Genomic DNA, 57,671 nt, shown 5'->3' on the forward strand with positions numbered 1-57,671 from the left:
TCACAAAGCCGAGACCGCGGTCCGCCGCGGTACCGAGGAGCATCCGATGACCCAGCCCGCCGAGACACCGGTCGCGAAGGACCCGTCCCGAAGCGGCGAAACCGGGGACGACACCGCTCGGCAGCTCGCCCCCGGCCCCGCCCGGATGTTGGTGATAGCCGCCGGCCTGCTCGGGTTGATCGTCTACTTCTGCTCGTTCTCCAGCGCCGCACTCCTGTACCTGGTGCTGGCTCCGCAGCTGTTGCTCGGCGGCGGACTGCTGGCGGCATCCGCGTTGTTGCCACGGGCGCGGCTCATGCTGATTCCCGGCGCGGTTCTCGGTGTGGTGGGTGCGCTGGCCGCCCTGCAGGGTGTGGTGGTCGTCAACGCCGGGCTGGACAACCTCGCAGGCCCATTCGGCGCCGCGCCCTCCAGCTCCCTGCCGTCCATCATGCTCGCCGTGCTGGTGCTGGCGTTCCTCGAGGCCGCGGCCCTCGTCGGCGCCGTGCTGGCCGGGTTCGGCCTGCTGAAGCTGCCGATGCCCCGCCGGGCCGGCGGTGTCGCGGCCGGGCACAGCCCGCAGTACGGCTATGGCGCCCAGTCCGCGCCGTACGGGCAGGGCCCGACCGCCGGATACGGCGGCCCCTACGGTGGCTATCCCCAGCAGCACGGGTACGCGGGTTACGGCCCGCCGCAGCAGCATGGTTACCCGCCGCAGAGCGCCTACCCGCAACCGCCGACAACGGCCTTCGGCCCGCAGGGTTCACCGATGTTCGGCGGGTACCCCCCGCAGCAACCACCCTCCGGAGCCGAGCAGTCCGTTCCCCCGTGGCCGGGCAGTCCGGCCCAGCCGGTCGATGCCGGCCGGGCGATGACCGGGCCCGAGACACCCCAGGCGCCCGAATGGGCCGCTTCGCCCACCGGGCCGAACCCAGCCGGTGCCGCGCCGGGCGCCGGGCCCGGCGGCGCCGACGAGACCGAGATGCCCGCGGCCGAGCAGACCCGGACGATCCCGCCCGCTGACCGCGACGATCGCCGAGGCGGGTGAGCAGGCCGCCGTTCGCGCTCGGCGCGCCTGCCCGAAACCGGCCTCGTCCGCTGCGAGGGTGGTCGGGTGCGCGGAACCCGCTCCCCGACAGATCGGCCTGCCGACCTCCCGGCCGGGGACCATGAGTCCGCCTCCGGTGCCGAGGGCCTCGATCGGCTGCGCATCCTGCTGGCCGCGGCCATGGGCACGGTGCTCGTCAGCTACGCCCTGCTCGTTGTCGCCGCCGGGCTGGTCGCGCTCACCGCGGCCTCCGGGATGTCCGTCGACGGCGCGTTCACCGTGGCGATCCCGTTGTGGCTGGCCGCGCACCAGATCCCGTTGCAGCTGCACGGTCAGCCCCTGAGTGTGCTGCCGCTGCTGCCGACGCTGGTCCTGGTCGCGGTCGTGTTCATCGGCTCGCGCTGGTCGGTGCGCAGGCTGGGCGGCCGCGTCCGCACCGACGCGGGCCCCGTGCTGGCCACCCAGGCCGGGGCACACGCGGCGGTCGCGGTACTCGCCGGCGCGCTGCTGCCCCGCGACGCCGCCGTGGTCGCGACGCCGTGGGCCGCGATGGTCGGGGCGGGCATCGTCACGGCGGTGGCGGCCGGTCTGGGCCTGCTGTGGGCGTGCGGGCCGCCCCTCGACTGGCGCGAGCGGGTCCCGCACTGGGGTGCGGCCGCGGGGCACGGGAGTGTCCTGGGGGTCGTCGCGCTGCTGGGTGCCGGGGCAGTGGTGCTCTGTGCCGGGCTGGTGCTGCGCGCGAGCGCCGTGGAACGGGCGTTCGCCGAGATCGCTCCCGGCTTCGGAGCCGCGCTCGGTGTCACGCTGCTCGCGCTGGCCTATCTACCCAACGCGGTCGTCGCCGGGGTGTCCTGGGCGTTGGGACCGGGAGTGTCGGTGGGGGCGGCGGCGGTATCGCCATTCGCCGTGGAACCCGGTCCCGCGCCGCCGTTCCCGCTGCTCGCGGTGATGCCGGTGAGCCGGCCGCCGGCGTGGGCGATCGTCGTTCTCGTACTGCCGGTGGCCGCGGGGGTCCTGGTCGGGCTGAGCTGCCGGCGGCGGCTCGGCCCGCACGCCGACGTCACGGCCCGGCTGCGCGCTGCGGGTGCGGCGACCGCGCTGGTCGCGGCGGCGGTCGGGTTGCTGGCCCTGCTCTCCGGTGGACGGCTCGCGAGCGGCCCCTTCGATCCGGTGTGGTTGCGGGCCGAACTGGTCGTGCCTGCGGTGCTGGTCTGGGTCGGCGGGCCCGCGATGCTCATCGCCGCGTTCCAGCGCGCGGCGGCGGACCCGGCGGCCCCGTCCGCCCTCGATCTCGGCCCGGCCGAGGCCGATGCGGACACCGCCGCACCGGTTCCCGGCGACCGCGACGAGCCGCTCGTCACCGAGTCCGCCGAACCCGAACCCGGGTCCACCGAACCCGAGTCCACCGAACCCGAACCCGGCCGGGATGAGTCGGTGAGCGATCCGGATCCGTCCGAACCCGTTCCCCGCACCGTGGCCGATCTGGTGGCGCTGCGGAGCAGGCAGGCCGCGGCGGCCGAGCGCGCGGCGGGTCCCCCGGCCGACGGCGCGGCCGACCGCGCGGACGACAGCGCGGACGACAGCGGCGCCGAATCGGACGCGACGACGGTGTGACGTGCGCAGCGGCCTACGCTTGACCTGGCATGAGCTGTTGTCGAGGTGGATCGGGGAGCTGGGTTGCCTGCCTTGTCGAGCGGTACCCATCGGGTAGCGCTTCCTGTTCCCTGTCGCGTGGTCGTGCTGGCCTCGGGCTCGGGAACGTTGCTCCAGGCGTTGCTCGACGCGGCGGCCGACCCGGACTTTCCGGTCGACGTCGTCGCCGTCGGCTCCGACCGCATCGGTATCGAGGCCCTGGCGAGGGCTGAGCGCGCGGGGGTGCCCGCGTTCGCCGTATGCGCCGCGAGCCATCCCGACCGTGCGGCCTGGGACGCCGCACTCACCGTTGCGGTGGCCGCGCACCGGCCCGACCTGGTGGTCAGCGCGGGCTTCATGAAGATCCTCGGCCCGGGGTTCCTGGCCGGTATCGGGTGTCCGATGATCAACACGCATCCGGCGTTGCTGCCGTCGTTCCCCGGCGCCCGGGCGGTACGTGACGCGCTGGCCCACGGTGTCAAGGTCACCGGAGCCACCGTGCATCTCGTGGACGACGGCGTCGATACCGGGCCCATCCTGGCGCAACAGGCGGTGCCGGTCCTGCCTGGCGACACCGAGGCCGTGTTGCACGAACGCATCAAGATCGAAGAGCGGCGGTTGCTCGTGGGTACCGTCGCCGCGCTGGCCCGGCACGGGGCGAGTGTGAGTGGACGAAAGGTGACGATCGGGTGAACGAACGCAGGCCGGTGCGGCGCGCGCTGATCAGCGTGTACGACAAGACGGGGCTGCTGGATCTGGCCACCGGGCTGCACGCACTGGGCGTGGAGATCGTCTCTACCGGGTCGACGGCCCAGCGCATCGCCGACGCCGGCGTGCCCGTCACGCCCATCGAGAAGCTCACCGGCTTCCCCGAATGCCTCGATGGCCGGGTCAAGACGCTGCACCCGCGGGTGCACGCCGGGCTGCTCGCCGACACGCGTAAGCCCGAGCACCTGGCCCAGCTCGGTCGGATGGGCATCGCACCGTTCGAGATGCTGGTGTCCAACCTCTACCCGTTCTCCGAGACGGTGGCTTCTGGGGCGGGCCCGCAGGAGTGCGTCGAGCAGATCGACATCGGCGGTCCGGCGATGGTGCGGGCCTCGGCGAAGAACCACGACAGCGTGGCCGTCGTCGTCGACCCCGCGCGCTACGAGTGGGTACTCGAGCAGGTCAAACGAGGTGGTTTCGAGCTCGCCGACCGGCGTCGGCTCGCGGTCGAGGCGTTTCGGCACACCGCGACGTACGACGTCGCCGTCGCGTCCTGGATGGGGTCGGTGCTCGCCCCCGAGCCGGGAGACGAGCCGTTCCCCGCGTGGGCCGGCGCGACATGGGAGCGCCGGGCGTCGTTGCGCTACGGGGAGAACCCGCACCAGGCCGCCGCGCTCTACATCGGCGGGCAGGCCGGCCTGGCCGGCGCCGAGCAGGTACACGGCAAGGAGATGTCCTACAACAACTACGTCGACGCCGACGCGGCGTGGCGAGCCGCGCACGATCACGGCGACGTACCGACCGTCGCGGTGATCAAGCACGCGAACCCGTGTGGGATCGCCGTCGGCGCCGATATCGCCGAGGCCCACCGCAAGGCCCACGCCACCGACCCGGTCAGCGCCTACGGTGGGGTCATCGCGGCGAACACCGAGGTCAGCGAGGCGATGGCCGAGCAGGTCGGCGAGGTGTTCGCCGAGGTGGTGCTGGCGCCCTCGTTCGCGCCCGCGGCGTTGGAGATCCTCACCCGCAAGAAGAACCTCCGACTGCTGCGGGTGCCGGGGCCGGTGCAGCGCGCCGGGGTGGAGGCGCGGGCGATCAGCGGTGGGCTGCTGCTGCAGCAGCGGGACGTGATCGACGCGCCGGGGGACGACCCGGCCTCGTGGACGCTCGCGACCGGTGACCCGGTCGCCGAGGAGGTGCTCGCCGATCTTGCGTTCGCCTGGCGAGCCTGCCGCTCGGTGAAGTCCAACGCGATCCTGCTGGCGTCCGGCGGGGCGGCCGTCGGCATCGGGATGGGGCAGGTCAACCGGGTCGACTCCGCGCGGCTGGCGGTGGCGAGGGCGGGCGATCGGGCCCGCGGTTCGGTGGCTGCCTCGGATGCGTTCTTCCCGTTCCCGGACGGCCTCGAGGTGCTGCTGGCGGCGGGGGTGCGCGCCGTCGTGCAGCCGGGCGGGTCGGTACGTGACGCCGAGGTGATCGCGGCCGCCGCGGCTGCGGGCGTCCCGCTCTATCTGACGGGTACCCGGCACTTCGCGCACTGAACGACCGTTCGGGCCCGCGGCTCGGCTTGAACGTTTCGACGGCCGGGCCCTATAGTGTTCTTCGAACGTCAGTTCGAGTACGCCGACTTCCCCTCGGCGCGGTCGCGACCTTGCTGGGAGGAGCGCGGTGGTCGAGGCGGCGCGTGCCGATGCGGCGAGCCGGTTGGCGGTGGCTCGCGGGCTGCTTCGGCGGATGGAGGGCCGGTCGGAGCGTATGCGGCCGGGCCCGTCCCCCGGGGTCGCCGGGCGGATGCTCCCGGTGGCGGCTCCGTTGAGCCGATTGCTGCCAGCGGGCGGATTGCGCCGGGGATCGACGGTGTCGGTCGCCGTGGGTCCGGGGAGCACCTCGCTGCTGCTTGCGCTGCTTGCGGAGGCCTCGGCCGGGGGAGTCTGGGCCGCGGTGGTCGGGCGGCCCGGGCTCGGGCTGGTGGCCGCGGCCGAGGCAGGGGTGCGGTTGGAACGGCTGGCGCTGGTCCCACACCCGGAGCGGGATCTGGTGGCGGTCGCCGCGGCGCTGCTCGACGGGCTCGACGTGGTGGCGGTCGCGGGGGCCGAGCGGGCCGGGGTGCGCGCGGCCGATCGGCGGCGGCTGATGGCCCGGGCCCGACAGCGCGGTGCGGTGCTGCTCGTGCTGGGCTCCTGGCCGGGTGCTGATCTGGAGCTGAGCTGTTCGGATCCGCGGTGGTGGGGTCTGGGTGGCGGGGGTAGCGGGCGGTTGTGCGCGCGCCGGGTCCGGGTGCGGCTGCAGGGCCGGGGGGTGGGGCCTGCCGGGCGCAGCACCGGGCTGCTGCTGCCCGCGCCCGGCGGGGCGGTGGGGGGCGCCGGCTCCGGGCGGATCGGGTCGCGGACGGCCGGGTGAGCGCGGATGCGAATCTCGGGCCTGTGCGAGTGCTCGCGCTGTGGTCTCCGGACTGGCCGGTGACGGCCGCCGCGCGGGCGCACCGGATACCTACGCACCGCCCAGCGGCCGTGGTCGTGGCCAACCGGGTGTTGGCCTGCTCTGCCACGGCCAGGGCACAGGGAGTGCGCCGGGGGTTGCGTCGCCGCGAGGCGCAGGCCCGCTGTCCGGAGCTGGTCGTGCTCGCCCCGGATGCCGAACGGGACGCGCGGCTGTTCGAGCCGGTGGTGGCCGCGGTGCAGGAGGTGGCGCCCGGCGTCGAGGTGATCCGGCCCGGGCTCGTCGCGCTGTCCGCCCGTGGGCCGGTGGGCTACTTCGGCGGTGAGCAGCAGGCCGCCGAGCGGCTGGTCGACCAGGTGGCCGCGCGCACCGGGGTGGAGTGCCAGATCGGGATCGCCGACGGGTTGTTCGCCGCGGTGCTCGCCGCCCGGCAGGGGGTGAGTGTCGAGCCCGGCGGGACACCGGCGTTCCTCGCGCCGCTCGGCGTCGAGGAACTCGACCGGGAGCCGGAAGTCGACCGGTCCGGGCTGGTCAGCCTGTTGCGCAGGCTCGGGCTGCGCAGTCTGGGGGCGTTCGGGTCGCTGTCGGCGTCCGATGTCGCGTCCCGGTTCGGGGCCGACGCCGTGCTGGCGCATCGGCTGGCCCGCGGGCTCGACCCGCGCCCACCGGTGCGCCGGTGTCCCCCCGGGGAGCTCGCGGTGGAGGTCGAGCTCGACCCCCCGGTCGACCGGGTCGACGCTGCCGCGTTCGCCGCGCGCGGACTGGCCGAGCGGCTGCACCGGGTGCTCGCCGGGCACGGACTGTCCTGCACCCGGCTGGGGGTGGCGGCCTGGACCGAGGCCGGCGATGAGCTGCTGCGGATCTGGCGATGTGCCGAGCCGCTCACCCCGGCCGGCACCGCCGACCGGGTGCGCTGGCAGCTCGACGCCTGGCTCGCCCGCGGCGGGTCGGGTGCGCTCACCCGGGTGCGGCTGGTCCCGGAGGAGACGGTCGCCGCCGGCGCGCTGCAGCTGGGTCTGTGGGGCGAGGTCGGAGAGACCGACGAGCGGGCGGGGCGCGCGCTGGTCCGGGTGCAGACGCTGCTCGGGCCTGACGCGGTGGTCACCGCGGCGCTCATCGGTGGGCGCGACCCGGGGGAGCGGGTCCGGCTGGTGCCGTGGGGTGATGACCGCGGGGCGCCGGGCCCGGTGCCCTCCTCCGGCCCGGTGATCGCCGTTTCGGAGCCGGGAGCCGCGCCGGTCGCGGCGGCGGGCTCCGAGATGCCGATCATGAATGATCGTCCGTCCCACGGCCCTGCGGCCCGGGGAGGCCGTGGGTATCCGACGGTCCCCCAGCACGGCAGGTGGGAGGGCGGGCGGCGCAGCCGGTCGGTGCGCAGCGCACGCCCAGCGATCCGCGACCCGATACCGGTCTGGCCGGGCAGGCTCCCGCCGCCCTCTCCCGCCACCGTCCCGCCCGAGCCGCTGCCCGTCGAACTGCTCGACGCCACAGGCAGGCCGGTTGTGCTCGTCGCGGCCGACCGGCTCGGGGCGCCCCCGCATCGGATCGCCGTGCTCGGCGGACCGGCCGGAGCCGTCACGGGGTGGGCGGGACCGTGGCCGTTGTGGCAGCGGTGGTGGGTGCCCGGGACCCCCAGCGGGGCGCGGCTGCAGGTGCTCCTCGACGACGGGGTGGCGCTGTTGCTGTCCGGCCGGCCGGAGGGGTGGTGGATGACCGGGATCTACGACTGACCACTCGGCAGGTCAGCCGGCCACCGGCCAGTAGAGCTCGGTACGCAGGTGGCACGGGTCCATGCCGGGCGAGGGCTCGGTGACGTACACCTCCCATGTGTCCGCCCCCAGGGAGAGGTCCTGTTCCCGCATCCAGGACCGTAGGCGTTCCCAGGAGGCTCCGAGCCCGTCGAACGAGCCGAGGTGGACCAGTCGTGCGACCCGCCCGCCGGGCAGCGAGCCTGCGATGACGTCGCCGTCCGGTCGGATCGCGGGATCGGTGGCGAATCCGACCTCGAGATCGACCGTCCGGCCCGGAAGCCCGTGGTAGAGCGCGAACGCGGGACTCGTGATCGCCACCTGCTGAGCCGCGATCGTCTCGGCCAGAGTGCGGAAGGACCGGTCGAAGAAGCCGCGAAGATCGGTCACGGCGACGACGCCATGGATGACCGCCGTGGTCGCGGGACGCGCGTTCACCAGTTCCGGCTCGAACACGCCGGTCTCGGCGCCGGGTCGGTTCATGGTCATGGTCTCCTTCTGGCTTCGGATGCGCTCTCCCGGTGTAGACCGGACGGCGACCCGGAACTCATCGATCGACGCCGTCGAGGCGGTGGTCCTGTGGACAACCCCCACTCGATGCGAACGTATGTTCGAGTATGCTCGGGTGTGTGGGCTTCACCAATCCCGATGTCAGCTGGGCAGAGCTGGAAGCACTGCTGTCGGGCCGTCCGCGCGGCGGTGCGAGTCACGTCGGCGGGCCGCGGTGGGGCGACGGCGGCGACAGCCCGGCCTGGTCGCGCACACGCGAGCCGTATCGGGGCTCGGTCGAGGCGCCGCCCGGCCCGCGCGTGCCCTATGCGGAACTGCACTGCCACTCCAACTTCAGCTTCCTCGACGGCGCGAGTCATCCCGAGGAGCTGGTCGAGCAGGCGGCCCGGCTGGGGCTCGACGCGATCGCGCTCACCGACCACGACGGCATGTACGGCGTGGTCCGCTTCGCCGAGGCGGCGGCGGAGCTCGGGGTGAAGACGATCTTCGGGGCGGAGCTGAGCCTGGGGCTGACCGCACCGCAGAACGGGGTGCCCGACCCCGAGGGCACTCACCTGCTGCTGCTGGCCCGCGACCCCGAGGGCTATCGAGCGCTGTGCCGCACGATCAGCGCCGCCCAGTTGCGCGGCGGGGAGAAGGGACGCCCGGTCTACGACCTCGACGAGATCGTCGCCGATACCGCAGGGCATGTGCTGGCGCTCACCGGCTGCCGCAAGGGCGCGGTCCGCCGCGCCCTGCGCCACGGTGGGCCCGGCGCGGCGGTGCGCGCCCTGGGTGATCTCGTCGACCGGTTCGGCCGGGAGCACATGGCCGTCGAGCTCACCCACCACGCGTTGCCGGGCGACACCGAGCGCAACGACGCGCTGGCCGAGGTCGCGAAGCTGGTGGGGGTTCCGACGGTGGCCACCACCGCGGCCCACTACGCCGTTCCCGGCCGGTTTCCACTGGCCTGTGCCGTGGCCGCGGTCCGGGCCCGGCGCAGCCTCGACGAGGCCGACGGCTGGCTTCCACCGGCCGGTACCGCGCATCTGCGCAGCGGTGCGGAGATGGCGGCCCGGTTCGAGGCCCGCTATCCGGGTGCGGTGGCGCGGGCGGCGGCGTTCGGTGCCGACCTCGCCTTCGAACTGCAGCTCATCGCCCCAAAGCTGCCCGTGTTCCCCGTACCTTCCGGGCACACCGAGGCGAGCTGGCTGCGCGAGCTCACCCAGCGGGGAGTGGCCCAGCGGTACGGCAGCCACGCCGAGTATCCCGAGGCGATCGAGACCGTGGAGCGAGAGCTGCGGATCATCGAGGCCAAGGACTTCTCCGGCTACTTCCTGATCGTGCACGACATCGTGGAGTTCTGCCGCCGGGCCGGCATCCTCTGTCAGGGGCGGGGTTCGGCGGCGAACTCCGCGGTCTGCTACGCCCTCGGCATCACCCAGGTCGACGCGGTGGCGGGCGGTCTGCTGTTCGAGCGCTTCCTGTCCCCGGCCCGCGACGGCTACCCCGATATCGACCTGGACATCGAGTCGGGGCGCCGCGAGGAGGCCATCCAGTACGTCTACCGCCGTTACGGGCGGGACTGCGCCGCGCAGGTGGCCAATGTGATCACGTACCGGCCGCGCTCAGCGGTCCGTGACATGGCCAAAGCGCTGGGTTTCTCCCCGGGGCAGCAGGACGCCTGGAGCAAACAGATCGAGCGCTGGCACGGGATCGATGCCGGTAGCGTCCCCGCGGGCCTGCCGTCGCAGGTGCTCGCGCTGGTCGACGAACTACTCGGCTTCCCGCGTCACCTCGGCATCCACTCCGGAGGCATGGTGATCTGCGACCGGCCGGTCTCCGAGGTCGTTCCGGTGGAGTGGGCGCGGATGGCCGAGCGCACCGTCGTGCAGTGGGACAAGGACGACTGCGCGGCCGCCGGGCTGGTGAAGTTCGATCTGCTCGGACTGGGCATGCTCACCGCCCTGCACACGATGATCGACCTCGTTGCCGTCCACCACGACCGGCGGGTCGAGCTGCACGAACTGCAGCCGAACGACCCCGAGGTGTACGAGATGCTGCAGCGGGCCGATTCGGTCGGGGTGTTCCAGGTGGAGTCCCGGGCCCAGATGGCGACGCTGCCCCGCCTACGGCCCCGGCGGTTCTACGACCTCGTGGTGGAGGTCGCGCTGATCCGCCCCGGTCCGATCCAGGGCGGATCGGTGCACCCCTACATCCGGCGCCGCAACGGGCTGGAGGAGTGGGACTACGACCACCCGCTGCTCAAGGGTGCGCTGGAGAAGACCCTGGGGGTGCCGCTGTTCCAGGAGCAGCTCATGCAGATCGCGGTCGATGTCGCCGGGTTCTCCGCCGCCGATGCCGACGAGCTGCGTCGCGCCATGGGCGCCAAACGCTCGACGGAGAAGATGCAGCGGCTGCGCGGCCGGTTCTTCGCCGGGATGGCCGCCAACGGGATCACCGGCGAGGTCGCGGACACGATCTTCGCCAAGATGCTGGCCTTCGCGAACTTCGGCTTCCCGGAGAGCCATTCGATCAGCTTCGCCTCGCTGGTCTACTACAGCGCCTGGTTCAAGCGTTACTACCCGGCGGCATTCTGCGCCGCACTGCTCAACTCCCAGCCGATGGGCTTCTACTCGCCGCAGTCACTGGTCGCGGACGCCCGGCGGCACGGGGTGGTGGTGCGCGGGCCGGACGTCAACCTCGGCGGCGCGCAGGCCGTGCTGCAGCCCGATCCGGGCAGCGCGGGTGGACAGGCGATCCGGTTGGGGCTCGGCGAGGTGCGCACGGTCGGAGCGGAGCTGGCCGAGCGGATCGAGGCGGAGCGAAGGCGCGAGGGGCGCTACCGCGACCTGACCGACCTGGCTCGCCGGGTGCGGCTCACCGCGCCGCAGGCCGAGGCGCTGGCGACGGCGGGGGCGTTCGGCTGCTTCGGGATCGATCGGCGCTCGGCGCTGTGGGCGGCCGGGGTGGTCGCGGCGGTCCGGCCGGAGCACCTCCCGGGTACGGCGGTCGGGATCTCTGCGCCCCCGCTGCCGGGAATGACCGATGTGGAGACGACCGTGGCGGATGTGTGGGCGACCGGGATCTCTCCGGACAGTCACCCGATCCAGCACCTGCGCGATCGGCTCGACGCGCTGGGCGCGGTGCGGATCGACCGGCTCGACGAGGTGGGCAGACGGGCGATGGGCAGGACCGCGAGGCGGGCGGGGTATCGGTCCGACCGACGGGTCGACAGTCTCGACCCCTACGACCCCGACGTCCGCCCGCCACGGGTGCTGGTCGGCGGTCTGGTCACCCACCGTCAGCGGCCGGCGACCGCGCGCGGAGTCACGTTCCTCAACCTCGAGGACGAGAGTGGGATGCTCAATGTCACCTGCTCGGAAGGGCTGTGGGCGCGCTATCGGGCGGTGGCGATCGCGAGCCCGGCGCTGCTGGTCCGCGGCAGGCTCGAACGCAGCCCGGAAGGTGTGCTCAATCTCGTCGCCGACCGGCTGCACCGGCTCACGCTCGCGGTACCCGTCCGGTCCCGGGACTTCCGGTGATGGGGTCCCGGGACCGGACGGGGATGGCGGTGACTACTTGACGACGGCGTTGCCCACCGGCAGGGCGCGGCCGCCCAGTTCCTGGCTCATCGCGCCGATGTACAGGTAGATCCCGATCGCGGTGAACAGCAGCACGGCGAGCCCACCCGCGTTGAGCAGGGTGGTGGAGCCGGACAGCACACCGGAGAGCACCAGCACGACGGCGATGTCCACCACCACGAACAGCGCGGTGAAGGCCAGCGGGAGTCGCAAGGTGGCCAGTGTCAACGCGATGAAGACCACCAGCCACGAGATCAGGAAGGTCGCCTGGACGGACTGGATCTGGCCGGCGAGGGCCTCGCCGGTGGCGAGCCCGAACCAGCCGTTGACCAGGCCCATCACCAGGAGCCCGAAGCTCATCCAGAACGCGGCGAAGGTTCCGAAGATCCCCGCGACCGCGCTCTGCCCGATCCTGGCGGCCCAGACGGCCCCGAACGCGACTCCGAGTCCCGCGCTGATGAACACCGCGGGGATCAATCCGCCGGGAACCGGCAGGTAGTTGAGCAGCCACAGGCCCAGGGTGGTTCCGCCGACGCAGAACGTCGGAAGGGCCACCAACGACGGGTTTCCGGGTGGCGCCGCGGGCGCTTCCGGCTCGGCAGCGGCGTGCGCTCCTGCCTGGACGTCACTGTCAACGCTCATGACTCGCTCCTCGCTGAGACGATCGCCGGCGGGCCGCCGGGTCCGTTGATTGTGGGTAGCGCCACATCACGCTGGCACCTGATCGACCGGGCAGAATCCGCCCCCTACCAGGTGATTTCCCGGCGGGGCTGGGATCACGGAACGGAACGAACCGGTCATCCCTCGCCTCTCCGGAGCGCGGTCGCAGTTTGCGCCTCCGCGGACCGCGCGGGGTCGGTCGTCTCGAATTGAGACGCTGGGTCAATATGCGATAACGGAGAGTCGTCGGTGCGGGTCCGCCGTCGGATGGACGCGCCTCTGGGAGTATGGAGCCGTGACGGCGACGCTGATGGATGGCCGGGCCACCCTGGATGCGATCCTCGCCGAGCTCGTGGGGCGGGTGGAGAAGCTGGCGGCCGCCGGGGCGACGCCCGGGCTGGGGACGGTCCTCGTCGGACGGGACCCGGGGTCGCAGACCTACGTCCGCGCCAAGCATCGGGACTGCGCCACGGTCGGCATCGCCTCGATCCAGCGCGAGCTGCCGGCCGAGGCCGGTCAGGCCGATATCGAGCGGGTGATCGACGAGCTCAATGCGGACCCCGCGTGTACCGGATATCTCGTGCAGCTTCCGCTGCCGAGGCGGTTGGACGTCGGGGCGGTGCTGGAACGCATCGACCCGGCCAAGGATGCCGACGGGCTGCATCCGCTGAACCTGGGCCGGCTGCTGCTGGGTGAGCCGGGGCCGCTGCCCTGCACACCGCGCGGGATCGTCGAGCTGTGCCGACGTCATGGCGTCGAGTTGAACGGTGCGCGGGTCACGGTGGTCGGCCGCGGCGTGACGGTCGGCCGTCCGCTTGCCCTGTTGCTCTCCCGGCGCAGCGAGAACGCGACGGTGACGCTGTGCCACACCGGCACCCGTGACCTGGCCACGGAGGTCCGGCGAGCCGATGTGGTGGTCGCCGCGGCGGGTTCTCCGGGACTGATCACCGCCGAGATGGTGCGACCGGGCGCGGTGGTCCTCGACGTCGGGGTCACCCGCACCGATCTCGGGATCGTGGGTGATGTCGATCCGGAGGTCGCCGAGGTGGCTGGGCTGCTGGCCCCGATGCCCGGGGGCGTGGGCCCGATGACGCGGGCGATGCTGGTGACGAACGTGGTGGAGGCCGCCGAACGGAGCGTGTCGGAGTGAGCCTCCTCCGCCGCCTCGACGCGCGTGTTCAGCTCTCGACGCACGGGCCGCTGCTGTTGGTGTTGCTGATCATGGCACTCGGTCTCGTGCGGGTGCTCACCGCGCACTGGCGGCAGGGATCGGTTTTGCTCGGCGGTGCGCTGCTGGTGGCGGCGGTGCTGCGGATCCTTCTGCCGGACAATCGGATCGGCCTGCTGGCCATCCGCAGCCGGGTCATCGACGTGCTGTGTTACTCGGGGTTCGGCCTGGTCATGATCGTGCTGGCGATGACCATCACGCGGGCCACGCTCTCCCTCCCGTGAGGCCGGGCAGCGCCACATCGGGCGCCCGAACGCCTAGCAGTACGCTCGTACCGGTACCACGAGTCCCGAGAGGAGAGCCCGGCCGACATGGCGAAGATCAAGGTCGAGGGCACTGTCGTCGAGCTCGACGGCGATGAGATGACCCGGATCATCTGGCAGTTCATCAAGGACAAACTGATCCACCCGTACCTCGACGTCAACCTCGAGTACTACGACCTGGGCATCGAGTCCCGTGACAAGACCGACGACCAGATCACGGTCGACGCAGCGAACGCCATCAAGCGTCACGGCGTGGGCGTGAAGTGCGCGACGATCACGCCGGACGAGGCCCGCGTCGAGGAGTTCGGCCTCAAGAAGATGTGGCGGTCGCCGAACGGGACGATCCGTAACATCCTCGGCGGCGTGATCTTCCGCGAGCCGATCATCATCTCCAATATCCCGCGGCTCGTTCCCGGGTGGACCAAGCCGATCATCATCGGCCGCCACGCGTTCGGCGACCAGTACCGCGCCACCGACTTCCGGTTCCCCGGCGAAGGCACGCTGACGGTCACCTTCACCCCGGCCGACGGTTCCGAGCCGATCCAGCACGAGGTGTTCCAGGCGCCCGGCTCCGGTGTCGCGATGGCGATGTACAACCTCGACGACTCGATCCGTGACTTCGCGCGGGCGTCGATGAACTACGGTCTCACCCGGAACTACCCGGTGTACCTCTCGACCAAGAACACGATTCTCAAGGCCTATGACGGTCGGTTCAAGGACCTGTTCGCCGAGGTCTTCGAGACGGAGTTCAAGGACAAGTTCGAGGCGGCCGGGCTCACCTACGAGCACCGGCTCATCGACGACATGGTCGCGGCCGCGTTGAAGTGGGAGGGCGGATATGTCTGGGCCGCCAAGAACTACGACGGCGACGTCCAGTCCGACACCGTCGCGCAGGGTTTCGGCTCGCTGGGGCTCATGACCAGCGTGCTGATGACCCCGGATGGCCGGACCGTGGAGGCCGAGGCCGCACACGGCACCGTCACCCGGCACTTCCGCCAGCACCAGGCCGGGAAGCCGACCTCGACCAACCCGATCGCGTCGATCTACGCCTGGACCCGTGGCTTGGCCCACCGCGGCAAGCTGGACGGCAACGCCGAGTTGATCGGCTTCGCCGCCGCGCTCGAGGACGTCGTCGTCAGGACCGTCGAGAGCGGGAAGATGACCAAGGACCTCGCGCTGCTGATCGACAAGGACGCGCCGTTCCTCACGACCGAGGAGTTCCTGGCCGCGCTGGACGAGAACCTGCAGGCCGCCAGAGCCTGACGGTCGTTCGGCCGAGCGAGGCGGGTGGCGGGATGGCCACTCCCGCCGCCCGCTCTTGATCATTTCCCCCGATCGATGCCGTTGCCAGCCTGGTGCGCTCCGCTACGGTGATCCAAACTGCGCGCCGGGAGAGGGTCATGGCCAAGATCAAGGTGCCCAAGCTGGAGGCATCGACGTTCCGGGGGTGGACCTTCGTGCTGGTCGCCGGGGCGGTGCTCACGGTGCTCGCGATGATCGACCGTGGGGGGCTGACCGGGCTTGCCACCGGACGGACGGGCTGTGTCATGACGGTGACCGCGAGCGAGGTCAACATCCGCTCGACTCCCGGCACCGAACTGGCGCCGGTCGGTCTCCTCCGGCAGGGCGATGAGACCGACGCCCAGCGCGTCATCACCAACGGCTTCCGTCAGCTCGCCGGCGAGGGCCGCTGGGTACTCGACGCGAGTCTGACGCCGACTGCGGGCAGCCGCTGTTGAGCCTGCCTCCGAGTCCTGGTCCGCTCACGGTCAGCTCGGTCAACCTCAACGGGATCCGGGCGGCCGGGCGGAAGGGCTTCACCGCGTGGCTGGCCTCCAGCACCGCGGATGTGGTCTGCCTGCAGGAGGTCCGGGCCCGCCCGGAGGATCTGCCCGCCGACCTGCTCGCCATGGTGCGCGATCGAGGCTGGCGGCTCACCCTCGCGCCGTGCGAGAGCGCACCGGGCCGCAGCGGCGTCGCGGTGCTGACCCGCACCGAGCCGGAGGCGGTGCGGGTCGGCATCGGCGTGGCGGAGTTCGCGGACTCGGGCCGCTACCTCGAGGTCGATCTACCCGGGCTGACCGTCGCGTCGCTGTATCTGCCCAAGGGCGCCGCGGGCACGCCCAGGCAGGAGGAGAAGGACCGGTTCCTGGCCGGGTTCGCGCCGTACCTGGCCGAACGCCGGGAGAAGGCCGCGGCGGAGGACCGCGAGGTGCTCGTGTGCGGCGACTGGAATATCGCCCACACCCGCGCCGATCTGCGCAACTGGCGTGGGAACGGCACGAACTCCGGGTTCCTGCCGCACGAGCGGGAGTGGATCGGGTCGCTGTTCGCATCGGGTTATGTCGATGTGGTGCGCGCGCTGCATCCGGACGTCGACGGGCCGTACACGTGGTGGTCGTATCGCGGTCGAGCCTTCGACAACGACACCGGCTGGCGCATCGACTACCACGTCGCGACCCCCGGTCTCGCGGCTCGCGCCCGCAGCGCCGTGGTGGAGCGCGCACCCGGCTACGACCGGCGCTGGTCCGACCACGCGCCGGTCACCGTGCGATATCGGCGCTGAGTGGAGCGTGCGGAACGAACATCGGCGCTGAGTGGAGTGTGCGGAACGAACATCGGCGCTGAGTGGAGCGTGCGGAACGAACATCGGCGCTGAGTGGAGCGTGCGGAACGAACATCGACGCTGAGCGGGCGCCCCGGGTGTCCCGGGGTCGTGGTGCGGCTGGGCATGGTCGAATGCTCGGGTGAGTAGCTCGCCGAATCCCGAGCGGTCCGAGGCAGTCAGCCACCCCAGCGTCGATCGCGTCCGTGCCCATCTGACCACCGCCGGGGCCGACCCGGCGAGCGTCGCGGGGCTGCGGATCCTTCCCGATGCGGTCGCGACGGCGGCCGCGGCGGCAGCGGCGCTCGACGTCGAGGTGGGGCAGATCGCGAACTCACTGGTCTTCGATGCCGACGGGGTCCCGTTGCTCGTCCTCACCTCCGGGGCGCACCGGGTGGACACGGTCAAGGTCGCGGCGCTGGTGGGAGCGAATCGGGTGCGGCGGGCGAGCCCGGAGTTCGTGTACGCCGCCACCGGGCAGCGGATCGGCGGGGTCGCGCCGGTCGGGCACCCGGAGCCGTTGCGCACTCTGGTCGACCGCGCGCTCGAGGGCTACCCGCGGATCTGGGCCGCCGGTGGGATCCCGCATGCGGTGTTCCCGACCACCTTCGCCGAGCTGCTGAGGGTGACCCGCGGCACACCGGCCGACGTCGCCTAGCGGGTTGTCGAGCGCACCGTGGGCCTGCCTCATCGAGGTGGACCTAGTGTGGCCTCATGACTGACGCGCTCCCCTGTCCGGCTCCCGTCGAGCGGACCCCGTCGCCGGCCGCGTTGCGCCGAGCCCTGCGTCGGGCGTGTGACGGTGCGGTCCTGGACGTCACCGAGGCCGCCGTGCTGCTGGCCGCTCGTGGCGACGAGCTCGACCAGCTGCTGGATGCGGCGGCCCGGGTGCGCGATGCGGGTCTGGTCGAGGCCGGTCGCCCCGGGGTGGTGACGTACTCGCGCAAGGTGTTCATCCCGCTGACCCGGCTGTGCCGGGACCGTTGCCACTACTGCACGTTCGCGACCGTGCCGCATCGGGTGCCCGCGGCGTTCCTCGAGCGGGAGGAGGTGCTCGAGATCGCGCGGGCCGGGGCGGCGGCGGGGTGCAAGGAGGCGTTGTTCACTCTCGGTGATCGTCCGGAGGAGCGTTGGCCCGCGGCGAAGGAGTGGCTGACGGCCCGCGGGTATGACTGCACGCTGGACTACCTGCGCTCCTGCGCGATCGCGGTGCTGGAGGAGACCGGGCTGCTGCCGCATCTGAACCCGGGGGTGATGAGCTGGGAGGAGCTGACCCGGCTCAAGCCGGTGGCGCCGAGCATGGGGATGATGCTGGAGACCACCGCGACCCGGCTGTGGAGCGAGCCGGGCGGGCCGCACTTCGGCAGCCCGGACAAGGAACCCGCGGTCCGGCTGCGCTGCCTGGTCGATGCGGGCCGGGTCGGCGTGCCGTTCACCACGGGGATCCTCATCGGCATCGGGGAGACCCGGACCGAACGCGCCGAGTCGATCTTCGCGATTCGCGCGGCGGCGCGGGCGCACGGGCACGTGCAGGAAGTCATCGTGCAGAACTTCCGGGCCAAACCCGATACCGCGATGGCTCGCGACCCGGACGCGGATCTCGCCGATCTGGCCGCGACCATCGCCGTGGCCCGCCTGGTGCTGGGGCCCAGGATGCGGATCCAGGCGCCGCCGAACCTGGTGGGGGACGAGTTCGCGCTGATGCTGCGGGCGGGGATCGATGACTGGGGTGGGGTTTCGCCGGTCACCGCCGATCACGTGAACCCGGAGCGGCCGTGGCCGGCGATCGAGGAGCTCGCGGCGCGGTCCGCCGAGTCGGGTTTCACGCTGCGCGAGCGGCTGACCGTCTATCCGCGGTATGTGCGGGCGGGGTCGCCGTGGATCGACACCCGGTTGCACGGGCATGTCGCGGCGCTGGCCGACCCGGCCAGCGGGCTGGCGAACGAGTCGGCGCGGGTGGAGGGCAGGCCGTGGCAGGAGCCCGACGGCGGGTTCGACTCGGCCGGACGGGTCGACTTGAACACGTCGATCGACACCACGGGGCGACGCAGCGACCGGCGTGGTGACTTCGACTCGGTGTACGGCGACTGGGATGCGGTGCGTGCCGAGCTGGTCGCATTCCCGGGCGCCGCGTCGCCGACCGGCGGGGGTCGCGCGCCCGAGCGGCTCGACGCCGAGGTACGCGCCGGTCTGGGGCTGGCCGCGTCCGATCCCGCGGCGCTGCTCGACCCGGTCAACGCCGCGGCTGCGCTGGCCCTGCTGACCTGCGAGGGGGCGGCGCTGGAGGAGCTGGCCGGGCTCGCGGACCGGCTGCGCGCCGAGGTGGTCGGTGAGCCGGTCACCTACGTGGTCAACAGGAACATCAACTTCTCCAACGTGTGCTACGTCGGCTGCCGGTTCTGCGCCTTCGCGCAGCGGGAGCGCGATGCGGACTCGTTCCGGCTCTCGCTCGACGAGGTCGCCGCGCGGGCGGTGGAGGCGGCCGAGGCCGGGGCGACCGAGGTGTGCATGCAGGGTGGGATCGACCCGCGGTTGCCGGTCGGCTTCTACGCCGATCTGGTGCGGGCGGTGAAGGCCGCGGTGCCCGCCCTCCACGTGCACGCGTTCTCGCCGATGGAGGTCGTGTCCGCGGCGGCGAAGGCCGGGGTGCCGACCGCCGAGTGGCTGGCGGAGCTGCGCGAGGCCGGGCTGGACTCCATCCCCGGGACCGCGGCGGAGATCCTCGACGACGAGGTCCGGTGGGTGCTGACCAAGGGCAAGCTCCCGGCGGCGCAGTGGATCGAGGTGGTCACCGCCGCACACGCCCTGGGTATCCCGTCCTCCTCGACGATGATGTACGGCCATGTCGACGGCCCGCAGCATTGGCTGGGTCATCTGCGCACCCTGGCCCGGATCCAGGACACCGCCCGCGAGCACGGCAAGGCCGGGTTCACCGAGTTCGTCCCGCTGCCGTTCGTGCACCACAACGCCCCGATCTACCTGGCCGGGATCGCCCGCCCGGGCCCGACCGAGCGCGACAACCGGGCGGTGCACGCGTTCGCCCGGCTGGCCCTGCACGGGCGGATCGACCATGTGCAGTGCTCGTGGGTGAAGCTCGGTGACGCGCAGGCCGCCCGGATCCTGGCCGGCGGGGCCGACGACATGGGCGGCACCCTGATGGAGGAGACGATCTCCCGGATGGCCGGCTCGGAGAACGGCTCGCAGCGGTCGGTGGCCGAGCTGACCGCGATCGCCGCCGCCGCCGGACGGCCGGTCCGCCAACGCACCACCACCTACGCCCACCCCGGGGAGGGTGAGCCGGGCGTACCGTGACCGCCATGGGTGTCCTCGGTGAGCTGTTCCCCGGGCCGAAGATCCGCGACGAGGCCGGCGAGGCCGGCGACGGCGAGAAATGGCGGCTCGGTCCGATCGACCTGGAGACCGGGACGGTGGTGGTGCATCGAGTCCCGGCCGCGGAGCCGCCCGAGACCACCGTCGGCGAGCTCGCCGCCGATTCCTGACCCGCCGTCGCGCCCGGTTTCGGCCGCTCGGGGGGTGAACCGGCGGGTCGGTGACGGGGTCCGTCCGGCGACGGGGGAGGCCTCTGCGGTGGATCGGTGGGGCGGGCGGTGGTCGTCGGCGCGCCGTTGCCGCTCACTAGGATCGGCTCATGACCGGGACCGCTCCCACCACCGATCGCCGCCCGCGGGTACTGTCCGGCATCCAGCCGACCGCCGACTCGTTCCACCTCGGTAACTACCTGGGCGCGATCCGGCAGTGGGTGGCTCTGCAGAACGACCACGACGCGTTCTACTTCGTCCCCGACCTGCACGCGATCACCGTCGAGCACGATCCGAAGACGCTCGCCGCGCGCACCCGCAACGCCGTCGCGCAGCTGCTCGCCCTGGGGCTCGATCCCGACCGCTGCACCGTGTTCGTCCAGTCCCACGTTCCCGAGCACGCCCAGCTCGCCTGGGTGCTGGGCTGCCTCACCGGCTTCGGTGAGGCCAGCCGGATGACCCAGTTCAAGGACAAGGCCTCCAAGCAGGGGGCCGACCGCGCCACCGTCGGCCTGTTCACCTACCCCATCCTGATGGCCGCTGACGTGCTGCTCTATCAGGCCGACCGGGTTCCCGTCGGGGAGGACCAGCGCCAGCATCTCGAGCTCACCCGCGATCTCGCGCAGCGGTTCAACTCTCGGTTCGGCACGGCGTTCGTGGTGCCCGAGCCGTACATCCTCACGGGCGCGGCGAAGATCCAGGACCTGCAGGACCCGGCGATGAAGATGAGCAAGTCCGCGTCCACCCCGGCGGGGATCGTGGAGCTGCTCGACGACCCGAAGGTGTCGGCGAAGAAGATTCGTTCGGCGGTGACCGACGCCGAACGGGAGATCCGGTTCGACCCCGAGGCCAAACCGGGTATCGCCAACCTGCTGACGATCTACTCCGCGCTCACCGACAAGAAGGTCAGTGAGTTGGAGGCCGACTATGCGGGTAAGGGATACGGAGATCTGAAGAAGGACCTGGCCGAGGTCGTCGCTGACTTCGTTGCCCCGTTGCGGGAACGGGTGCAGGGATATCTCGATGACCCGGCCGAACTCGATCGGGTGCTCGCACGCGGGGCGACGCGGGCGGGTGAGGTCGCCAGTGCGACGCTGGCGTCCGTCCATACCAAGATCGGCTTTCTGCCGCCGACGACGTGAGGTGAGCCCGCTGGCTGTCGATCAGAAGACCGCAGGGAGCGAGATCGACGACACGGGGCCCGGCAGGGTCGAACGGCTGCGTGCGCGCCACCCCTGGCTCGACCACATCGGCCGAGCCGCCGAGCGCTATCAGAAGCGGCACGGAGACCACTACGCCGCCGCGATCACCTACTTCAGCGTGCTCGCTCTCGTGCCCCTGTTGATGATCGCCTTCTCGGCCGCTGCCTTTGTGCTGCGCGCCCAGCCCGGTCTGCTCCAGCAGTTGCAGGCCGGCATCACCGAGGCGGCGCCCGGTCCGCTCGGCGACACCCTCAACGGGATCGTCAACACCGCGATCAGCCAGGCCGGCGCGGTCGGGGCGCTGGGCCTGCTCGGCGCGCTCTACTCGGGTATCGGTTGGATGAGCAACCTGCGCGAGGCACTCTCCGAGCAGTGGGCGCAGGTGGAGCAGCCCTCGAACGTGGCGAAGAAGCTGGTGCTCGACCTCGCGGCGCTGGTCGGACTCGGAATCTCGCTCGTGGTTGCGCTCGCGGTGACGGCTGTGGGGACCGGGTTGGGTCGCACGCTGCTCGATCTCGTCGGGCTCGGTGAGCAGGGCTGGGCCCGGTTCCTGCTCGGGGTGGCGGGCGTCGTGCTGGGGTTGGTGGCGAACTGGCTGGTCTTCCTCTGGGTGATCGCCCGGCTTCCGCGCGCGCCCGTGTCGGCGCGTAGCGCGGTCAAAGCGGCGCTGCTGGGCGCGATCGGGTTCGAGATCCTGAAGCAGATCATGGCGGTCTATCTGCGGGCGGTGGCCGCTTCGCCGGCCGGCGTCGCGTTCGGCTCGATCATCGGTCTGCTGATCTTCGCCTTCTTCGTCTCGCGGTTCCTGCTGTTCGTCACCGCCTGGGCGGCAACCGCCCGGGAGAACGAGCCGCCGCAGCCCGCCCCGGTGCCCGGGCCCGCGGTGATCCGTCCCGAGGTCGCCGCGTACTCCGGTCCGGACGGGCGCACCGCCGCGGGCCTCCTCGGTGTCGGAGCGGTGCTGGGGCTGCTGGGGATGCGGTTCCTCGGCGACACCACCCGCCGCCGCTAGCCCCCCGCCCGCGAGTCGCGGTATTTCCGTGCGCGAGTCGCGGTATTTCCGTGACCGAGTCGCGGTCAGCGCGATATCCGACGGCGTCCGATCACCACGACGGCCAGCGTGACGACGGCGACCACGGTGCCGAACCCGGCGAGCAGCTGGGCTGAGGTCAGCCCACCCCCCGTACCGGTTGCACCGCTTGCCGCCTGCGCGCCGGGGCCGTTCCCCGTGGTCTGCGTCGCGACCGGACGCTCGGGGGCCGCCGCCACGAGCGTCCCGACCGACGTCGACGCCGGCAGCGAGAACCCGTGGTCGAGCAGTGCCGCGGCTTGGCGCCACATCGGCACGGGGCGTTGCTCGCCACGCACTAGCGCGACGACCAGTCGCCGCCCGTCCCGCAGCGCCGCTCCGACGAACGTGTGCCGGGCCGCGTCGGTGAACCCCGTCTTCCCCCCGATGGCTCCGGGGTAGTGCAGCAGCAACTGGTTGTCGGTGTAGACCTGGAAACCGGGCTTGTCCCCGAAGCCGGGGAAATCGACCGAGGGGGTGGCGATCAGCCGAGCGAACTCCGGCCTGTCCAGAGCCGCCCGGAACAGCAACGCGAGGTCGTAGGCCGAGGTGGACATCCCGGGGCCGTCCAGGCCGGACGGCGTTGCGGGCCGGGTGTCGAGGGCGCCGAGCCGGGCCGCCTCGGCGCTCATCGCGGCCAGTGTCGTGGGGATGCCGCCGAGCGAACGGGCCAGCGCGTTGGCGGTGTCGTTGCCGGAGTTGAGGAGCAACCCGGCGAGTAGCTGCCGGACGGTGTACTGGCCGCCCGGGCCGATGCCGGCGCGGCTGCCCTCGACATTCGCGTCGTCGGCGGTGCCCACCACGACGGTGTCGAGGTCGAGACGCTCCAGCACCACCAGCGCAGTCAAGATCTTCAACGTCGATGCCGGGCGGTGCCGCCCGTGCGGATCGTGCGCCTCGAGCACGGCGCCGGTGTCGAGATCGGCGACGACCCAGCCCGCCGCGCTGACCTCCGGGGGTGGGCTGGCGCCGGGGGCGAGCACATCGCCGCACGAGCCGAGCCGCGGCCCGCCCACGGGTTCGCGGGGGACGGGCAGTGGTGCCGGCGGGGGCGCACCGGAGACGAGTTCCTCCGGCGCGGGCGGCGGCGGAGGCGCTTCCTGCCCGGGGCAGACGCCGACAGGACCGGGAAAGGCCTGCGACGCGGCGGCGATCGGCACGATCGGTGTGGTCGCAAGGGCCGGCGAACCTCCCAGGCCCACGACGATCAGCGCCGCCGCTGCGCGCAGCACCGCCCAACGGACCCCGGCCACGCCAGGAATCTAGTCCAGGTGGTGGATGCCCAACAGCGCGAGAGCGGCGCCATGCGTCCCTGGGGCGCAGCCGCGTCGGTGGCAGTGGTCGGGCACGATGGTGGTCGATGCACGAGTACCGGAGCCCCCGCACCCCCGGCGGCCGACAGGCCGGGCCCGGCGGCGGCCCCGGGCCGGTGCCGGGCGGGCCACGCCGCCCGAGCGCGGCGCGCCCGCCCGTCGAGCCGCCGACCACTCGTCTGCCCGCAACGCCGCAGGCCCGGCCTCGCCCGGCGCCGGAGGCGGAGGCGCCGACGCAGCGGATCGCCCCCGTCCCGCCGACGGACCCGGCGACGGGCGAGGGCCGCTCGTCGCTGATGCGGTCGAGCGGTGTCATGGCGGTCGCCAGCCTGGTCAGCCGGGTCACCGGTTTCCTGCGGACGCTTGCGCTGGTCGCCGTGCTCGGACTCGGCATCGTCAACGACTCCTACACGGTCGCCAACACGCTGCCGAACATCGTCTACGAGTTGCTCCTCGGCGGGGTGTTGACGAGTGTGATGATCCCGCTTCTGGTCAGGGCCCAGACCGACGACGCCGATGGCGGGGTCCGCTACACCCGGCGGCTGCTGACCCTCACCGGGGTTGCCCTGCTGCTCGCGACCGTCGTCGCGATGCTCGCCGCACCGTCCTTGACGCGGCTGTATCTCGGCACCCAGACCAGCAGTTCGGCCAACCCCGAACTGGCCACGTTGTTCGCGTTCCTGCTGCTGCCGCAGATCTTCTTCTACGGCATCGGTGCCCTTCTCGGCGCGATCCTCAACACCAGGGGTGTGTTCGGCCCGTTCGCCTGGGCGCCGGTACTCAACAACGTGGTGGTGCTCGCCGTGCTGGGGGCCTATGTGGCGGTCCCCGGCCAGATCAGTCTCGACCCCGTTCGGATGGGTGACGCGAAGCTGCTGGTCCTGGGCTTGGGCACCACGCTCGGCATCGTGGTGCAGGCGGTTGTGCTGTTGCCGTCGATGCACCGGATCGGGTTCCGCTACCGCCCGGTGTGGGGTTGGGACCCGCGGCTGACCGCGGCGGGGGGGCTCGCCGGATGGGTCGTGCTCTACGTGTTGATCGGCCAGGCGGGCTACATCGTCACCACTCGGGTCGCGGCCGACGCCGACGCAGGCAGCATCGCCACCTACACCTATGCGTGGCTGCTGCTGCAGGTGCCCTACGGAGTGCTCGGTGTCTCGCTGCTGACCGCGCTGATGCCGCGGATGAGCCGCGCCGCGGCGGAAGGGCGGCCGCACGACGTCGTGGCCGACCTCTCGCTCGGGACGCGGCTGTCCGCCGTGGCGCTCATCCCGATCACGGTGCTGTTGACGCTGTTCGGCACCGAGGTGGGCGTCGCCCTGTTCTCGCTCGGCGCCGGCGGCGCGGGCGGTGGCTCGGCCCGGCTGGGCGCCACCCTGGCGGCCTCGGCGTTCGGTCTGCTGCCCTACGCGGTCACGCTGCTGCAGTTGCGGGTGTTCTACGCGCTCACCGACAGCCGGACCCCGACGCTGATCCAGTTGCTCATCGTCGGCTTCAAGATCCCGCTGTTGTTGCTGTGCCCGGTGCTGCTGGCGCCCGAGCAGGTGGTCCTGGGCCTGGCCGCCGCCAACGCCCTGTCGTTCGTGTTCGGGGCGATGCTCGGGCAGGTGCTGGTGCGCAGGCGGCTCGGCCCGGCTCGTACCGGCGAGATGCTCGGCACCATCGCCCGGACGACCGCGGCGTCGGTCATCGGCGGGGCGCTGGCCTACGGCGTCGTCGCCCTGCTCGATGCCGGTCCGCTGGAGGGTTGGGCCCCGGTCAGCCGCGCCTGGGTCGGGCTCGCGGTCGCGCTGGCCGTCGCCACCCCGGTCACCCTGCTTGCGCTGCGGCTCCTGCGAGTTCGCGAACTCGACCCGCTGTGGCGCAGGCTGCCCGGCCCGCGGCGGGGGCGGAAACGGGCCGGGCCGCGTTGATCAAGCGTCCGGGTCGTCGGTGATCGTGTCGACGGGCACCCCGTTCGGGCTCTTCACCGTGGCCTTGGCCCGGGTCGCCCGGCGCTGCGTCGGACGGGGCGGCGGAGGGGGCGCCTGGACCCCGGTCCCGCGGCCGAGGATGAGCTCCGCGAACGTTGCCATCGCCTCGTCGAGCTGGCCGGCGCTGCGCCGTTCGGACTCCTCGTTCGCCTGATGCACCAGCGCGGTGAGCGCGGCGGTGTCGGGGCGCTGGTCCAGCGCGTTACCCAGCACGCCGAGTGTCGCCTCGACGCCGGTGCCGAGCTCGCCGAGCCGCCCGCCGAGCCCCTCCTCGACCGCATCGAGCCTGCTGGCGACGGCGTCGAGCCGTCCGGCCAACACCTCCAGCCGCTCGGCCAGGGCGTTCAGCATCTCGGTCGGGTCGACGGCCGGGCGCGCCGCCAGGTCCTCGAGCCTGCGGTGCAGCCCGACGCTGGTGTCGCCGAGCAGATTGCGCAGCCCCTCACCGGTCTCGTCGATCGAGCGCACGGCTCCGTCGAGTTGCTCGCGCACCATGCGCTCGACGCCGTCGACGCGTTCCTTGACCGGGGTCCCGACGGCGTTGGGCATGGCGTCGAGGCGCATCTCGTGGCGGTCCAGCCGGTTGTCGAGGTCATCGAGGCGCTTGTGCAGGCCGCCGAGGCGATCGTCCAGGCCGTCCATCCGGCCGGAGACCCCTTCGAGGCGCCCGGCCATGCCGTCGAGCCTGCCGTCGAGCTGGGCGAAGGGCTTGGCCAGCTTGTCGGGCAGCGACTCCAGCGCCCGCGCGACGGAGGAGAGCGCGGCGTCCTGTGCGTCGAGCTTCGCGACGGTCTCGTCGAGTCGCTCGGCGAGCACGCTGACCTCGGTCCGGTCGGGCAGCTCGGTCAGCCGCTTGCGAACCGTGCCGAGGGCGTCGAGCGCGGTGAGTCGGGCGTGGATCTCATCGAGGGAGTCGAAGATCTGCTGCTGTTCGCTGTCACGGATCTCCGCAGCGCGCATGAGCATGCCGCGCATCCGGTCGAACGACAGGGTTGAGTTATCGCTCATGGCTGACCGTGCTTCCTCTGAGCCGGATGGGGAGATGCCCAGAGGGTAGCGAGTCGTCATTCTCACTCGACGGGGCGTGGCCATTAGGCCGGATGGGCTGCTGTCCTCGTCCGATCCGGGATTTGTCCCGGGTCGGTATAGCGTGGGAGGGTGCCTTCGCCGCTGACGATCGAGAACATCCGCGACGCCCCGAAGGTACTGCTTCATGATCACCTCGACGGCGGGCTTCGTCCCGCCACGGTCGTCGAGCTGGCCGACGCGATCAACTACCGGTCATTGCCCACCCGTGACCCTGAACAGCTCGCGGGCTGGTTCCTGGGCGCCGCGCACTCCGGCTCGCTGGAGCGGTACCTGGAGACGTTCGGGCACACCGTCGCGGTCATGCAGACCCGCGAGGCGCTGCGCCGGGTCGCCGCCGAATGCGCGCAGGACCTGGCCGCCGACGGCGTCGTCTACGCCGAGGTCCGGTTCGCCCCGGAGCTGCACGTCGAGCGTGAGCTGGACCTGGACCAGGTCGTCGAGGCCGTACTCGACGGTTTTCGGATCGGGACCGAACGCGCCGCCGCGGGCGGCCGATCGATCAGGATCGGCTGCCTGCTGACGGCGATGCGGCACGCGGCCCGATCCCGGGAGATCGCCGAGCTCGCCGTGCGCTATCGGGACGTCGGGGTGGTCGGGTTCGATATCGCCGGTGCGGAGAAGGGCTACCCGCCCACCCGGCATCTCGACGCGTTCGAGTACGTCCGCCAGCAGAACGCGCATGTGACGATCCACGCGGGTGAGGCGTTCGGGCTGCCGTCGATCTGGGAGGCCATCCAGTGGTGCGGGACCGACCGGCTCGGGCACGGCGTCCGGATCGTCGATGACATCGCGGTCGGCGCCGACGGGACGGCCACCCTCGGACGGCTCGCCGCCTACGTGCGGGACATGCGCATCCCGCTGGAGATGTGCCCGACCTCCAACGTCCACACCGGAGCGGCGCCGTCGCTGGCCGAGCACCCCATCGGGCTGCTGGCGAAGCTGCGGTTCCGGGTCACCGTGAACACCGACAACCGGCTGATGTCGGGCTGCTCGATGACCTCGGAGATGGCGGGGCTCGCCGCGGTCCACGGCTACGACTGGGCCGACCTCGGGTGGTTCACCGTCAACGCGATGAAGTCGGCGTTCATCGGCTTCGACGAGCGGCTGGCGCTGATCAACGACGTGATCAAACCGGCCTACGCGGCGCTCCAGGCCTGACCGTCGGCCGACCCGAATCCGCACGTCGACCTCAGAGGCGGCGGAGCCGGTGTTCCAGCGCGGCGACGAGCCCGCGCCAGCGGGCCGCCTCGGTGTCGAAGGGCGGGCTGGGGGCCAGTCGGGCCGGGTCGGGGCGGATCACGAACGACACCAGCCAGCCCAGGCTCTCCGATTCGGCCAGCGCTTCGCGCGGCTCGTCGTCGCCCGCCCATTCGCCGACGTCGAGCAGCAGTTCGGTGGCCAGGTCCAGCTGGGTGGGATCGACGGCGACGATGCCCTCGGCGATGTCGTGGTCGATTCCGGTGAGCACGTAGGCGTTGAGCTCGTCGACGGTCACCTCGAGCTCGCCAACGGCCGCCCTCTCGACGATGTCGTCCCAGGTCGACGCGGCAACGAGGTCGTGCCCGTCCCGGCCCGCGCCCGCGAGGTGGCGGGCCAGGGCGCGTTCGCTGCCGAACACGTCGATCTTTCCGGCGCTGCCGAGGAAGACCGGCTTGTCGTCGAGGTAGCACCGCAGCGTGACGAACTCGCCGTCCCGGGTGGTGATCCGGATCGGGTCGATGCCGACCTCCTCCCAGAACGTGGCCGCACCCGCACCGGGCGAACCGGCCCGCGCCCCGGCGACCTGCTCGGCCTCGACCTGCACGTCATCGGCGTCGGGTGCGTCCGTGTCCCCGGCGAGCTCGGCGGCCTCCTGCCTGGCGGCCGCGAGGGCCGCGGGATCGACCTGCGGAGTGACCACGAGCGCGTCGAGCGCGTCGATGACGGTGTCCCAGCGGTTGGCGACGGTCTCGACGACCTGGGTCCAGAGCCGCCCGCCCTCCCGCCCGCTGAACGGCAGCGTCCCCTGGTGCAGCAGCGGGAAGCCGGGCGTGGAGTCGAGGATCTCGGTGACCTCCTCGAGGCCGCACACGTCGGCCAGGGACTCGACCATGGCGATGATCGTTGCGAGCTCGGCGATCGTCCAGGTGTCGACCTCGCCCGCGACGAGCTCGGGCACGCCGATGATGTCGTAGCTGTGGGTTTCCTCCGGGGTCAGCTCCGCGACCGACAGCCGCGGGACGAGCGACCAGGCGGGATGGTCGGACAGGTCGTGTTCGGGGCGGGTCCGCACGAACGCCGCAAGCTGGGCGATCTCGGGAAAGGCGAACAGCGCGTCGCCGTCGCCGAGGAAGGCCTCCCACTCCTCGCCGTCCTCCCGCCAGCGCGGTGCCCAGAGCGTGACGAGGTCGCCTTCGGTCAGAGCGAGCCGGATCGGGACGATGTCGCTTGCCACGGCGGGGAGCCTAGCGACGGTCGTTCGGCGCTTGCGGTCAGCGCCCCGTCGATGCGGGTGCGGGCCCGTCCGCGCCGTGCCGGGGCGGTGAGCCGGCCGTGCGGGCCCTGACGGTACCGAGAGTCAGGTCGAGGTGTGCAGCCGAACGACACCGACGGTGACATCCTCCAGGCCGCCGCGGTCGAAGTCGCGGCGCAGCTGGTCGGCCTTGATCGTTGCGGTCAGCCCGTCGAATGGCCCGTGCGCGTCGACCTCACCGGTCTGCGGATCGACGGCCAGCACAACGTATCCGTCGCACTGGGTGAGCTTCTCCGCCGCTGCGATCAGCGCCGCATCGTCGGACGTCGTGTTCTCCGGCACCGGATCACCTCCTCGTTTCCTAGTACAGCGTCGGCAGGGGCTCAGGCGTGACAACGGATATGGCAGACCACCCATTCGGGTCAGAACTGCCCAGGAGAACCGTTACCTACTGCACCTGTTCGGTCACGCACCGCATCCGCGGTGAACGAGTGGTGGTGGCGGCCGGCCGGAATCCAGCCACTCTTCGTGATCACGAGCTGGGCGTCGGCGGACCGCCGCGTCCGCTCGTGGACCGCCGGCTCGGTGGGCGGGGCGCGGAGGCGCGGGGCGCAGGTCCCGGCCGGATCGATCACCCACCGTGGTCATCAGCGGTTGGACCTGCGCATATCGACGCGGTGATGCCAGGATCATCGACATGCGTGTCCACCGCACCCCGGACCACCGCTTCACCGGGCTTCCGGGCTTCGACTTCACGCCGCACTACGCCGACGTCCCGCGGCCCGGCGGCGGGACCCTGCGGATGGCCTGGGTCGAGGACGGCCCCGCCGAGGGCCCGGTCGTGCTCCTGCTGCACGGCGAGCCGAGCTGGTCGTTCCTTTACCGCACGATGCTGCCGGTGCTGGCGCAGGCGGGGCTGCGCGCGATCGCACCCGACCTGATCGGCTTCGGCCGCTCCGACAAGCCGGCCGAGCTCGCCGACCACAGCTACGCCCGGCATGTGGAGTGGGTGCGGGCGCTCGCCTTCGACGTGCTCGACCTGCGCGACGTCACGCTCGTGGGACAGGACTGGGGCGGGCTGATCGGGCTGCGCCTGGTCGCCGAGCACCCCGACCGGTTCGCCCGCGTCGTCGCCGCGAACACCGGGCTGCCCACCGGGGACGTCGACATGCCCGAGGTGTGGTGGCGGTTCCGGCGCGCCGTCGAGCGCGCCGGGAGCGCCGGGACGCTGGACATCGCCCGGCTCGTCCAGGCCGGGTGCCGCACCCCGCTGTCCACGGCGGTGCTCGCCGGCTACGCCGCCCCCTTCCCGGACCCGAGCCATACCGCCGGTCCGCGCGCCATGCCCTTGCTGGTGCCGACCCGTCCCGACGATCCGGCCACCGAGGCCAACCGGGCGGCCACCAGGATCCTCGGCGGCCTCGACATCCCGTTCCTCTGCGCCTTCAGCGACGGCGACCCGATCACCGCGGCGATGGGACCGGTCCTGGCGCGCACGATGCCGGGCGCGGCGGGCCGGGACCATCCGACGATCCGCGGGGCGGGGCATTTCCTCCAGGAGGACGCGGGGCCCGCGCTGGCCGCCGAGATCGTCCGGTTCATCGCGGCCGCCCGGTGAGCCCGACAGGCCCGTCCCGCAGGTCCGCGGCGAACGCCGGGTGGGACTGCCGGCGGCTCGGCGAGTTCCGGCAGCTCGGGCCGCTGCCGAGGCGGTTCAGCTGGCTGCGTCCGGGGGCGCTGCTGGCCTCGCGCAACGACTGGCTGGCCCGCTGGTTCGGCGACCCCACCGACGAGATGCGCCAGGAGTGGCTGCGCAGGCTGGCCGGGCTGCTCGATGCGGTGCAGCCCGCGCCGAAGGTCGATCTGGCCGACCGGATCGTCGACCGGTTCGCCGGTCGCGACCGCATCTCGATCGCCCTGCTCGGCGACCCGGGCGAGGGCGACGCGTCGCAGTACGCCGTGGTCCCGGTGCTGCTCGCGGTCGCCGGAGACACCGATCTCGCGGTCGTGTGCAGCGACGTGATCTATCCGGCCGGCGGTATCCGGGCGTACGCGGACCGGTTCTACCGGCCCTATGCCGACTATCCGGGGCCGATCTACGGCGTGCCGGGCAACCACGACTGGTACGACGGGCTCACCGGATTCATGACGACGTTCTGCGACGTGCCGCCCGACGCGGGGGCGCCGCTTCCCGGTGGCCGCGGTGCGCGGGCCGCGCTGCGCCGGCTGCTGTGGCGCCGCCCACCGACGGCCACGGTCGCCGAGGTCGCGGACATGCGCTGGTACCGCGACGCGGAGTCCCAGCTCGGTGTCCAGCCCGGACCGTACTGCGCGATCGACGCCGGACCGGTCCGGTTGGTGCTCATCGACACCGGCATCAGCGGGCGGATCGACGCCGACCAGGGGGCCTGGCTCCGCCGGGTCTCGACGTCGAGTCCCAAGCCCAAGATCCTGCTGACCGGCAAGCCGATCTACAGCTACGCGTCGTTGCAGCGCTGCCCGATCGTCGATGAGGCGGGCGTCGTCATCGGCGACATCAACGAGATCGTCACCGACCCCGCCTGCAACTACATCGCCGCCATCGGCGGCGACGACCACAACTACCAGCGCTACCCGATCCGGCTGCACGACGGGCGCACCATCCTGTACGTGGTGAGCGGTGGCGGTGGCGCGTACCTCTCGGCCACCCACCAGATCCCGAACGTCGACGCACTGGCCCCGGCGTGCCGCGAGGAGAGCTTTCGCTGCTACCCGCTGCGCGGCGACTCGCTCGCGCATTTCAGCCGCCGCTACGACAGGCTGCTGGGCTTCGGCAGCGGCCGGCTGGTGATCTCCCCCGATGACGCCACGACCCTGATGGCCGAGCGGATCGGCATCACCCCGCCGCGCACCGGGACCCCGCCCGAGCAGATCAGCAGACGGGCGCGGCGGGCCGCGCGGCGGGTCTACCCGTTGCCGACCCGCGGCGCGCCCGCCGCGCACAACCTGATGTCGGTGTTCCTCGACTCCGACCGCCCGCCGATGTTCAAGAGCTTCCTGCGGGTCGACGCGTCGTCCACCGAGATCGTGATCAGCTGCTGGGCGGCGACGGGCTGTCTGGAGCACGAACGCGAGCCGGTGCTGGAGGATCGGATGCGCGCGTGGCCGGACGCGTCCGGCCGGTGGTGCTGGACGAGCGAGACCCCCGGCCGTCCCGTCCCCTGACCCCGCGAGTCGGGGTATTTCCGAGCGCGAGTCGGGGTATTTCCGAGCGCGAGTCGGGGTATCTGCGCGACCGAGTCGACGACGACGTCCGACCGCTAGCCTGCACCCCATGGACGTCCAGGTCGTCGACCATCCGCTCGTCACGGCGCGGCTGAGCACGCTGCGGGACGCGCGGACCGACAACGCGACGTTTCGAGCCACGCTGCGCGAACTGACTCTGATGCTGATCTACGAGGCCACCCGGGACGCACCGGTGGTCCGCATGCCCCTGCGCACCCCGATCGCCCGCACCATCGGCTATCGACTGGCCAACCCGCCGGTGCTCGTGCCCGTCCTGCGGGCCGGTCTCGGGATGGCCGACGCCGCGCACGCGATGCTGCCGGACTCACGGATGGGCTTCGTCGGTGTCGTCCGGGACGAGACGACGTTCCGGCCGGTGCCGTACCTGGAGTCGCTGCCCGAGTCGCTCGGGGGCTGCCCGGTGTTCGTGCTCGACCCGATGCTGGCCACCGGCGGCTCGATGGTGCACACCATCCGGCGGCTCACCGAGCGCGGCGCCACCGACGTCACCGCGGTGTGTGTGCTCGCGGCGCCTGAGGGCATCGACCAGGTGGCCGCCGCCGGGGTGCCGGTGCGGGTGGTGACCGCCGGCATCGACGAGCGGCTCAACGAGTCCGCGTTCATCGTCCCCGGGCTCGGTGACGCCGGGGACCGGCAGTTCGGGGCGGTCTGAGCGGCCCGGTGACAACCGTTCCCGGTGCCCGCCGGGCGGCGCTGCGCCGCACGCTATCGCGCCCGCCAGCCCTCCACCGTCGTGCGCAGCGTCGTCTCGAACGCGTCGGCCGGGTCGGCGGCCACCGGCAGCCGGACATCACGCAGTTGCAGCGTCACCAGACCATGCAGGACCGCCCACAGGCCCAGCGCCATGGTGTCGGCGGCGGCGTCAGCGCGCAGTGCCCCTCGCTCGATCCCCCGCTCCACGAACTGGATCAGCCGGGCGAACGGCTCGGCGGCCGCCGTGAACGTCTCGCCGTCGAACGGCGGCTCACCCACTGTGCCGGCGAACATGACGTCGTACAGGTGCGGGTCGGCCACAGCGCTGTCGCGGTAGGCGACACCGAGCGCGACGAGGTCCTCGATGGGGTCATCGCTGGGCTCGACCCGGGCCAGATCTGCCCCCAGGCGGTGGAACGCCTCGTCGGCCAGCGCCTTGACCAGCGCGGGCTTGCCACCGAACAGCGAGTAGACCGCGGTGGTGGAGGTTCCGACATCGGCGGCCAGCTTGCGCAGGCTCAATGCCGTAAGGCCCTGGGCGGACAGCGTCTGGCCGGCGCGTTCGAGCAGCCGGTCGCGCAGCGACTCGTCGTGCACCTTGGGGCGGGGCATGGCTGGAGGTTAGCGCAACACCGTTTCGGAACGGGGGAACGCGCCGCTGTAACGAACTGATCACGTTGGCGAATGTCTGAGGGGCAGTCGAGGATCGGGGGGCATGGCGGTGCGAATCCGGGCCGGACGAACCGTCGTCGGGGTGTACGCCCTGATCGTGTTGGTCGTGACGTCGTTGTGGGCCGCGGACGTGACCACCGCCGGCCCCGCCACGGTGCCGGGGGCGCGGATCGCGGGCGTCCGCCCGGTGGTCCACCTGCGGGTGTTGCCGCTGGGTGCGTCGAGTACCGAGGGAATCGGCAGTCCCGGCACGGCCGGGTACCGGGGCCCGTTGTACACGATGCTGCGCCGCGACGGCGTGGCCGTCGATTTCGTCGGGTCGTTGTCCCGCGGGCCCTCCACCCTGGCCGACCGTGACCACGAGGGCCATTCCGGCTGGACGATCACCATGCTCGCCCCGCGGGTCGCTCGCTGGCTTCGCGACAGCAGACCCGAGGTGATTCTGCTGCATGCCGGGACGAATGATCTCGGACGCGGGGCGAGCGGGGCGGTCGTTGCCGATCGGCTCGACGACCTGCTGAGCCGGATCTATGCGCAGGCGCCCGCGGCACACGTCATCGTGGCCGGGGTATGGGCGCCGATGCCACGGGCCAGGGCCGCGCGGGCCGATCTCGCCGCCCGCACTCCGCGGGTGGTGGCCCGGCACCGGGTCCTCGGGCGTTCGATCAGCTTCGTCGATACCTCGGACCTGTTGCGCCCCACTGAGTTCACCGACGGCCTGCACCCCAACGCCGCGGGCTACCGGAGGATCGCCCGGATGTTTCGCGGCGAGATCGAGCGCTGGTTGGCGACGAGGGCCGGGCCCGCGGCGCCGGGGCCTGCGCTGTAGCCGCTACTCCGAGAGCGTCGCCGCGACGGTGGCGCCCAACTCCCAACACGCCTCGAGCGCGGCCTTGTCGGGGGCGCCGAGGATCTGCACGGGAGTGACCACCCGCTTCCAGCCCAGCCCGTCGGCGATGGACTCGACGGCCCGCACGGCGCCCTCGACGCCGAGGTTGCCGTGGACGTACAGCCCATAGGGCAGCCCGCGTCCCTCGTCGAGCGTCGGGTAGTAGATCTGGTCGAACCAGTGTTTCAGGGCCCCCGCCATGTAGCCGATGTTGGCGGGGGTGCCCAGGACGACGCCGTCGGCGCCCAGCAGGTCGCTCACGGTCGCCGCCAGGGCGGCGCGGCGCACGACCTCGACGCCGGTGATCTCCGGGTCCGTCGCTCCCCGCAGCACCGCGTCGAACATGTCGGCCATCGCAGGCGAGGGGGTGTGGTGGACGATCAACAGTCGTTTCATCTGGCCTCCGGGCCCGTGAGTGCGCCACCGGGTGAGAACACTGTTACGCACTCACGAGGTGGGTGTAGCAGGTGCGCAGCGCGGCGAGCCGGTCGGCCGCGCGGGTCCGGGCGCCGGCCAGCGCGGCGGGCCCCGGCACCGGCTCGACGACCTGAAGGTAGACCTTGAGCTTGGGTTCGGTCCCGGACGGACGAACCACGACTCGCTCGCCGTGGCGCCGCAGCACCAGCACGTCCGGGGCGGGGCGGTCGGTCGTCCACCCGGCGGGCGGGGCGCCGCGCAGCCGGTCGAGCACCGCGTCCCGGGCCGCGGGCTCCAGGCGGAACGCCAACCCCTCGGTGCGATGCACGCCGTGCGCGATCGCGAGCTCGTCGAGCCGGTCGAGCAGGGTTCGTCCCTCGGCGCGCAGCGTCGCAGCCAGGTCGGCAGCCAGCACAGCGGCGGCGATGCCGTCCTTGTCGCGCACGGCGTCCGGGTCCACGCAGTAGCCCAGGGCCTCCTCGTAGCCGTACACCAGCCCCGGCCCGCCACGAACGATCCACTTGAAGCCGGTGAGGGTCTCGGTGTACCGCGCACCGTACGCCGCCGCGATCGCACCCAGCATCGACGACGAGACCACGGTGGTCACGACCAGTGGATCGGCGTACCCGCCTGAGCGCAGCAGGTGGTCGCCGAGCAGCACCCCGGTCTCGTCCCCGGTGAGCATCCGCCAGGTCCCGTCCGGCAGCGGGACGCCGAGCGCACACCGATCGGCATCCGGGTCGAGTGCGACGGCCAGGTGGGCGCCGCGTGCCGCGGCCAGGGCCAGCAGCGCATCGGTGGCGCCCGGTTCCTCCGGATTCGGGAACGCGACGGTCGGGAAGTCCGGATCCGGCGCGGCCTGGCTCGCGACGACCTGGACGTCGGTGAAGCCCGCGCGGGCCAGTGCATGCACCGCGGTCGCCCCGCCGACACCGTGCATCGGGGTCAGCGCGATCCGCAGGCCGCGGGCCGTGCCGCGCGGCAGCCGGGCGACCCGATCCAGGTAGGGCTCCGTGACGTCCACCCGGAGTCCGGCCCCCGCGGTCGGGATCGACACCGCCGCCGGCGCCGCGGCGATCCGTCCCTCGATCTCGATGTCGTCGGGAGGGACGAGCTGCGCGCCGTCGGCGAGATAGACCTTGTATCCGTTGTCGGTGGCCGGATTGTGGGACGCGGTGATCTGCACGCCGGCGACCGCGCCCAGTTCGCGGACCGCGAAGGCAAGCAGCGGGGTGGGGGCCGGAGCGGGCAGGATGCGCACCGCGAATCCGGCCCCGGCGAGCACCTCGGCCGTCGCGGTTGCGAACGCCGCCGAACCGTGTCGCGCGTCGCGCCCCACGACCACGATGCCGACCTCGCCGCGGTCGCGTAGCCAGGCTGCCAGGCCCGCGCTCGCCCTGCGGACCACCGCGACGTTCATCCCGGCAGGACCGGCGCGCACCGGGCCGCGCAGCCCGGCGGTGCCGAAGGTCAGCGGCCCGGACATCCGGTCGACGAGGTCGGCGACGGCGGCCTCCGCACCGACGAGCGCCGCGGCGAGCACCCGCTGCAGCTCGGTGCGGGTGGTCGGATCCGGATCGTCGGCGGCCCAGCGCAGCGCCGCATCGCGCAACCGCGGCGTCAGTGTGGCCATGCCCGGATGATCAGATCGCGAAGCAGCTCACCCATCCGCGTCGCCGCGGCCCGCCCGGCCGCGAGGACCTCCTCGTGGTCCAGCGGCGCCCCGCTCCTCCCGGCGGCGAGGTTGGTGACCAGGGACAGCCCGAACACCTCGAGGCCCTCCGCGCGCGCCGCGATCGCCTCCAGCACCGTCGACATGCCGACGAGGTCGGCGCCCAGCCCGCGCAACATCCGGATCTCGGCCGGTGTCTCGAACTGTGGGCCGCGCACCCCCGCGTAGACGCCGTCGCGCAGGGTGGGGTCGATCTCGCGGGCCAGCTCCCGCAGCCGCGGGGAATAGAGGTCGGTCAGATCGGTGAACCGCGGTCCGACCAGCGACGAGACCCCCGTCAGGTTGAGGTGGTCGCGGATCAGCACCGCATCGCCGACCGAGATGCCCTCGCGAATCCCGCCGGCGGCGTTGGTCAGCACGACGGTGCGGCACCCCGCCGCGGCCGCGGTCCGGACGCCGTGCGCGACGGCGTCGACGCCGTGACCTTCGTACAGATGGGTGCGGCCGAGCAGGACCAGGACCCGGTGCTGCCCGACCGGCACCGAGCGGATCGTCCCGCCGTGCCCGGCGACGGTCGGCGGCACGAAGCCGGGGAGCTCCGCCATCGGGATCTCGGCGGCGGGTTCACCCAGCAGATCGGCGGCCGGACGCCAGCCCGACCCGAGCACCACGGCGACGTCGTGCGCGACCACCCCCGTCGCCCGGGCCAGTGCCTCCGCAGCCTGGTGGGCGACGTGCACGGGTGTCGTGGCCTCGGGGACGCTCATGCGCCGCAGCCTAGTCAGTGTGCCGCCGCGGCTCGGGCCATGATCACGGCTGGAGTGGGGTGAACCCGGCGACGATCGTGTCGAACAGGTCGGCGGAGATGGTCTCACCGTGCCCGGCGGGCACGGTGAGCCGGATCGCCCAGACGCCGCCGCCCTCCGGGACCATCCGCAGCCAGGTGCGCTGTTGCACCGAGCCCACGGTCGTGCGGTACGACAGCTCCTGGGTGCCTTCGGCGGCACCGGCGACGGGTTCGGCGGGCTCGACGACGACCTCGTCGGCGCCGAGTTGGTCGGCGGTCAGCGAGTCGAGCACCGCGGTGGCCGAGGCGGCCCGCTGCACGATGAGTTCCTCGATGCCCTCCGGACTGACGAACCGCACGACCGGTGTGTCCCCATCGGGTTGGTCGCGGGACTGGGTCCAGGTGGCGGGAACGCGCAGGTCGAAGCCGTTCCGGTCGTGGTAGGCGGTGAGCGCCGCTCGGGCCGTGGTGACCGTGACGGTCGTCAGCGGCGACTGGCCAGCCAGCACCCGGCTCACGGCCCAGCCGCCCGCGGCGCCGAGCAGCACGACCACCGCGCCGGCCACCACCAGCAGCGCGGCCCACCACACCGGCAGGTCCGGCTCGCGGCGCAGGGCGGGGTGAGCACCGGTCGCGGTCGCTGGCCGGACCGGCGACGGCGCCGGGTGCGGTGGTCCGCTGGGTGGGCTCGTCGGATGGTGCGGCGAACCGTTCGGCGCAGGGGGAATACCAGGTAGCGATCCGGGAGAGGTCGCCAGCGGCGCTGGCCCCGGTGCGACCTGGCGTGGGGGCGAGCCGAGCCCCGTCGGCAGCGGGCCGGGCGCATCCGCCAGCGGTGCGGACCACCCGGTGCCGGATGGTGCGGGCCGGTGGCCATCGGAGTGCTCGGCCGGCCGGGGGTGGGGCCCGGCGCCGAGGACGGGGGCGTCGAGCGAACCGGGGTACAGCGGATCGTCGGGGTCGGTGAGCAGCGGGCGCAGCCGCTGCCGCACCTCGTCGAGCGGCATCCGCCGATCCGGTTCCTTGACCATCAGCGCGGCGATGACCTCGGAGATCGGTCCCGCGTCCCGCGGACGCGGGACCTCGCCGTCGACGACCTCGGTGATCGTCGAGACGGGGTCGCCGCGGACGTCGTAGGGCGGACGGCCTTCGACCGCGGCGAACAGCGTCGCACCGAGGCCCCACAGGTCCGCGGCCGGCGTCACCGCCTGGCCCGCGGCGACTTCCGGCGCGATGTAGGCGGGCGAACCGAGCACGAGCCCGGCCGTGGTCATCGGGGCGTCGGCGGCGTTGCGGGCGATCCCGAAGTCGGTCAGCTTGACCCGGCCGTCGTCGGCGACCAGGACGTTTCCCGGCTTCACGTCCCGATGGGTGATCCCGGCCCGATGCGCCGCGCGCAGCGCCCCCGCGGTGGCGTAGCCGACGACCGCCGCCTGCCGGCTCGTCAGCCGCCCCTGTTCGGCGATCATCGTCGCCAGGTTCCGCGACGGCAGCAGCTCCAGGACGACCAGCGGCTCACCGCCGACGTCGACGACGTCATAGACCGTGATGACGTGCGGGTTGGACAGGCCACCGAGCGCCCGGGCTTCGCGCAGCATGCGTTCCCGCATGGCCTGCGCCTCGTGCTCCGGCACCCCCGGCGGGACCTTCAGCTCCTTGATCGCGACCCGCCGCCGCAGGACCTCGTCGTAGCCCGACCAGACCGTGCCCATGGCGCCGCTGCCCAGCTGCGCCGACAGCGTGTACCGGCCGCCGATCCGGCGCGGCTCGTCGTCACCCGGCATGGACACGCCGCTCATTGTCGCGGTCGCGAACCTCGGATGCTGACGGGCCCCGCCATTTCGTCGGTTCTCGACGCCGGCGTGTCCGCCCGCGGCGGGCGGCACAGATCACGCCGGGCGGCCGGATCGGCCGCTCGGCGGCGGCCACGGTGACCGTTCGTCTCCGCCCGGTGGCCCGTCCGCAGCAGGACGGCACCTTCTCGGCGAGGATTGCCGCGAACGGACCGTTCGGACTTGGTGGGCCGCCGCCTGGGTGAGCACCATGGACAGGATGAACGGGCACGCTCATGCAGAAGGGCGGTGAGGACGGGTGACGCTGCTCGATGTGGACCGGGATCACCCGCGGGCCGCCGATCCGGCGACGGCGACGGCCGACATCGGCGCCGGCAGCGGACCGTCGTGGCTCGACGCGTGGCTCGACCGGCACGGCGCCGACCTCGTCGGCTGGCGACGGATCCTGCATGCGGTTCCGGAGCTCGCGCGTTCCGAGCACCGGTCCACCGCGTTGGTTGCTCGCTGTCTGATGGCGGCGGGGCTCGAACCGTGCACCCTGCCGGGCGGTACGGGCCTCGTCTGTGACGTCGGATACGGCGATCGGTGTGTGGCACTGCGCGCGGACCTCGACGCGCTGCCGCTGAGGGAGGCCACCGGCCTGCCGTTCGCGTCCACCGTCCCCGGTGTGATGCACGCCTGTGGGCATGACGCGCACACGGCCATGGTCCTTGGTGCAGGGCTCGCGCTGGCCTCGGCGTCGTCGCTGCCCGGACGGGTCCGGCTGATCTTCCAACCGGCCGAGGAGGTGCAGCCCGGTGGGGCGCTCGACGCGGTGTCGTATGGCGCGATGCAGGGCGTGGAGCGGATCTTCGCGCTGCACTGCGACCCGCGGCTCGAGGTCGGCAAGATCGGCACCCGGATCGGACCGATCACCTCGGCGTGTGACGTGCTGGAGATCCGGCTCACCTCGCCTGGCGGGCACACCGCGCGCCCGCATCTGACCGCTGACCTGGTTCAGGCCATCGGACTGCTGATCACCCAGATGCCGCTGCTGCTCGCCCGGCAGGTCGACCCGCGGTCGGGCACGGTGCTGGTGTGGGGCGCGGTCGAGGCGGGCGATGCCGCGAACGCGATCCCGCAGCACGGGGTGCTGCGGGGCACGCTGCGCACCGCCGACCACGCCACCTGGGGCGAGCTCGAAGGCAAGATCCGCGCCTTGGTCGCGGCCTTGCTGGCGCCCACGGGGGTGGGCTACGTGCTCGACCACATCCGTGGGGTGCCGCCGGTGGTCAACGAGGAGGTCAGCACCGGCATGCTGCGCGACGCCGCGGTGGCCGCGATCGGCCCCGCCGCGGTGACGGCCACCGAGCAGTCCAGCGGGGGCGAGGACTTCGCCTGGTACCTGGAGCATGCCCCGGGCGCGATGGCGCGGCTCGGGGTGTGGCCGGGAAGCGGCCCGATGCGCGACATCCACCAGCCGACCTTCGACCTCGACGAGCGCGCTCTGCCCTTGGGTGTCCGCATCCTGGCTCGCGCGGCCGTCTCCGCCCTGACCCCCGCGAGTCGCGGTATTTCCGCGACCGAGTCGGGGTGATCCGTCCACAACTGGGCCGAGTCATCCACAGGTCGACAGGACCTCCTGCCCGACCGGCCCTGGTTGGGCAACGGTCGGGGCATGAAGCTCCCATCGACGGGCATGCACGGCGCCTGCCTGCGCAGTGATGCGGTCGCCGTACTCGGCGAGTACCGGGTCCGGGCCGCGCTGGAAGACGGTGAACTGGTCTCCACCTGGGCCGGCGTGGTCGCCGAACCTTCGCGTGCTGCCGATCCCCGCACCATCGTCGCGTCGGCGGTCCTCGCGGGCGGTGACAGCGTGATCGTCGCCGGCCCGACCGCCGCCCGGCTGCACGGTTGCACCGCCGCCGAGATGCTGCCGGTCCACCTTGTCGCACCGTATGGCCACTGGATGCGATCCGTGCCGGGGCTCGTGGTGCACAACGGGCGGTTCCTCGACCGGGACCGCGACTGCGTCGACGGCCTTGCCGTCCTGGGGTTGGAGCGGGTGGTGACGGATCTGTTGTGCCGCAGCCGGCCGCAGGATGCGCTCGCGGTCACCGATCAGGTGCTGGCGCGGTTCGAGCCGACCGAACGGAGCGCCTTCCGGGCGCGGATCGCCGACCGGCTCGATGAACGCCCGGACCCCCGAGGCACCCGGGCCGCGCGGCAGCTGCTCCAACTGGCAACCGGGCGCGCCGAGTCGCCTGCGGAAAGCTGGTTGCTCTGGACGGTCGTCGATCTCGGCTTTCCGGTGCCCGAGGCCAACTGGTCGGTTCGTGACCTTGACGGGGTCGAACTCTATCGGCTGGACCTCGCCTGGCCGACGCTGCGGATCGCCGTCGAGTACGACGGCTATGCCGCTCATGCCGGCCGCGGCGAGCAGGACGCGGCGCGGATCCGGGATCTTGAACGCCGCGGTTGGTTGGTGATCATCGTTGGCGCGGCGGATCTCGGTGAGCCGGTGAGGCTGGAGCGAGAGCTCAGCGCTGCTCTATCAGCCCGCGGGTGGGATCTTCGGCAGCGGCGGGTGGGCGCGGCGCGTCGCCGTCGACACCGCGAGTGGCAGGCGTCCTGACCCCGACTCGCGCACGGAAATACCGCGACTCGCGCACGGAAATACCCCGACTCGCGGGGTTAGAGGGACTTGCGGCTGGGGCGGTTGCGCAGCTCGGCGACGTAGTCGTCGGGAGCGCCCGCCTGCTCGGCGGCATCGGCGATCACACCCAGGTACCGCGCCGACGGCGTCCCGCCCTCATAGGCGTCGAGCACATAGATCCACGCCAGTAGGTCGCCCTCGAGAGTGTGCACCCGCAGCCGCAGCTTCTTGTGCAGCCCGAGCTCACCACCCTCCCACCGGTCGAGCTGGGCGGCGTCGTGCTCGGAGACGTCGTAGAGGACGACGAAGACCTGCGAGCTCGGGTCCTCGACGACCGTCGCGAGCGCGCCCTCCCACGCGAAGTCCTCACCGCCAAACGTCAACCGCCAGCCCTGCAGCCACCCCGTCCCGGCCATCGGCGAGTGCGGGGCACGCTCCTTCATCTGCGCCGGATCCATGTTCGACCCGTAGGCGGCATACAGCGGCACCGTCACAGACTAGTAGCGTCGCACCGGGCCCGAACGGCGGACCTCGCTCGTCGGCCGCGGGGAACGCGCAGCGTACGGTTTGCCGGCGAGCACTGCATGAACCGGAGGGACGGGACGCGTGACCCGGATCGTGATCATGGGCGGTGGCCCGGCAGGCTATGAGGCGGCCCTGGTCGCGGCCCAGCACGACAGCGACGTGACCGTCGTCGAGCGCGACGGAATGGGCGGCGCCTGCGTCCTCGATGACTGCGTCCCGTCCAAGACGTTCATCTCCAGTGCCGCTGTGCGCGTCGACCTGCACCGCGCCGAGGACCTCGGCGTGCTGCTCGACCGCGACACCGCGGCGATCGACCTGCCGAAGGTGCACGGCCGGGTCAAGGGGCTCGCTCTGGCGCAGTCCTCCGACGTGCGCGCCAGGGTCGAGCGCGAGGGCGTACGGATCATCGCGGGCACGGCCGCGTTCAGCGGCCAGCCCTCGCCGCACGCGCCGCACGTCATCGAAGCGCGGCACGCGGGCGGAGAGCGCGAGGACCTGCTGGCCGACGTCGTCCTGGTCGCCACCGGTGCGACGCCGCGGATCCTGCCCCGGGCCCGGCCCGACGGCGAGCGCATCCTCACCTGGCGTCAGCTCTACGACCTGCCCGAGCTCCCGGAGCACCTGATCGTCATCGGGTCCGGGGTGACCGGTGCCGAGTTCGTCTCCGCCTACGTCGAGCTCGGCTGCCGGGTGACGCTGGTCTCCAGCCGCGAACGGGTGCTGCCGGGCGAGGACGCCGACGCCGCCACGGTGTTGCAGGAGGTGTTCACCGAGCGCGGGGTGAACATCCTGTCGAAGGCGCGGGCGGAGTCGGTCGTCCGGGACGGCGACGGCGTCCTGGTCACGCTGGCCGACGGACGAACCGTCCGCGGCTCGCACGCGCTGATGACGGTCGGCTCGGTGCCCAACACGACCGACCTCGGTTGCGAGAAGATCGGCATCGCCACCGACGCCGGCGGGTTCATCACCGTCGACCGGGTCTCGCGGACCTCGGTCCCGGGGGTGTACGCGGCGGGGGACTGCACCGGCGTGCTCATGCTCGCGTCGGTCGCAGCCATGCAGGGCCGGATCGCGATGTGGCACGCGCTGGGCGCGGGCGTCGCCCCGCTCAAGCTGCGGACCGTCGCGGCGAACGTGTTCACCCGTCCCGAGATCGCCACCGTCGGGATCAGCCAGCGCGCCATCGACGCCGGCGAGATCGCGGCGCGCACGGTCATGCTGCCGCTGGCGACGAACCCACGGGCGAAGATGCGTGGGCTGCGCCGCGGATTCGTCAAGCTCTTCTGCCTGCCGACGACGGGCGTGGTGATCGGCGGCGTGGTGGTCGCACCGGTGGCCAGCGAGCTGATCCTGCCGATCGCCATGGCCGTGCAGAACGGCCTCGCCGTCGACGATCTGGCCCACACCTTCTCGGTCTACCCTTCGCTGTCCGGGTCGATCACCGAGGCCGCCCGCCAGCTCATGCGGCCCGACGAGCTGGACTAGCCGCCGCCCGGCGGAACTCAGGGCCGGCTCCGGGCCATCCCCGATCCGTTCCCGTGGCGTCGCGGCGATGCTCGAGGCATGACCACAGTTCGGGACACGGCGAGGTTTCCCCTCGTTCCGGTGCTGCTCGCCGGCGTCGGTGCACAGTTCGCCGACGATGCCCTTCTCCTCGTGCTGCCGGTACTCGCGCCGGTGTCGGCGGTGCTGACCATCCTGCTCACCGCCGGTGCCGCGCGGCTGGTGACCCGCGGGTCGCACGGTCCGGTCGTGGCGCGTGCCGGGCTCGCGGTCGGCGCGGTGTCGGCCGGGCTCGGGTTGCTGTTCAGCGGCCTGGGCTGGCTGTCGATGGTGTTCGCCACACTCACCTTGATCGCCGGGGTCGCCGGGGCCGTCGCGCGGCGTCCCGGGGCCACTGTTTGATCACGAACCGGCGCTCGGGTGGCGCCGGCGCCGATAGGCTAGGCCGGGTGTTGGGACGGCTGGGACCGGTGGAACGCGCACGCGCCTGGCAGGAGCTGGGTGCCGAGCAGTTCGACGTCGTGATCATCGGTGGCGGGGTCGTGGGCAGCGGCGCGGCGCTCGACGCGGCCACCCGCGGCCTGCGGGTCGCCATGGTCGAGGCCCGCGACCTGGCCAGCGGCACGTCCAGCCGCAGCTCGAAGCTGTTTCACGGCGGGTTGCGCTACCTCGAGCAGCTGGAGATCTCGCTGGTCCGCGAGGCCTTGCGGGAACGCGAGCTGATGCTGACGCGGCTGGCCCCGCATCTGGTCAAGCCGGTCAGCTTTCTGTATCCGCTGACCCATCGACTCTGGGAGCGGCCCTACGTCACGGCGGGGCTGACGCTCTACGACTCGATGGGGGGCGCCCGCTCGTTGCCCCGGCACCGGCAGCTCACGCGGGCGGGGGCGCTGCGACTGGCCCCGGCGCTGCGGCACGACGCACTGATCGGCGGCATCCAGTACTGGGATGCCGAGGCGGACGACGCGCGGCACACCCTGACCGTGGCGCGTACCGCGGCACATTACGGCGCGGTCGTCCGGGCCTCGACCCAGGTCGTCGGCTTCCTTCGGGAGGCCGACCGGATATCGGGCGTGCGGGTGCGCGACAGCGAGACGGGCGAGGAGATCGACGTCGCCGCGCACGTCGTCATCAATGCGACCGGGGTGTGGACCGACGAGATCCAGAAGTTGTCCGGCGGCCGCGGCCGATTCCGGGTCCGGGCCTCCAAGGGAGTGCACGTCGTCGTTCCCCGCGACCGGATCGTGTCCGACTCCGGGCTGATCCTGCGCACCAAGCATTCGGTGCTGTTCGTCATCCCTTGGCGCGGCAACCACTGGATCGTGGGGACGACGGACACCGACTGGAACCTCGACCTGGCCCATCCGTCCGCCACCCTGGCCGATATCAACTACCTGCTCGGCCGCGTCAACGAGGTGCTGGCGACGCCGTTGACCCACGACGACATCGAAGGGGTCTATGCCGGGTTGCGTCCGCTGCTGGCCGGTGAGGACGAGGCGACGTCGAAACTGTCGCGGGAACACGCCGTCGCCCGTGTCGCACCGGGTTTGGTGGCGATCGCGGGCGGCAAGTACACGACCTACCGGGTGATGGCCGCCGACGCCGTCGATGCCGCCGCCGTGGACATCCCGGCCAGGGTCGCGCCCTCGACCACCGATCGGGTGCCGGTGCTCGGCGCCGACGGCTACCACGCCCTGGTCAACCAGACCGAGCAGATCGGCTCGCGCTATGGGTTGCACCCCTATCGGGTCCGGCATCTGCTCAACCGTTACGGATCGCTGCTCGAGCATGTGCTCGCGGTGGCCGAGGGCCGTCGTGAGCTGCTCGCTCCGATCCCACAGGCCGAGGACTACCTTCGGGTCGAGGCGGTGCACGCGGCCACCCACGAGGGTGCTCTGCATCTGGAGGATGTGCTCACCCGGCGTACCCGGATCTCGGTCGAGTACGGCCACCGCGGAGTGGCGTGCGCCCGGCACGTCGCCGAGCTGATGGCGCCGGTGCTGGGCTGGGACCCGGCGACGGTCGACCGGGAGGTGTCGATCTACGGCGCGCGTGTCGACGCGGAGCGGGAGTCCCAGACACTGCCGGACGACCTCGCCGCCGACGCCCGGCGGATCGCCGCCCCGGAGGCGCGCCCGCTCATCCTCGAGTGCACGGCCTGACGCGCGGCCTGGACATGCGAAAGCCCCGGCGAACCGGCTGCAGTCCGGTTCGCCGGGGCGTCGCACGATCGTCAGCTGGTCTGCGCGAGTGGCTCTCGGCAGCCGCTGAGCGTGCACACCGGCACGGTCGGGAGCTGTTCCCGGATGGCGGCGTTGGTGCTGGTCCTGGTGAAGGGCCAGCGCCCGGTGAAGCGCTGGAGATACCAGTAGAGGAACAGGTAGTCGCGCGCTTCGGGGTCGGCGACGAACACCGGACGCCCTGGGAGTTGCTCGACCCAGCTGCTGTAGGCGCTCATCGCGATGGCGGGTGGGCGGGACGCCCGGTGGGTGGTGAGCCAGTCCTCCGCCCGGTGGCGCCAGGACCTCAGCGCGATCGGGTGGAGGGTGGCACCGGGCAGTTCACGCAGGTTCATCGTGAACGTTGTGATCAGGACCCCGTCCGCGGTGTGTGCGGCCGAGGCCAGGCTGAGCAGGGAATGTGGGCCGGGAATCGGCCCATCCACGTGAATGTGACTCGTCACGTACACGTTGTCGAGGGGCATGACGGATCCTTGGGTCCGTGGTGACGGTGGACGTGTTCGCGGCGCGGCTTGGCCTGCGTGGCGAACGGATCCGCGGCGCGGTCTCGTTCCGCGTGGCGGAATCAACCGGGCCCCGTGGATGATCACACGGGTACATCACTGCCTGTCCGCTATGTACTTGTTCAGCACGGTGCGGTTCGGTGTGGAAGAACCTGGCGGGGCCACGTTAGGCACCGAACGAGTTGCTGTCAATCTCGTCGGTGGCGAGTCGACCCGCGACGATGATGTCGACCCGGCGGCCGTCGACCACCCACGCAGCTCGTTGCCTGCCCTCGATCGTGAACCCGCAGATCGACCCGACGCGGGCGGCGGCATCGTTCTCCTCGGCCCAGGCATGCCCGACGCGGTGCAGCCCGAGCCCGCCGAACCCGAACCGCAACGCGGCCGACACCGCCGGGGCGATGCCGCGGTCACGGCCCATCGGCAGCGCCCACCACGTGAGGTTCGCGGCACCGATGGCCGGGTTCAGGTCGGCGAGGACCACCTCGCCGACCATCTCACCGGTCGTGGGCTCGCAGACCGCCCAGGAGCAGGCGCGGCCCGCGGCCCAGGCGGCCGCCCGTTCGGCGACGAGGGCGCCCGCGGCGTCGAGGGTCGGCTCCGGGCCGTGTCGCCAGCGCGTGATCTCCGGGTCGAGTGCGGCGGCGAGCACGGCCGGCCGGTCGTCGATGCGGTTGTCGGCACGCAACGCGCGCAGATACCAGGTTCCGGCGTTGATCTCGATGGGTTCCATCTGCGCTCCGTGCCGACGGGTGCGGAACTGTCAGCACACCGTCCGGCAGTCACGGCTCACGTGATCTCGCAGATCACGGTGCCCTGGGAGACCGAGCTGCCCGCCTCGGCGGACAGTCCGGTGACCGTGCCGTCCTTGTGCGCGGTGACCGGGTTCTCCATCTTCATCGCCTCCAGCACGACGATGAGGTCGCCGGCGGACACGGCGTCGCCGTCGGACACCGCCACCTTGATGATCGTGCCCTGCATCGGGGCGGTCACGGCGTCGCCGGAGACCTTCGCGCCGCCACCCCGGCCGGCGCGCTTACGTGGTGTGGCCCCCTTGGCGGCGGTCCCGGTGGCGCCACCGAACGTCAGGTCGCCGGGCAGCGAGACCTCGAGCCTGCGTCCATCCACCTCGATCACGACGCTCTGCCGCGGCGCCGCGGCGTCGGCGTCGGCCACGTCGTCGTCGAACGGCGCGATGGTGTTGTTCCACTCGGTCTCGATCCAGCGGGTGTGGACGGTGAAGTCCTCCGCGCGGTCGGCGGCGAAGGCGGGGTCGTCGACGACGATGCGGTGGAACGGGAGCACCGTGGCCATGCCCTCGACCTGGAACTCGGCCAGTGCCCGGCGGGAGCGCTCCAGTGCCTGCGCGCGGTCGGCGCCGGTGACGATCAACTTGGCCAGCAGCGAGTCGAACTGCCCGCCGATGACCGATCCGGCCGCCACGCCGGCGTCGACGCGCACTCCCGGTCCGCCCGGGAAGGTGATCGCGGTGACGGTGCCGGGGGCGGGCAGGAAGTTGCGCCCGGCGTCCTCGCCGTTGATCCGGAACTCGATCGAATGCCCGCGCGGCTGGGGGTCCTCGAGCAGAGGCAGCGGTGCACCCTCGGCGATGCGGAACTGCTCGCGCACCAGGTCCAGCCCGGAGGTCTCCTCCGAGACGGGGTGTTCAACCTGCAGCCGGGTGTTGACCTCCAGGAAGGAGATCAGTCCGTCCTGGCCGACGAGGAACTCCACGGTGCCCGCGCCGTGGTAGCCGGCCTGCTTGCAGATGGCCTTGGACGCGTCGTGGATGGTCTTGCGCTGCGCGTCGGTCAGGAAGGGCGCGGGCGCCTCCTCCACGAGCTTCTGGAACCGGCGCTGCAGCGAGCAGTCGCGGGTGCCCACGACGATGACGTTGCCGTGGACATCGGCGAGCACCTGCGCCTCGACGTGGCGCGGCCGATCCAGATAGCGCTCGACGAAGCATTCGCCGCGGCCGAACGCCGCGGTGGCCTCGCGCACCGCCGACTCGTACAGCTCGGTGATCTCCGACAGCTCCCGGACGACCTTCATCCCGCGTCCGCCGCCGCCGAACGCCGCCTTGATGGCGACGGGAAGCCCGTGCTCCGCGGCGAACGCGACGACCTCGTCGGCCGAGCCGACCGGGTCGGTCGTCCCGGGCACCAGCGGGGCACCCGCGCGCATCGCGATATGCCGCGCGGTGACCTTGTCACCGAGGTCGCGGATGGCCTGCGGGGTCGGGCCGATCCAGACGAAACCGGCGTCGATCACCGCCTGGGCGAAGTCGGCGTTCTCGGCGAGGAAGCCATAGCCGGGATGGATGGCGTCCGCCCCCGCCCGCCGCGCCGCCCCGATGATCTTGTCGAAGTCGAGGTAGGACTCGGCGGCGGTGTTGCCACCCAGGGCGAAGGCCTCGTCGGCCAACCGGACGAACGGCGCATCCCGGTCCGGGTCGGCGTAGACCGCGACGCTGCCAAGCCCGGCGTCCCTCGCGGCGCGGATCACCCGAACGGCGATCTCGCCCCGGTTGGCGACGAGAACTTTGCGCAGCTTCGGCACTTCGGCCTCCTCGTGACTGGGCCGGGCCCGATCCGCCGGCGCACTGGGTTATCGCGGATTCTAGAAGTTCACACCCGGTACGCCCGACGCGAGCAGATGTGGCGTACCCGACGCTTTCGCCCATGACCCACCCGATCAGGTTCTCACCGTCCGGGGGAGCGCAGTCGCGGCGTCCGGTCGCCGACCGTCGAGGACACGCGGGCGTGGCGGGCACCACGACCGGGCCCGTGAAGCCGCTCCCGCAGCTCCGCCACCCCTCGAGGCGGAACTGCGGGAGCGAAGGATGCGGCGATCACCTCGGATCGCGGGTCGGGGGGCTCGGCGAGGGCGCCGGGGAGCTCGGGCGGGCGGATGCCGGCACCGGTCGTGAGCCGCCGGTGGTGGTGGCCGAATGCGGGGGAGGGTTCAGTCGCCGCACCTACCGCCGCTGGCTGCGGGGACCCGCCGTGCGGCCAACTGGTCGGCGAACACCGGGTCGCACGCCCACAGCGCGCTCATCCCGAACACCCCGATCGCGAGCGCGGCGCTGGTGGCGCCGTGAGCGGTCCGGTCGGTCCGCATCTCCGGGGCCAGGTCGTGCTGCTCGCGGCGCAGGCGCGCCAGCGTCCGGTCACCGAGCCTGCTGCGCCGTGGCGCCACGCTCAGGTGGACGAGCGCGACCCCCGTGACGAGCAGCAGCGCGAGCAGCAGAGGCCCGGCCGGACGCGCGTTCGCCAGCTCGGAGAGCAGCCGGACCAGACCAAGACCCGCGACGGCCAGCATCCACCGGCCGATCTGGCGGATCGAGTGGCGCTCGTCGGCCGTCAGCAGCAGGCCCGCATCGGTGAGCCTGCGGTCGATCTCGGCCAGCACGTCGGCCACCGGGCGGTGAAAGCGCAGCCGGTGCCGCGGCACCGGGACCGCGGCGGTGCGGTGGATGGCCTGTTCCAGGGCGTCGGCGCCCACCGGGGCCGGGCCGCTGGCCCGGACGTTGCCGCGGCCGGCGGTGACGATCGCTCCGGTGCGGTGCATCGAGCTCAGCGCCGAGTAGACCGCGAGGTCGGCGCCGTCGTTGAGATAGGCCACCTCGTGGGGTCGGCTGGTCAGGTCGGGAACCGGCCGATCGCCGCGGCGATCGGCGATGACGCGCCGGGCCCGCGCCGCGGCCACCCAGACCGCCGCCGCGATCACGAGATAGGCCATCAGGAACGTGGTTGCGCTGATGCCCCAGGTGTCGCTCGTCGCTACGGGTGAGCTCACTGAACTCCTCCAGAGCCGTCCTCATGAGACGAGTCAGAGTCTGCTCAGCGCGGCGAGCGGACGGAACGTTCTTGACCAGGACTTGAGGTTGGTGTAGCGGCGCTCGCGCTCAGGCCGTGGCGGTGCGGACCTGGTTCTTGATGCGCGCCAGGATCGCCGCCATCCCGCGCAGCCGAAGCGGGCTCACGGCCTGGCTCAGCCCCAGCGCGGTGTAGAAGTCGTTGGGGACGGCCAGGACGTCGGCCGCGGACTCCCCGTCGAGACCGGTGTGCATGATCGCGGCAAACCCGCGCGTCGTGGGGGCTTCCGGCGGTGCGGAGAAGAACAGGTGCACCGTCCGCTCGGCCGCGTCCTCGCCGGGGGCGACCTCCACCGCCAGGAACAGTGGCGACTGGCACTCGTGCACCTGCTCCATCGTGTCCGCTGCGTCGGCGTAGCGGGCGGGCAGCGCCGGCAGCTCCCCCGACAGTTCGAGCAGCAGCTGCAGCCGGTCGGACGGCCCGATGTCGGCGAAGTCCTCGACCAGCTCCGCCAGCCGCGGGGGCAGCGTCCGCCGTTCCTGGGTGCTCATACCTGTCCGCGCTCCGGTCCGGTCGCGATCGGGACCCGCACCGTGTTGCCCCATTCGGTCCAGCTGCCGTCGTAGTTGCGGACCTTCGGAAAGCCCAGCAGGTGGGTCAGCACGAACCAGGTGTGGCTGGAGCGCTCGCCGATCCGGCAATAGGCCACCACGTCGTCGGTCGGCGCGAGCCCCTGTTCCCGCAGATAGATCGCCTCCAGCTCGGCGCGCGGCTTGAACGTCGCATCCTCGGCCGCCGCGCGGGCCCACGGCACGCTGGCCGCGCCGGGGATGTGCCCGCCGCGGACGGCGCCCTCCTGCGGATAGTCGGGCATGTGCAGCAGTTCGCCGGTGTACTCACCGGGCGAGCGGACGTCGACGAGGGCCTTGCCCAGGTGCGCGAGAACGTCGTCCCGGAATGCCCGGATGGTGCGGTCGTCGCGTTCGACCACCGGGTAGTCGGCGCGGGGTGGCTTCGGCAGCGCGCCGGTCATCTCGCGGCCCTCGGCGATCCACTTGGCCCGGCCGCCGTCGAGCAGCCGCACGTCGGGATGGCCGAACAGGCTGAACACCCACAGCGCATAGGCGGCCCACCAATTGTTCTTGTCGCCGTAGAAGACCACCGTGGTGTCCCGGGAGATGCCCCGCTCGGCGCACAGCTCGGCGAACCGGGCACCGTCGACGTAGTCGCGGGTCACCGGGTCGTTCAGCTCGGTGTGCCAGTCGACCTTCACCGCACCCGGGATGTGCCCGGTGTCGTAGAGCAGGACGTCCTCATCCGACTCCGCGACCACGAGGCCGTCGGTCCCCAGGTTCTTCGCGAGCCAGTCGGTGGTGACGAGGCGCTCGGGGTGGGCGTACTCGGCGAGTTTCGGATCGGTGTCGTAGGGCACTGCCATGAGGTAAGGGTAGTCGTCGTCAGCCTGCCGCGCGTCGGATCTCAGCCGGTCCGGTCATGACTCCACAGCTGCACGGGACTGACGCCGACCCCGGCCAGCAGACGCCGAACCAGCGGCAGGCTGATACCGATCACGTTCGACGGATCGCCGTGAATGCCTTCGACGAACCAGCCGCCGAGTCCGTCGAGGGTGAAGGCACCCGCGACGGCCAGCGGCTCCCCGGTGGCGAGGTAGGCCTCGAGCTCGGCCTCGGTGGGTTCGCCGAAGCGCACGGCGGTCGTGGCGTGTCCCTCGGCGACCCGGTCGATCTCACCCGCGGCCAGCCGCAGCACGGCGTGCCCCGTGACGAGCTCGCCGGTCTCACCCGCCATCGCCTTCCACCGCTGCCGCGCCTCGGCGGCGTCGGCGGGTTTGCCGACGATCGCGCCGTCGATGTGCAGCATCGAGTCACAGCCGATGACGAGGGCCTCGGGGTGGTCCCCGGCGATCTGGCGGGCCACAGTGGTCGCCTTCGCCCCGGCGAGCATGGTCACCAGCTCGCCCGCGCTCGCCCCGGGCATGGCCGCCAGCAACGCGTCCTCGTCCACGTTGGAGCGCACGACGAGAGGGGCGAGGCCCGCGGCGCGCAGCACGGCGAGCCGGGCCGGTGACGCGGAGGCGAGGATGACGCGCACGGGACGACAGTACGCCCGGTACGCCCGGTCTCCGGGGCGCGATCGCCGATCCGACGGTCAGCCGGCCGCGGGCTCCACCTCGTCCGCCAGTGCTGGGCGCGGCGCCGGCACCGTGGCGGTCGTCGTCGCGGGCTTCTGCTTGGTGACGAACGCGTGCCGGGCCGCGGCGAAGCCGCTGCGGTCGTCGAAGATGTCGCGGCTCATCTCCGCGAGCTCCCGGATCCGGTAGGTCTCCAGCGGCCGGTGCCGCTCGTCGAGCTCCCGGGTGGTCCGCTTGGTCGTGAGCAGTCTCACGTACTCGGCGTCGGCGGCGAGCGCGGCGGCGTACTCGAGCGCGGCGGCGGGGAACTCGGCGGGGTCGCCGGTGAGTACCTCGTCGGCGAGCCCGATCCGGACCGCCTCGGCGGCACCGACCGGATCGCAGGCGGTGGTCAGCCGTTGCGCCTGTTCCTCGCCGACGCGTCGGGGCAGGACGTAGGTCCAGTACTCCGAGCCGTACAGGCCCATCGTCCGGTAGTGCGGGTTGAGCACGACGCCGTCCCGCAGCAGCACGCGGTCGGCGCCGAGCGCCAGCATCACGCCACCCGCGCCCGCACCGCCGCCCACGGCCGAGATCACCAGCTGTCCGGTGCAGGTGATGATCTCGCGGCAGACGTCGTTGATCGCATTGATGTTGCGCCAGGCCTCCGCCATCGGATCGGCGTGGGCCTCGATGACGTTGAGATGCACGCCGTTGGAGAAGACCTCGCCACCCTGGAAGAGCAGCACCTTCGTGTCCTGCGCCGTCGCGTGGCGCAGCGCCGCGGCCAGCCGGTGACACTGCGCGGTGGACATCGCGCCGTTGTAGAAGTCGAAGTGCAGGATCCCGACGTCCCCCACCCGTCGGTAGCTGATCTCGCGGTACCCGTCGTTCTCGCTGTCCGCCTCGAGCGGCTCGAGCGCCTCCGGGACCCAGACGACCGCCCGGCCGAGGGCCATGGCGGCGGGCAGCTTGACCGCCGGGCGCGCATCGGACGCGAGGCGTTTGGCATGTCCCACCCACACCGCGCCGTCACCGGTGCGGACGAGCACGGCTCCGTGTCGGCGCAGCGCGATCGTGCCGGGTTCGCCGGGAGGCGCCGATCCGGGGTACGCGTCGAATACCGACACCGGGATGTCGGCCAGCGTCGTGCGGACGCCGGGGGAGCCGTCGGCGGCCCGGATCCGGCGCAGGATGTCCTCGGTCGAGTCGGACCAGCTGAAGGCGCGGTCGGCCTGCTTCATCGTGGGGCGCAGCCGGCCGATCACATCGGGGTGGGCGTAGTCCAGCGGTGTGGGTTCGAACGTCGGGTCGGCGGCCTTGGCCACCACCTCGTGGATCAGGCTGATCGCGGCATCGGCCACCGCGGTGTTGTAGAGCGTGCTCTTGCGCGCCGGATCGGCGGGCATCGGGAAGGTGCGCGTCGCCCAGATCGGACCCGCGTCCATCTCGTCGATCGCCTGGAGGGCGGTGACCCCCCACACCGGTTCGGCCCCGGTGATCGCCCAGTCCAATGAGGACGATCCCCGGTCACCCATCGGCCCGGGGTGAATGATGATCGTCCGGTGCTTCTGCCAGACCTCGTCGGGAACCCGCTCGCGCAGGAACGGGCACAGGACGAGATCGGGTTCGCGCTCTGCGACCGCGCGGACGACCAGGTCCGGGCCGGCGGCAAGCTGCACCGAGACCTCGTGTCCGGCGGCGCGCAGCTCGGTCCAGGCTCGCTGGCTGAGACCGTTGAAAGCAGAGCAGAGCAGCAGGATCCTCAAGACGACTCCGGATTCGTGTGCCGTGCAGTGCGCATCCAGGCGGGTGGGGTCGCGCAGGCCGGGGAGCGGCAGGGACGGGCACGACGCTACCTCTTGATGTTCGCGGCCGAACTGCGCCGATCGACGTAGTGGGGCGGGCCGGATGGGTCAATGCGCGGTGTGTCGGCGGGAGCGCTCGCGTCCGCGGCGCGGACAAGTTGCCTGATGGGCGCGATGGTCCCCGATCACGCGAGGGGATCCCTCCCGGGAGAGGAGATGTTCCTCACTCGCCGGAGTTCGACAAATGGGCATCTGTGTGCGCTCAGTGGCACTCTCCTCACACGAGTGAGTGCGGAACGTCATCCTATCGAGTGGCCAAGGGCGCGGGTTCTTGTATCTTCCTCGCGATGAATCGGGCGGCGAGGCGCCCCGAGGGCCTTGAGGAGAGGGTGGTGGCCGGGTGATCAGGAAGCTGCTCGAGTACCTGCCGCGCGGCAACACGTTGGACGCCAAGGCATGGCAGCGTCGGCACCGCTTGCTGCAGTGGATCCTGCTGGCGCACGTGCCGGTGATCGCGGTGCTGGGGCTCTCCCTCGGCTGGTCCGTCATGGCGGTCGGTGCCGCGTTGATCGCCCCGATCGCCGGACTCGTCCTCGGACACCTGATCCGGCACCGCCGGCTCGCGTCGTTCTTCATCACCGGCGGGTTCGTCTCCTGCTCCCTGGCGTTGGTGCTGCTCACCCGGGGCACGATCGAAGCGCACTTCCACTTCTTCATCATCATCGGCTTCATCGCGCTCTACCAGGACTGGGTTCCGTTCCTGTGGAACGCCGTGTTCACCACGGTCAGCCACGGCATCGGCGTGATCGGCTTCGGTGCGTTGATCTTCAACCACCCGGCGGCGCAGGCGAACCCGTGGCTGTGGTCGTTCATCCACGGCATCGCGGTGCTCATCGCCTGCGCCGGTGTCGTGATCTTCTGGAAGATCACCGAGGACGAGCAGTCCGAGAAGGAGGAGCTCGGCCGCCAGCTGATCACCGCGGACGCGGAGATCGGACGGCGCAGGTTCGCCTCGGACCTGCTGGTCAACCTCGCGCGGCGGAACCAGTCGATGCTCCACAAGCAGCTCGACATCATCAACCAGCTGGAGGAGAAGGAGCAGGACCCCGACGCGTTGGCCGAACTGTTCCGGCTCGACCACCTGGCCACCCGGGTGCGCCGCAATGCCGAGAACCTGCTGGTGCTCGCCGGTGAGCAACCGCCGCGTACCTGGTCCGCGCCGGTCCCGCTGCGTGATGTCGTGCGTGCCGCGATCGCCGAGACCGAGGACCTCGACCGCGTCGTGTTCGTCGTGGACGACCAGGCGGCGGTGGCCGGGCACACCGTCGCCGACCTCACCCACCTGCTCGCCGAGCTGACCGAGAACGCGGTCCGGTTCTCCCCACCCGAGACCTCGGTGACGATCCGTACCCGGCCCAACCCCCGGGACGAGGGCGGGCAGCTGCTGACCGTCGAGGACTGGGGCGTCGGCATGCCCGAGGACGAGATGGCGGCGGCCAACGCGATGCTCGCCTCGCCGCCCGAGGTGGACCTGTCGGTCTCGCAGCGCCTGGGATTCCACGTCGTCGCCCGCCTGGCCGTGCGGCACGGTATCGAGGTCTCGCTCAGCGCCACGCCGGGGACGGGGGTCACCGCGGTGGTCGTCCTGCCGAGCGCGCTGTTCACGTCGGCGCTCGCCGCGGGCGCGACCCAGTCGTTGCGGGCCGGGCCGGTCCCCGCGCCTGCGGCGCCCACGCTCAACCGGGGCGCCCACGCCTCCGTTCCCGGCCCGTATCCGCGGCCGGAGCCGACGTACGTGACCAGCGGCGCGGCGGCGGCCACGACGACCGCGGTGCAACCGGGCCGGGACGAGACCTGGGTTCCCCCGCGGCCCCCGGCCCCGGCCACGATGCTCCCGTCCTTCGGGGAGAGCGACGGTTGGACGGGGTGGTGGGATCCGAGCGATCGCACCGCGGCCGGCGGCTCGAACGCCCGGCCGGACGCCGCCGGGACATCCTCGCCCGCCGTCACGTCGGCGCCGCCCGAGGCTGCCCGGACACCGGCTGCCGAGGCGTCGGCCCCGTCCGTCGCCGCGCCGACACCGTCGGCCGAGTCGTCCGCGCGGCACCCCGCACCCACCCCGCGGTCACCGATCCCACAGCCGCGCACAGTGGAGGCGCTCTCACCGCGTCCATCGGTGTCCGTGCCGAGTCCGGGCGGGTTGCGACGCCGGGTGCCGCAGTCACATCTGGCCCCCGAGTTGCGCCAGCCCGAGCCGGAGGCGGCCACGGTCACGGCGCCCAGTCCCGAGGCCGCCAGGGCGCTGTCCCGCTACCAGGCGAGCCGGCAGGCGGCGCAGGCGGTCGTGGAGGGCGAGCCCGAAGGACAGCCCGGTCGAGGAGAGGTGGACCAATGAGCTGGCGTGCGACTGAGGTCGAGGAGGCGCGGTGACTGGCGCGGCTGGTCGGTTGGACTGGTTGCTGGTTGAGTTCGCCCGTGACGTCCCGGGAGTGGTGCACGCGGTGGTGGTGTCCGGCGACGGACTGCGCCTCGCCACATCCCCCGGGGTCGCCGTCGCCCTCGGTGACCAGTTGTCGGCGGCGGCGTCCGGGCTGGTCAGCCTCGCCCGGGGAACCGCGCACCTGCTGAACGCGGGGGCCGTGACGCAGACGATCCTGGAGATGGCGGGCGGCTACCTGTTCGTGACGGCGGTCAGCCAGGGCGCGACCCTGGCCGTGTACGCCGACCGCAGCTGCGACATCGGGCTGGTCGGCTACGAGATGACGATGCTGGCCAATCGGGTCGGCCACGCCTTGACCCCGGCGCCGCGCAGCGCCACCGGGGGCTAGCGGTGACCCCCGAGGATCCTGGGCGCGCCGCGGGCCGCGTCGTCCCCGTCTACGCGGTCACCGGCGGCCGGACCCGTTCGACGGGCCGGGAGCTGCCGGTGGAGGCGCTCGTCACGGTGACGGCGGCCGGCGGACGTTCCGCCGAGCTGCAACTGGAGTACCGCACGATCGTCGAGCTGGCGGTCGTCCCGATCTCCCTCGTCGAGATCGGTGCAACGCTCGGGGTGCCGGTGGGCGTCGCCCGGGTGCTCGTCGGCGACCTCGCCGACGCCGGCTATCTGGACATCCACCTGCCGCCGTCGGCCAGCTCGGACGAGGGACCCAGCGCCGAGGTGCTGGAGCGACTGTTGGAGGGGTTGCGTGCGCGCTGAACAGGACACGGCGCTCATCCCGCTGAAGGTTCTGGTGGCGGGCGGATTCGGGGTGGGGAAAACCACCCTGGTGCGGTCGAT

52 protein-coding genes (1 of these 52 running past the window's edge) are annotated in these 57,671 nt (G+C 72.3%); 32 read left to right on the plus strand and 20 right to left on the minus strand.

Annotated features, from left to right (window positions below; genetic code table 11):
- The 6 genes from ACFQE5_RS00790 to ACFQE5_RS00815 all read left to right on the plus strand — a co-directional run.
- Positions 1–1,027, plus strand: a 1,027-nt coding sequence (locus ACFQE5_RS00790; protein ID WP_379581585.1) for a DUF5336 domain-containing protein, incomplete at its 5' end; no start/stop codon positions are given.
- Between the two features lie 66 nt (positions 1,028–1,093).
- A complete protein-coding gene (locus ACFQE5_RS00795) occupies positions 1,094–2,641 on the plus strand; it encodes a cell division protein PerM (RefSeq protein WP_379581587.1) in 1,548 nt (515 codons plus the stop codon).
- A gap of 123 nt (positions 2,642–2,764) precedes the next feature.
- On the plus strand, positions 2,765–3,352 hold the full coding sequence (purN, locus tag ACFQE5_RS00800) for a phosphoribosylglycinamide formyltransferase (protein ID WP_449301258.1): 588 nt from the start codon (positions 2,765–2,767) through the stop codon (positions 3,350–3,352).
- Positions 3,349–4,908: a bifunctional phosphoribosylaminoimidazolecarboxamide formyltransferase/IMP cyclohydrolase gene (purH, locus tag ACFQE5_RS00805; RefSeq protein WP_379581591.1), complete on the plus strand. Its 1,560-nt coding sequence runs from the start codon at positions 3,349–3,351 to the stop codon at positions 4,906–4,908. Before purN ends, purH begins: the two co-directional genes overlap by 4 nt.
- A 316-nt stretch (positions 4,909–5,224) precedes the next feature.
- The gene (locus tag ACFQE5_RS00810) at positions 5,225–5,767 is read left to right on the plus strand and encodes a hypothetical protein (protein ID WP_379581593.1); all 543 of its coding nucleotides are present in this window, start codon (positions 5,225–5,227) and stop codon (positions 5,765–5,767) included.
- Positions 5,764–7,536 (plus strand): DNA polymerase Y family protein, encoded by a 1,773-nt coding sequence (locus ACFQE5_RS00815; protein WP_379581595.1) that lies wholly within the window; start codon positions 5,764–5,766, stop codon positions 7,534–7,536. The genes ACFQE5_RS00810 and ACFQE5_RS00815 overlap by 4 nt, the downstream gene beginning before the upstream one ends.
- Positions 7,537–7,548: 12 nt before the next feature.
- Here the strand turns inward: ACFQE5_RS00815 and ACFQE5_RS00820 are convergent, their stop codons facing one another.
- Positions 7,549–8,043 (minus strand): GyrI-like domain-containing protein, encoded by a 495-nt coding sequence (locus ACFQE5_RS00820; protein WP_379581597.1) that lies wholly within the window; start codon positions 8,041–8,043, stop codon positions 7,549–7,551.
- Between the two features lie 140 nt (positions 8,044–8,183).
- Between ACFQE5_RS00820 and ACFQE5_RS00825 the strand changes: the two genes are divergently transcribed.
- Complete coding sequence (locus ACFQE5_RS00825; RefSeq protein WP_379581599.1) at positions 8,184–11,588, plus strand: error-prone DNA polymerase; 3,405 nt, start codon at positions 8,184–8,186, stop codon at positions 11,586–11,588.
- Between the two features lie 33 nt (positions 11,589–11,621).
- On the opposite strand, the gene ACFQE5_RS00830 is transcribed toward ACFQE5_RS00825, so the two are convergent.
- Complete coding sequence (locus ACFQE5_RS00830) at positions 11,622–12,269, minus strand: GPR1/FUN34/YaaH family transporter (protein ID WP_379581601.1); 648 nt, start codon at positions 12,267–12,269, stop codon at positions 11,622–11,624.
- 313 nt (positions 12,270–12,582) lie between these two features.
- On the opposite strand from ACFQE5_RS00830, the gene ACFQE5_RS00835 reads away from it, so the two are divergent.
- The 10 genes from ACFQE5_RS00835 to yhjD all read left to right on the plus strand — a co-directional run bounded on the left by ACFQE5_RS00835 (position 12,583) and on the right by yhjD (position 22,136).
- Entirely contained in the window at positions 12,583–13,437 is an 855-nt protein-coding gene (locus ACFQE5_RS00835) for a bifunctional methylenetetrahydrofolate dehydrogenase/methenyltetrahydrofolate cyclohydrolase (protein WP_379581603.1), read from the plus strand.
- Positions 13,434–13,739, plus strand: a complete 306-nt coding sequence (locus ACFQE5_RS00840; RefSeq protein ID WP_379581605.1) for a DUF3017 domain-containing protein — start codon at positions 13,434–13,436, stop codon at positions 13,737–13,739. Before ACFQE5_RS00835 ends, ACFQE5_RS00840 begins: the two co-directional genes overlap by 4 nt.
- 87 nt (positions 13,740–13,826) lie before the next feature.
- Positions 13,827–15,041 (plus strand): NADP-dependent isocitrate dehydrogenase, encoded by a 1,215-nt coding sequence (locus ACFQE5_RS00845; RefSeq protein WP_379581607.1) that lies wholly within the window; start codon positions 13,827–13,829, stop codon positions 15,039–15,041.
- 137 nt (positions 15,042–15,178) lie between these two features.
- Complete coding sequence (locus tag ACFQE5_RS00850; RefSeq protein WP_379581609.1) at positions 15,179–15,517, plus strand: SH3 domain-containing protein; 339 nt, start codon at positions 15,179–15,181, stop codon at positions 15,515–15,517.
- Positions 15,514–16,344 (plus strand): exodeoxyribonuclease III, encoded by an 831-nt coding sequence (locus ACFQE5_RS00855; protein WP_379581611.1) that lies wholly within the window; start codon positions 15,514–15,516, stop codon positions 16,342–16,344. The genes ACFQE5_RS00850 and ACFQE5_RS00855 overlap by 4 nt, the downstream gene beginning before the upstream one ends.
- A 181-nt stretch (positions 16,345–16,525) precedes the next feature.
- A complete protein-coding gene (locus ACFQE5_RS00860; RefSeq protein WP_379581613.1) occupies positions 16,526–17,041 on the plus strand; it encodes a YbaK/EbsC family protein in 516 nt (171 codons plus the stop codon).
- A 56-nt stretch (positions 17,042–17,097) separates the two neighbouring features.
- Positions 17,098–19,695 (plus strand): bifunctional FO biosynthesis protein CofGH, encoded by a 2,598-nt coding sequence (locus ACFQE5_RS00865; RefSeq protein WP_379581616.1) that lies wholly within the window; start codon positions 17,098–17,100, stop codon positions 19,693–19,695.
- A gap of 5 nt (positions 19,696–19,700) precedes the next feature.
- Positions 19,701–19,883: a hypothetical protein gene (locus ACFQE5_RS00870; RefSeq protein WP_379581618.1), complete on the plus strand. Its 183-nt coding sequence runs from the start codon at positions 19,701–19,703 to the stop codon at positions 19,881–19,883.
- 149 nt (positions 19,884–20,032) lie between these two features.
- Positions 20,033–21,064 (plus strand): tryptophan--tRNA ligase, encoded by a 1,032-nt coding sequence (trpS, locus tag ACFQE5_RS00875; protein ID WP_379581620.1) that lies wholly within the window; start codon positions 20,033–20,035, stop codon positions 21,062–21,064.
- Between the two features lie 10 nt (positions 21,065–21,074).
- On the plus strand, positions 21,075–22,136 hold the full coding sequence (yhjD, locus tag ACFQE5_RS00880) for an inner membrane protein YhjD (protein WP_379581804.1): 1,062 nt from the start codon (positions 21,075–21,077) through the stop codon (positions 22,134–22,136).
- A 65-nt stretch (positions 22,137–22,201) separates the two neighbouring features.
- Here yhjD and ACFQE5_RS00885 read toward each other — a convergent pair whose 3' ends face one another.
- Positions 22,202–23,446 carry a D-alanyl-D-alanine carboxypeptidase family protein gene (locus ACFQE5_RS00885; RefSeq protein ID WP_379581622.1) on the minus strand — a complete coding sequence of 415 codons (1,245 nt, stop codon included), beginning with the start codon at positions 23,444–23,446 and terminating at the stop codon, positions 22,202–22,204.
- A gap of 107 nt (positions 23,447–23,553) precedes the next feature.
- Here ACFQE5_RS00885 and murJ point away from each other — a divergent pair, with 107 nt between their 5' ends.
- A complete protein-coding gene (gene murJ / locus ACFQE5_RS00890; RefSeq protein ID WP_379581624.1) occupies positions 23,554–25,419 on the plus strand; it encodes a murein biosynthesis integral membrane protein MurJ in 1,866 nt (621 codons plus the stop codon).
- Here the strand turns inward: murJ and ACFQE5_RS00895 are convergent, their stop codons facing one another.
- Positions 25,420–26,487: a PA containing protein gene (locus tag ACFQE5_RS00895; protein ID WP_379581626.1), complete on the minus strand. Its 1,068-nt coding sequence runs from the start codon at positions 26,485–26,487 to the stop codon at positions 25,420–25,422.
- A 150-nt stretch (positions 26,488–26,637) separates the two neighbouring features.
- Between ACFQE5_RS00895 and ACFQE5_RS00900 the strand changes: the two genes are divergently transcribed.
- Positions 26,638–27,726 carry an adenosine deaminase gene (locus ACFQE5_RS00900; RefSeq protein ID WP_379581628.1) on the plus strand — a complete coding sequence of 363 codons (1,089 nt, stop codon included), beginning with the start codon at positions 26,638–26,640 and terminating at the stop codon, positions 27,724–27,726.
- A 31-nt stretch (positions 27,727–27,757) separates the two neighbouring features.
- Here the strand turns inward: ACFQE5_RS00900 and ACFQE5_RS00905 are convergent, their stop codons facing one another.
- Together ACFQE5_RS00905 and ACFQE5_RS00910 are read right to left on the minus strand one after the other, a co-directional pair.
- Complete coding sequence (locus tag ACFQE5_RS00905) at positions 27,758–29,002, minus strand: primosomal protein (protein ID WP_379581630.1); 1,245 nt, start codon at positions 29,000–29,002, stop codon at positions 27,758–27,760.
- A gap of 123 nt (positions 29,003–29,125) precedes the next feature.
- Positions 29,126–29,362 carry a hypothetical protein gene (locus ACFQE5_RS00910; protein ID WP_379581632.1) on the minus strand — a complete coding sequence of 79 codons (237 nt, stop codon included), beginning with the start codon at positions 29,360–29,362 and terminating at the stop codon, positions 29,126–29,128.
- A 355-nt stretch (positions 29,363–29,717) separates the two neighbouring features.
- On the opposite strand from ACFQE5_RS00910, the gene ACFQE5_RS00915 reads away from it, so the two are divergent.
- From ACFQE5_RS00915 to upp, 3 genes are all read left to right on the plus strand, one after another.
- Positions 29,718–30,638, plus strand: coding sequence for a haloalkane dehalogenase (locus tag ACFQE5_RS00915; RefSeq protein ID WP_379581634.1), 921 nt, complete (start codon positions 29,718–29,720; stop codon positions 30,636–30,638).
- Positions 30,635–32,224, plus strand: a complete 1,590-nt coding sequence (locus ACFQE5_RS00920; RefSeq protein WP_379581636.1) for a metallophosphoesterase family protein — start codon at positions 30,635–30,637, stop codon at positions 32,222–32,224. Before ACFQE5_RS00915 ends, ACFQE5_RS00920 begins: the two co-directional genes overlap by 4 nt.
- Positions 32,225–32,333: 109 nt before the next feature.
- The gene (upp, locus tag ACFQE5_RS00925; RefSeq protein WP_379581638.1) at positions 32,334–32,957 is read left to right on the plus strand and encodes a uracil phosphoribosyltransferase; all 624 of its coding nucleotides are present in this window, start codon (positions 32,334–32,336) and stop codon (positions 32,955–32,957) included.
- A 53-nt stretch (positions 32,958–33,010) separates the two neighbouring features.
- Here the strand turns inward: upp and ACFQE5_RS00930 are convergent, their stop codons facing one another.
- The gene (locus ACFQE5_RS00930; protein ID WP_379581640.1) at positions 33,011–33,610 is read right to left on the minus strand and encodes a TetR/AcrR family transcriptional regulator; all 600 of its coding nucleotides are present in this window, start codon (positions 33,608–33,610) and stop codon (positions 33,011–33,013) included.
- 103 nt (positions 33,611–33,713) lie between these two features.
- Between ACFQE5_RS00930 and ACFQE5_RS00935 the strand changes: the two genes are divergently transcribed.
- Positions 33,714–34,499 (plus strand): GDSL-type esterase/lipase family protein, encoded by a 786-nt coding sequence (locus tag ACFQE5_RS00935; RefSeq protein ID WP_379581643.1) that lies wholly within the window; start codon positions 33,714–33,716, stop codon positions 34,497–34,499.
- A gap of 3 nt (positions 34,500–34,502) precedes the next feature.
- Here ACFQE5_RS00935 and ACFQE5_RS00940 read toward each other — a convergent pair whose 3' ends face one another.
- Genes ACFQE5_RS00940 through ACFQE5_RS00955 form a run of 4 tightly spaced genes read right to left on the minus strand, consistent with a single transcriptional unit; the run spans position 34,503 to position 39,219 of the window.
- On the minus strand, positions 34,503–34,955 hold the full coding sequence (locus ACFQE5_RS00940; RefSeq protein ID WP_379581646.1) for a flavodoxin family protein: 453 nt from the start codon (positions 34,953–34,955) through the stop codon (positions 34,503–34,505).
- Between the two features lie 43 nt (positions 34,956–34,998).
- Complete coding sequence (locus ACFQE5_RS00945; RefSeq protein WP_379581648.1) at positions 34,999–36,609, minus strand: phospho-sugar mutase; 1,611 nt, start codon at positions 36,607–36,609, stop codon at positions 34,999–35,001.
- Entirely contained in the window at positions 36,597–37,415 is an 819-nt protein-coding gene (locus ACFQE5_RS00950) for a purine-nucleoside phosphorylase (RefSeq protein WP_379581650.1), read from the minus strand. The genes ACFQE5_RS00945 and ACFQE5_RS00950 overlap by 13 nt, the downstream gene beginning before the upstream one ends.
- Before the next feature lie 43 nt (positions 37,416–37,458).
- Positions 37,459–39,219, minus strand: coding sequence for a serine/threonine-protein kinase (locus ACFQE5_RS00955; RefSeq protein WP_379581806.1), 1,761 nt, complete (start codon positions 39,217–39,219; stop codon positions 37,459–37,461).
- A gap of 307 nt (positions 39,220–39,526) precedes the next feature.
- On the opposite strand from ACFQE5_RS00955, the gene ACFQE5_RS00960 reads away from it, so the two are divergent.
- Both ACFQE5_RS00960 and ACFQE5_RS00965 read left to right on the plus strand, forming a co-directional pair.
- Positions 39,527–40,804, plus strand: a complete 1,278-nt coding sequence (locus ACFQE5_RS00960; protein ID WP_379581652.1) for an amidohydrolase — start codon at positions 39,527–39,529, stop codon at positions 40,802–40,804.
- An 81-nt stretch (positions 40,805–40,885) separates the two neighbouring features.
- Positions 40,886–41,842 carry a hypothetical protein gene (locus ACFQE5_RS00965; RefSeq protein ID WP_379581654.1) on the plus strand — a complete coding sequence of 319 codons (957 nt, stop codon included), beginning with the start codon at positions 40,886–40,888 and terminating at the stop codon, positions 41,840–41,842.
- A 59-nt stretch (positions 41,843–41,901) separates the two neighbouring features.
- Here the strand turns inward: ACFQE5_RS00965 and ACFQE5_RS00970 are convergent, their stop codons facing one another.
- The gene (locus ACFQE5_RS00970) at positions 41,902–42,351 is read right to left on the minus strand and encodes a gamma-glutamylcyclotransferase (RefSeq protein WP_379581808.1); all 450 of its coding nucleotides are present in this window, start codon (positions 42,349–42,351) and stop codon (positions 41,902–41,904) included.
- A 118-nt stretch (positions 42,352–42,469) separates the two neighbouring features.
- Between ACFQE5_RS00970 and ACFQE5_RS00975 the strand changes: the two genes are divergently transcribed.
- From ACFQE5_RS00975 to ACFQE5_RS00985, 3 genes are all read left to right on the plus strand, one after another.
- Positions 42,470–43,873, plus strand: coding sequence for an NAD(P)H-quinone dehydrogenase (locus ACFQE5_RS00975; protein WP_379581656.1), 1,404 nt, complete (start codon positions 42,470–42,472; stop codon positions 43,871–43,873).
- 78 nt (positions 43,874–43,951) lie between these two features.
- Positions 43,952–44,293 (plus strand): hypothetical protein, encoded by a 342-nt coding sequence (locus ACFQE5_RS00980; protein WP_379581658.1) that lies wholly within the window; start codon positions 43,952–43,954, stop codon positions 44,291–44,293.
- A 47-nt stretch (positions 44,294–44,340) separates the two neighbouring features.
- Positions 44,341–46,053, plus strand: a complete 1,713-nt coding sequence (locus ACFQE5_RS00985; protein WP_379581660.1) for a glycerol-3-phosphate dehydrogenase/oxidase — start codon at positions 44,341–44,343, stop codon at positions 46,051–46,053.
- A gap of 71 nt (positions 46,054–46,124) precedes the next feature.
- On the opposite strand, the gene ACFQE5_RS00990 is transcribed toward ACFQE5_RS00985, so the two are convergent.
- The 8 genes from ACFQE5_RS00990 to ACFQE5_RS01025 form a co-directional block, all read right to left on the minus strand.
- Positions 46,125–46,595 carry a hypothetical protein gene (locus ACFQE5_RS00990; RefSeq protein ID WP_379581662.1) on the minus strand — a complete coding sequence of 157 codons (471 nt, stop codon included), beginning with the start codon at positions 46,593–46,595 and terminating at the stop codon, positions 46,125–46,127.
- A 205-nt stretch (positions 46,596–46,800) separates the two neighbouring features.
- Positions 46,801–47,367, minus strand: a complete 567-nt coding sequence (locus ACFQE5_RS00995) for a GNAT family N-acetyltransferase (protein ID WP_379581664.1) — start codon at positions 47,365–47,367, stop codon at positions 46,801–46,803.
- Between the two features lie 56 nt (positions 47,368–47,423).
- Positions 47,424–49,193 (minus strand): acetyl/propionyl/methylcrotonyl-CoA carboxylase subunit alpha, encoded by a 1,770-nt coding sequence (locus ACFQE5_RS01000; protein WP_379581666.1) that lies wholly within the window; start codon positions 49,191–49,193, stop codon positions 47,424–47,426.
- A gap of 405 nt (positions 49,194–49,598) precedes the next feature.
- Positions 49,599–50,432, minus strand: a complete 834-nt coding sequence (locus ACFQE5_RS01005) for a TIGR04222 domain-containing membrane protein (protein ID WP_379581668.1) — start codon at positions 50,430–50,432, stop codon at positions 49,599–49,601.
- 109 nt (positions 50,433–50,541) lie between these two features.
- On the minus strand, positions 50,542–51,003 hold the full coding sequence (locus ACFQE5_RS01010) for a SufE family protein (RefSeq protein WP_379581670.1): 462 nt from the start codon (positions 51,001–51,003) through the stop codon (positions 50,542–50,544).
- Positions 51,000–51,890: a sulfurtransferase gene (locus ACFQE5_RS01015; RefSeq protein ID WP_379581672.1), complete on the minus strand. Its 891-nt coding sequence runs from the start codon at positions 51,888–51,890 to the stop codon at positions 51,000–51,002. Before ACFQE5_RS01015 ends, ACFQE5_RS01010 begins: the two co-directional genes overlap by 4 nt.
- 41 nt (positions 51,891–51,931) lie before the next feature.
- Positions 51,932–52,564, minus strand: coding sequence for a Maf family protein (locus tag ACFQE5_RS01020; RefSeq protein WP_379581674.1), 633 nt, complete (start codon positions 52,562–52,564; stop codon positions 51,932–51,934).
- A 57-nt stretch (positions 52,565–52,621) separates the two neighbouring features.
- Positions 52,622–54,352, minus strand: a complete 1,731-nt coding sequence (locus ACFQE5_RS01025) for a hydrogenase maturation protein (protein WP_379581676.1) — start codon at positions 54,350–54,352, stop codon at positions 52,622–52,624.
- Positions 54,353–54,791: 439 nt separating this feature from the next.
- Between ACFQE5_RS01025 and ACFQE5_RS01030 the strand changes: the two genes are divergently transcribed.
- The 4 genes in view from ACFQE5_RS01030 to ACFQE5_RS01045 are tightly spaced (at most 31 nt apart) and all read left to right on the plus strand, a layout consistent with a single transcriptional unit that may run on beyond the window.
- Positions 54,792–56,786, plus strand: coding sequence for an ATP-binding protein (locus ACFQE5_RS01030; RefSeq protein WP_379581678.1), 1,995 nt, complete (start codon positions 54,792–54,794; stop codon positions 56,784–56,786).
- 31 nt (positions 56,787–56,817) lie between these two features.
- Entirely contained in the window at positions 56,818–57,219 is a 402-nt protein-coding gene (locus ACFQE5_RS01035; protein ID WP_379581680.1) for a roadblock/LC7 domain-containing protein, read from the plus strand.
- Between the two features lie 2 nt (positions 57,220–57,221).
- Positions 57,222–57,590: a DUF742 domain-containing protein gene (locus ACFQE5_RS01040; protein ID WP_379581682.1), complete on the plus strand. Its 369-nt coding sequence runs from the start codon at positions 57,222–57,224 to the stop codon at positions 57,588–57,590.
- On the plus strand, positions 57,580–57,671 hold the start of the coding sequence (locus ACFQE5_RS01045) for a GTP-binding protein (protein WP_449301257.1). The gene runs 484 nt beyond the window's last position; the window shows 92 of its 576 coding nt (coding positions 1–92); its start codon is at positions 57,580–57,582; its stop codon lies beyond the right edge, outside the window. Before ACFQE5_RS01040 ends, ACFQE5_RS01045 begins: the two co-directional genes overlap by 11 nt.

Source organism: Pseudonocardia hispaniensis, from assembly GCF_042658695.1.
GTDB lineage: Bacteria > Actinomycetota > Actinomycetes > Mycobacteriales > Pseudonocardiaceae > Pseudonocardia > Pseudonocardia hispaniensis.

What these genes read in the sequence shown, in the direction of transcription:
- ACFQE5_RS00820 (WP_379581597.1), bottom strand. Translation starts at nt 8,043, where the DNA reads ATGACCATGAACCGACCCGGCGCCGAGACCGGCGTGTTCGAGCCGGAA.
- ACFQE5_RS00830 (WP_379581601.1), bottom strand. Translation starts at nt 12,269, where the DNA reads ATGAGCGTTGACAGTGACGTCCAGGCAGGAGCGCACGCCGCTGCCGAG.
- ACFQE5_RS00845 (WP_379581607.1), top strand. Translation starts at nt 13,827, where the DNA reads ATGGCGAAGATCAAGGTCGAGGGCACTGTCGTCGAGCTCGACGGCGAT.
- ACFQE5_RS00850 (WP_379581609.1), top strand. Translation starts at nt 15,179, where the DNA reads ATGGCCAAGATCAAGGTGCCCAAGCTGGAGGCATCGACGTTCCGGGGG.
- ACFQE5_RS00865 (WP_379581616.1), top strand. Translation starts at nt 17,098, where the DNA reads ATGACTGACGCGCTCCCCTGTCCGGCTCCCGTCGAGCGGACCCCGTCG.
- ACFQE5_RS00870 (WP_379581618.1), top strand. Translation starts at nt 19,701, where the DNA reads ATGGGTGTCCTCGGTGAGCTGTTCCCCGGGCCGAAGATCCGCGACGAG.
- trpS (WP_379581620.1), top strand. Translation starts at nt 20,033, where the DNA reads ATGACCGGGACCGCTCCCACCACCGATCGCCGCCCGCGGGTACTGTCC.
- murJ (WP_379581624.1), top strand. Translation starts at nt 23,554, where the DNA reads ATGCACGAGTACCGGAGCCCCCGCACCCCCGGCGGCCGACAGGCCGGG.
- ACFQE5_RS00895 (WP_379581626.1), bottom strand. Translation starts at nt 26,487, where the DNA reads ATGAGCGATAACTCAACCCTGTCGTTCGACCGGATGCGCGGCATGCTC.
- ACFQE5_RS00915 (WP_379581634.1), top strand. Translation starts at nt 29,718, where the DNA reads ATGCGTGTCCACCGCACCCCGGACCACCGCTTCACCGGGCTTCCGGGC.
- upp (WP_379581638.1), top strand. Translation starts at nt 32,334, where the DNA reads ATGGACGTCCAGGTCGTCGACCATCCGCTCGTCACGGCGCGGCTGAGC.
- ACFQE5_RS00930 (WP_379581640.1), bottom strand. Translation starts at nt 33,610, where the DNA reads ATGCCCCGCCCCAAGGTGCACGACGAGTCGCTGCGCGACCGGCTGCTC.
- ACFQE5_RS00935 (WP_379581643.1), top strand. Translation starts at nt 33,714, where the DNA reads ATGGCGGTGCGAATCCGGGCCGGACGAACCGTCGTCGGGGTGTACGCC.
- ACFQE5_RS00940 (WP_379581646.1), bottom strand. Translation starts at nt 34,955, where the DNA reads ATGAAACGACTGTTGATCGTCCACCACACCCCCTCGCCTGCGATGGCC.
- ACFQE5_RS00945 (WP_379581648.1), bottom strand. Translation starts at nt 36,609, where the DNA reads ATGGCCACACTGACGCCGCGGTTGCGCGATGCGGCGCTGCGCTGGGCC.
- ACFQE5_RS00950 (WP_379581650.1), bottom strand. Translation starts at nt 37,415, where the DNA reads ATGAGCGTCCCCGAGGCCACGACACCCGTGCACGTCGCCCACCAGGCT.
- ACFQE5_RS00955 (WP_379581806.1), bottom strand. Translation starts at nt 39,219, where the DNA reads ATGCCGGGTGACGACGAGCCGCGCCGGATCGGCGGCCGGTACACGCTG.
- ACFQE5_RS00965 (WP_379581654.1), top strand. Translation starts at nt 40,886, where the DNA reads ATGAAGCTCCCATCGACGGGCATGCACGGCGCCTGCCTGCGCAGTGAT.
- ACFQE5_RS00980 (WP_379581658.1), top strand. Translation starts at nt 43,952, where the DNA reads ATGACCACAGTTCGGGACACGGCGAGGTTTCCCCTCGTTCCGGTGCTG.
- ACFQE5_RS00990 (WP_379581662.1), bottom strand. Translation starts at nt 46,595, where the DNA reads ATGCCCCTCGACAACGTGTACGTGACGAGTCACATTCACGTGGATGGG.
- ACFQE5_RS00995 (WP_379581664.1), bottom strand. Translation starts at nt 47,367, where the DNA reads ATGGAACCCATCGAGATCAACGCCGGAACCTGGTATCTGCGCGCGTTG.
- ACFQE5_RS01010 (WP_379581670.1), bottom strand. Translation starts at nt 51,003, where the DNA reads ATGAGCACCCAGGAACGGCGGACGCTGCCCCCGCGGCTGGCGGAGCTG.
- ACFQE5_RS01015 (WP_379581672.1), bottom strand. Translation starts at nt 51,890, where the DNA reads ATGGCAGTGCCCTACGACACCGATCCGAAACTCGCCGAGTACGCCCAC.